Origin of the sequence: Desulfurococcus sp., assembly GCF_038881575.1 — an archaeon.
Taxonomy (GTDB): Archaea; Thermoproteota; Thermoprotei_A; order Sulfolobales; family Desulfurococcaceae; genus Desulfurococcus.
In genome coordinates, this window is record NZ_JAVZPN010000001.1 from 1 (window position 1) to 57,671 (window position 57,671).

53 protein-coding genes and 1 tRNA gene (1 of these 54 running past the window's edge) are annotated in these 57,671 nt (G+C 47.2%); 39 read left to right on the top strand and 15 right to left on the bottom strand.

Features of this window, described 5'->3' with window-relative positions; genetic code table 11:
* Together QXV08_RS00005 and QXV08_RS00010 are read left to right on the top strand one after the other, a co-directional pair.
* The coding region (locus tag QXV08_RS00005) for a hypothetical protein (protein ID WP_342821365.1) at positions 1-186 on the top strand (186 nt) is incomplete at its 5' end.
* Positions 187-257: 71 nt separating this feature from the next.
* The gene (locus QXV08_RS00010) at positions 258-1,343 is read left to right on the top strand and encodes a VIT1/CCC1 transporter family protein (RefSeq protein WP_342785480.1); all 1,086 of its coding nucleotides are present in this window, start codon (positions 258-260) and stop codon (positions 1,341-1,343) included.
* A 202-nt stretch (positions 1,344-1,545) separates the two neighbouring features.
* Here QXV08_RS00010 and QXV08_RS00015 read toward each other — a convergent pair whose 3' ends face one another.
* Positions 1,546-4,227, bottom strand: coding sequence for a cation-translocating P-type ATPase (locus QXV08_RS00015; RefSeq protein WP_342785482.1), 2,682 nt, complete (start codon positions 4,225-4,227; stop codon positions 1,546-1,548).
* 70 nt (positions 4,228-4,297) lie between these two features.
* On the bottom strand, positions 4,298-5,281 hold the full coding sequence (locus tag QXV08_RS00020) for a hypothetical protein (protein WP_342821366.1): 984 nt from the start codon (positions 5,279-5,281) through the stop codon (positions 4,298-4,300).
* Between the two features lie 497 nt (positions 5,282-5,778).
* On the opposite strand from QXV08_RS00020, the gene QXV08_RS00025 reads away from it, so the two are divergent.
* Positions 5,779-5,884 (top strand) — tRNA-Pro (locus QXV08_RS00025).
* A gap of 11 nt (positions 5,885-5,895) precedes the next feature.
* On the opposite strand, the gene QXV08_RS00030 is transcribed toward QXV08_RS00025, so the two are convergent.
* Complete coding sequence (locus QXV08_RS00030) at positions 5,896-6,300, bottom strand: thioesterase family protein (RefSeq protein WP_342785485.1); 405 nt, start codon at positions 6,298-6,300, stop codon at positions 5,896-5,898.
* Positions 6,301-6,672: 372 nt separating this feature from the next.
* On the opposite strand from QXV08_RS00030, the gene QXV08_RS00035 reads away from it, so the two are divergent.
* Entirely contained in the window at positions 6,673-6,936 is a 264-nt protein-coding gene (locus tag QXV08_RS00035; RefSeq protein WP_342785487.1) for a hypothetical protein, read from the top strand.
* A gap of 7 nt (positions 6,937-6,943) precedes the next feature.
* Here the strand turns inward: QXV08_RS00035 and mcm are convergent, their stop codons facing one another.
* Together mcm and QXV08_RS00045 are read right to left on the bottom strand one after the other, a co-directional pair.
* Entirely contained in the window at positions 6,944-9,046 is a 2,103-nt protein-coding gene (gene mcm, locus QXV08_RS00040) for a minichromosome maintenance protein MCM (protein ID WP_342785489.1), read from the bottom strand.
* Entirely contained in the window at positions 9,039-9,641 is a 603-nt protein-coding gene (locus QXV08_RS00045; protein WP_342785491.1) for a GINS complex subunit Sld5, read from the bottom strand. Before QXV08_RS00045 ends, mcm begins: the two co-directional genes overlap by 8 nt.
* A gap of 70 nt (positions 9,642-9,711) precedes the next feature.
* Between QXV08_RS00045 and QXV08_RS00050 the strand changes: the two genes are divergently transcribed.
* Positions 9,712-10,701 carry a replication factor C small subunit gene (locus QXV08_RS00050; RefSeq protein WP_404991006.1) on the top strand — a complete coding sequence of 330 codons (990 nt, stop codon included), beginning with the start codon at positions 9,712-9,714 and terminating at the stop codon, positions 10,699-10,701.
* A 3-nt stretch (positions 10,702-10,704) separates the two neighbouring features.
* On the top strand, positions 10,705-11,985 hold the full coding sequence (locus tag QXV08_RS00055; RefSeq protein WP_342785494.1) for a replication factor C large subunit: 1,281 nt from the start codon (positions 10,705-10,707) through the stop codon (positions 11,983-11,985).
* Between the two features lie 2 nt (positions 11,986-11,987).
* On the opposite strand, the gene thiI is transcribed toward QXV08_RS00055, so the two are convergent.
* Positions 11,988-13,436, bottom strand: coding sequence for a tRNA uracil 4-sulfurtransferase ThiI (gene thiI / locus QXV08_RS00060; protein ID WP_342785496.1), 1,449 nt, complete (start codon positions 13,434-13,436; stop codon positions 11,988-11,990).
* Between the two features lie 84 nt (positions 13,437-13,520).
* Here thiI and QXV08_RS00065 point away from each other — a divergent pair, with 84 nt between their 5' ends.
* From QXV08_RS00065 to QXV08_RS00080, 4 genes are all read left to right on the top strand, one after another.
* Positions 13,521-14,294 carry a DUF432 domain-containing protein gene (locus QXV08_RS00065; RefSeq protein WP_342788222.1) on the top strand — a complete coding sequence of 258 codons (774 nt, stop codon included), beginning with the start codon at positions 13,521-13,523 and terminating at the stop codon, positions 14,292-14,294.
* Position 14,295: 1 nt separating this feature from the next.
* Positions 14,296-15,147, top strand: coding sequence for a mechanosensitive ion channel family protein (locus QXV08_RS00070; protein ID WP_342785500.1), 852 nt, complete (start codon positions 14,296-14,298; stop codon positions 15,145-15,147).
* Positions 15,148-15,256: 109 nt separating this feature from the next.
* Entirely contained in the window at positions 15,257-15,880 is a 624-nt protein-coding gene (locus QXV08_RS00075; protein WP_342785502.1) for a hypothetical protein, read from the top strand.
* Positions 15,881-16,071: 191 nt separating this feature from the next.
* Positions 16,072-16,299 (top strand): IS200/IS605 family accessory protein TnpB-related protein, encoded by a 228-nt coding sequence (locus QXV08_RS00080; RefSeq protein WP_342785504.1) that lies wholly within the window; start codon positions 16,072-16,074, stop codon positions 16,297-16,299.
* Between the two features lie 134 nt (positions 16,300-16,433).
* On the opposite strand, the gene QXV08_RS00085 is transcribed toward QXV08_RS00080, so the two are convergent.
* On the bottom strand, positions 16,434-17,852 hold the full coding sequence (locus QXV08_RS00085) for an NAD(P)/FAD-dependent oxidoreductase (RefSeq protein ID WP_342785506.1): 1,419 nt from the start codon (positions 17,850-17,852) through the stop codon (positions 16,434-16,436).
* A 5-nt stretch (positions 17,853-17,857) separates the two neighbouring features.
* On the bottom strand, positions 17,858-18,877 hold the full coding sequence (locus tag QXV08_RS00090) for an adenylosuccinate synthetase (protein WP_342785508.1): 1,020 nt from the start codon (positions 18,875-18,877) through the stop codon (positions 17,858-17,860).
* A gap of 150 nt (positions 18,878-19,027) precedes the next feature.
* Between QXV08_RS00090 and QXV08_RS00095 the strand changes: the two genes are divergently transcribed.
* From QXV08_RS00095 to QXV08_RS00160, 14 genes are read left to right on the top strand one after another with little or no spacing between them, the layout of a single operon-like run.
* Positions 19,028-19,789, top strand: a complete 762-nt coding sequence (locus QXV08_RS00095) for a phosphoribosylaminoimidazolesuccinocarboxamide synthase (RefSeq protein ID WP_342788221.1) — start codon at positions 19,028-19,030, stop codon at positions 19,787-19,789.
* Positions 19,761-20,030, top strand: a complete 270-nt coding sequence (gene purS / locus QXV08_RS00100; RefSeq protein WP_342785512.1) for a phosphoribosylformylglycinamidine synthase subunit PurS — start codon at positions 19,761-19,763, stop codon at positions 20,028-20,030. The genes QXV08_RS00095 and purS overlap by 29 nt, the downstream gene beginning before the upstream one ends.
* Complete coding sequence (purQ, locus tag QXV08_RS00105) at positions 20,020-20,712, top strand: phosphoribosylformylglycinamidine synthase subunit PurQ (RefSeq protein WP_342785513.1); 693 nt, start codon at positions 20,020-20,022, stop codon at positions 20,710-20,712. The genes purS and purQ overlap by 11 nt, the downstream gene beginning before the upstream one ends.
* A gap of 2 nt (positions 20,713-20,714) precedes the next feature.
* On the top strand, positions 20,715-22,904 hold the full coding sequence (gene purL, locus QXV08_RS00110; RefSeq protein ID WP_342785514.1) for a phosphoribosylformylglycinamidine synthase subunit PurL: 2,190 nt from the start codon (positions 20,715-20,717) through the stop codon (positions 22,902-22,904).
* A gap of 6 nt (positions 22,905-22,910) precedes the next feature.
* Positions 22,911-24,302, top strand: coding sequence for an amidophosphoribosyltransferase (purF, locus tag QXV08_RS00115; protein ID WP_342785516.1), 1,392 nt, complete (start codon positions 22,911-22,913; stop codon positions 24,300-24,302).
* A 6-nt stretch (positions 24,303-24,308) separates the two neighbouring features.
* Positions 24,309-25,589, top strand: coding sequence for a phosphoribosyltransferase family protein (locus QXV08_RS00120; protein ID WP_342785518.1), 1,281 nt, complete (start codon positions 24,309-24,311; stop codon positions 25,587-25,589).
* On the top strand, positions 25,586-27,085 hold the full coding sequence (gene purD, locus QXV08_RS00125; protein WP_342785520.1) for a phosphoribosylamine--glycine ligase: 1,500 nt from the start codon (positions 25,586-25,588) through the stop codon (positions 27,083-27,085). Before QXV08_RS00120 ends, purD begins: the two co-directional genes overlap by 4 nt.
* Before the next feature lie 5 nt (positions 27,086-27,090).
* Complete coding sequence (purT, locus tag QXV08_RS00130; RefSeq protein ID WP_342785522.1) at positions 27,091-28,329, top strand: formate-dependent phosphoribosylglycinamide formyltransferase; 1,239 nt, start codon at positions 27,091-27,093, stop codon at positions 28,327-28,329.
* Positions 28,330-28,336: 7 nt separating this feature from the next.
* Entirely contained in the window at positions 28,337-28,741 is a 405-nt protein-coding gene (purE, locus tag QXV08_RS00135) for a 5-(carboxyamino)imidazole ribonucleotide mutase (protein ID WP_342785524.1), read from the top strand.
* A complete protein-coding gene (locus QXV08_RS00140) occupies positions 28,734-29,753 on the top strand; it encodes a phosphoribosylformylglycinamidine cyclo-ligase (RefSeq protein WP_342788220.1) in 1,020 nt (339 codons plus the stop codon). The genes purE and QXV08_RS00140 overlap by 8 nt, the downstream gene beginning before the upstream one ends.
* Positions 29,743-30,852 carry a formate--phosphoribosylaminoimidazolecarboxamide ligase family protein gene (locus QXV08_RS00145; protein ID WP_342785528.1) on the top strand — a complete coding sequence of 370 codons (1,110 nt, stop codon included), beginning with the start codon at positions 29,743-29,745 and terminating at the stop codon, positions 30,850-30,852. The genes QXV08_RS00140 and QXV08_RS00145 overlap by 11 nt, the downstream gene beginning before the upstream one ends.
* Before the next feature lie 9 nt (positions 30,853-30,861).
* Positions 30,862-32,208, top strand: a complete 1,347-nt coding sequence (gene purB, locus QXV08_RS00150; RefSeq protein ID WP_342785530.1) for an adenylosuccinate lyase — start codon at positions 30,862-30,864, stop codon at positions 32,206-32,208.
* Positions 32,205-33,272, top strand: coding sequence for a formate--phosphoribosylaminoimidazolecarboxamide ligase (locus QXV08_RS00155; RefSeq protein WP_342785532.1), 1,068 nt, complete (start codon positions 32,205-32,207; stop codon positions 33,270-33,272). Before purB ends, QXV08_RS00155 begins: the two co-directional genes overlap by 4 nt.
* A gap of 47 nt (positions 33,273-33,319) precedes the next feature.
* Positions 33,320-34,039, top strand: a complete 720-nt coding sequence (locus tag QXV08_RS00160; protein WP_342785534.1) for a phosphoribosyltransferase family protein — start codon at positions 33,320-33,322, stop codon at positions 34,037-34,039.
* A gap of 64 nt (positions 34,040-34,103) precedes the next feature.
* On the opposite strand, the gene pyrB is transcribed toward QXV08_RS00160, so the two are convergent.
* Together pyrB and allB are read right to left on the bottom strand one after the other, a co-directional pair.
* The gene (pyrB, locus tag QXV08_RS00165) at positions 34,104-35,027 is read right to left on the bottom strand and encodes an aspartate carbamoyltransferase (protein ID WP_342785536.1); all 924 of its coding nucleotides are present in this window, start codon (positions 35,025-35,027) and stop codon (positions 34,104-34,106) included.
* Positions 35,028-35,062: 35 nt separating this feature from the next.
* On the bottom strand, positions 35,063-36,403 hold the full coding sequence (gene allB / locus QXV08_RS00170) for an allantoinase AllB (RefSeq protein WP_342785538.1): 1,341 nt from the start codon (positions 36,401-36,403) through the stop codon (positions 35,063-35,065).
* An 82-nt stretch (positions 36,404-36,485) separates the two neighbouring features.
* On the opposite strand from allB, the gene QXV08_RS00175 reads away from it, so the two are divergent.
* The 12 genes from QXV08_RS00175 (at position 36,486) to QXV08_RS00230 (ending at position 49,473) form a co-directional block, all read left to right on the top strand.
* Complete coding sequence (locus QXV08_RS00175) at positions 36,486-38,828, top strand: xanthine dehydrogenase family protein molybdopterin-binding subunit (RefSeq protein ID WP_342785540.1); 2,343 nt, start codon at positions 36,486-36,488, stop codon at positions 38,826-38,828.
* The gene (locus tag QXV08_RS00180; protein WP_342785542.1) at positions 38,815-39,717 is read left to right on the top strand and encodes a xanthine dehydrogenase family protein subunit M; all 903 of its coding nucleotides are present in this window, start codon (positions 38,815-38,817) and stop codon (positions 39,715-39,717) included. Before QXV08_RS00175 ends, QXV08_RS00180 begins: the two co-directional genes overlap by 14 nt.
* Positions 39,717-40,178, top strand: coding sequence for a (2Fe-2S)-binding protein (locus QXV08_RS00185; RefSeq protein ID WP_342785544.1), 462 nt, complete (start codon positions 39,717-39,719; stop codon positions 40,176-40,178). Before QXV08_RS00180 ends, QXV08_RS00185 begins: the two co-directional genes overlap by 1 nt.
* The gene (locus tag QXV08_RS00190) at positions 40,179-42,521 is read left to right on the top strand and encodes a molybdopterin cofactor-binding domain-containing protein (protein WP_342785546.1); all 2,343 of its coding nucleotides are present in this window, start codon (positions 40,179-40,181) and stop codon (positions 42,519-42,521) included.
* Entirely contained in the window at positions 42,518-43,423 is a 906-nt protein-coding gene (locus QXV08_RS00195) for a xanthine dehydrogenase family protein subunit M (RefSeq protein ID WP_342785548.1), read from the top strand. The genes QXV08_RS00190 and QXV08_RS00195 overlap by 4 nt, the downstream gene beginning before the upstream one ends.
* Positions 43,423-43,884, top strand: a complete 462-nt coding sequence (locus tag QXV08_RS00200) for a (2Fe-2S)-binding protein (protein WP_342785550.1) — start codon at positions 43,423-43,425, stop codon at positions 43,882-43,884. The genes QXV08_RS00195 and QXV08_RS00200 overlap by 1 nt, the downstream gene beginning before the upstream one ends.
* Positions 43,885-43,907: 23 nt before the next feature.
* A complete protein-coding gene (locus QXV08_RS00205) occupies positions 43,908-44,168 on the top strand; it encodes a MoaD/ThiS family protein (RefSeq protein WP_342785552.1) in 261 nt (86 codons plus the stop codon).
* 145 nt (positions 44,169-44,313) lie between these two features.
* A complete protein-coding gene (locus QXV08_RS00210; RefSeq protein ID WP_342785554.1) occupies positions 44,314-44,445 on the top strand; it encodes a hypothetical protein in 132 nt (43 codons plus the stop codon).
* Positions 44,446-44,598: 153 nt separating this feature from the next.
* Positions 44,599-46,212: an APC family permease gene (locus QXV08_RS00215; RefSeq protein ID WP_342785556.1), complete on the top strand. Its 1,614-nt coding sequence runs from the start codon at positions 44,599-44,601 to the stop codon at positions 46,210-46,212.
* 105 nt (positions 46,213-46,317) lie between these two features.
* Positions 46,318-47,271 carry a phosphoesterase gene (locus QXV08_RS00220; protein WP_342785558.1) on the top strand — a complete coding sequence of 318 codons (954 nt, stop codon included), beginning with the start codon at positions 46,318-46,320 and terminating at the stop codon, positions 47,269-47,271.
* Positions 47,272-47,273: 2 nt separating this feature from the next.
* Positions 47,274-48,116, top strand: coding sequence for a hypothetical protein (locus QXV08_RS00225; RefSeq protein ID WP_342785560.1), 843 nt, complete (start codon positions 47,274-47,276; stop codon positions 48,114-48,116).
* A 16-nt stretch (positions 48,117-48,132) separates the two neighbouring features.
* Entirely contained in the window at positions 48,133-49,473 is a 1,341-nt protein-coding gene (locus QXV08_RS00230; protein WP_342785562.1) for an aminotransferase class III-fold pyridoxal phosphate-dependent enzyme, read from the top strand.
* Here the strand turns inward: QXV08_RS00230 and QXV08_RS00235 are convergent.
* The 4 genes from QXV08_RS00235 to iorA form a co-directional block, all read right to left on the bottom strand.
* Complete coding sequence (locus tag QXV08_RS00235; protein WP_342785564.1) at positions 49,470-51,053, bottom strand: amidohydrolase; 1,584 nt, start codon at positions 51,051-51,053, stop codon at positions 49,470-49,472. The genes QXV08_RS00230 and QXV08_RS00235 overlap by 4 nt on opposite strands.
* Positions 51,054-51,453: 400 nt before the next feature.
* Complete coding sequence (locus tag QXV08_RS00240) at positions 51,454-51,930, bottom strand: flavodoxin family protein (RefSeq protein WP_342785566.1); 477 nt, start codon at positions 51,928-51,930, stop codon at positions 51,454-51,456.
* Positions 51,931-52,022: 92 nt separating this feature from the next.
* On the bottom strand, positions 52,023-52,616 hold the full coding sequence (locus QXV08_RS00245) for an indolepyruvate oxidoreductase subunit beta (RefSeq protein WP_342785568.1): 594 nt from the start codon (positions 52,614-52,616) through the stop codon (positions 52,023-52,025).
* Between the two features lie 6 nt (positions 52,617-52,622).
* The gene (iorA, locus tag QXV08_RS00250; protein WP_342785570.1) at positions 52,623-54,491 is read right to left on the bottom strand and encodes an indolepyruvate ferredoxin oxidoreductase subunit alpha; all 1,869 of its coding nucleotides are present in this window, start codon (positions 54,489-54,491) and stop codon (positions 52,623-52,625) included.
* Positions 54,492-54,738: 247 nt separating this feature from the next.
* Between iorA and QXV08_RS00255 the strand changes: the two genes are divergently transcribed.
* The 3 genes from QXV08_RS00255 to QXV08_RS00265 are packed head-to-tail and all read left to right on the top strand — an operon-like array spanning position 54,739 to position 56,943.
* A complete protein-coding gene (locus QXV08_RS00255; RefSeq protein ID WP_342785572.1) occupies positions 54,739-55,437 on the top strand; it encodes an acetate--CoA ligase family protein in 699 nt (232 codons plus the stop codon).
* 17 nt (positions 55,438-55,454) lie between these two features.
* Complete coding sequence (locus tag QXV08_RS00260; RefSeq protein WP_342788068.1) at positions 55,455-55,985, top strand: GNAT family N-acetyltransferase; 531 nt, start codon at positions 55,455-55,457, stop codon at positions 55,983-55,985.
* On the top strand, positions 55,978-56,943 hold the full coding sequence (locus QXV08_RS00265; RefSeq protein ID WP_342785576.1) for an ATP-binding protein: 966 nt from the start codon (positions 55,978-55,980) through the stop codon (positions 56,941-56,943). Before QXV08_RS00260 ends, QXV08_RS00265 begins: the two co-directional genes overlap by 8 nt.
* A 27-nt stretch (positions 56,944-56,970) precedes the next feature.
* Here the strand turns inward: QXV08_RS00265 and QXV08_RS00270 are convergent, their stop codons facing one another.
* Positions 56,971-57,671, bottom strand: the 3' portion of a protein-coding gene (locus tag QXV08_RS00270; protein WP_342785578.1) for a carbon-nitrogen hydrolase family protein. Its footprint extends 118 nt past the window's final position; the window shows 701 of its 819 coding nt (coding positions 119-819); its start codon lies beyond the right edge, outside the window; it ends in the stop codon at positions 56,971-56,973.

Consider the following 57,671-nt stretch of genomic DNA (forward strand, 5'->3'; position numbering starts at 1 on the left):
ATCATCATCCGAGGGCTTGAGTATTCACACTCACCGCCACATCATCATCTAATCATAACGCTACCGCCAAAACTTAATAAACTCTCCTCTCATCCCCGCCACAGAAGGGCGAGGCTTTCAGTTGTAATTATGATCATAACTATAACAAAGGTACTTCTAAGTAGCGTGGGTAGCCCTCTTAAATGATTTCCAAGGCTTGAAGCTTTAAATCTCATGGTAGATGTTTGATATTATAGATGCATTATAGATGCTTTGGGATGGGTTCCTTGATGAAGTGCCCCGATGTATTGATTAATAGCTTTATTGATGAGGTTCTCAGTGCTGAATTATATAGGTTTATGGCTAAAACCACGGGCAACAAGGTTTTCGAGAACCTGGCGTTGATTGAGGAGAAGCATGCCGGTATCCTCAGCAGAATCATGCGTGAAAAAGGTCTTGGAACACCATCTATATCGCTTAGCGCCAGGTTGAGGGCTAGGTGGCTTAAGCTATTGTCAAGGCTCTTCGGCTATAGATTCCTAATGCTTTTAATGGAGCGCTCCGAGGTAGATGCTGTAGTAGGTTACTGGGGCCTCTTAAATGATCCATTAATGCAGAATCATAGGGATGATATAGCTGAGCTACTCAGAGACGAGGTGATTCATGAGGTAGAGCTATACGAGGCTATCCACGGCTACAAGATTAGAGTGGAGAACATGAAGGATGCTGTCTATGGTATGATAGATGCTCTCATAGAGATCGAGGCGGGTGTTATAGGTATAGCGATGGCAACCGAACCACTTGTAGCCGGTATAGCGGGCTTGATCTCGTCTATAGCTGGATCACTAAGCATGAGTGTAGGCGCATATCTGTCAACGAAATCCGAGAACAATGCATCTGAGAGCAGTAGACTAGTGGACCAAGTGATGTCCTCAGTCGATATGGATGTATTTATTAAGAAAGTAGAGGAGAGGCTTATCGGAAAAGGCTTAAGCAAGGGTGATGTTACATTAATCAGTAAGTTGGTGAGGGAAAATCCTGTCCTAGCTAACCTAGTCATAGAGCAAGACGGCAGTGATACCTCCCCCATTGGTGCAGCTAAAAGTGCTGGAGTATTCTATATTCTTGGAGCTCTAGGACCAGTGCTCCCGTTCCTCTTAAACCTGCCCATATACTACGCTATACCGTTATCAATAACTTTAACTCTGCTGCTATTATTCCTTCTAACACTCTTTATAACACTTACCTCGGGTGGGCGTTTTACAAGGATGTTTATGGAGTACACGGGGTTGACGTTGATTGCTACATTTATGACGTTCTTCATGGGATTGATTGTTAAAAGATATTTCAACCTAGAGATATAGCTACTGACAATAAACAGTTCCTCAATGCTTTAAAACATGAGAGTTTCAATCATATTTTAACATGTTTCATCGAGATTAAACCAGTATAAATTATTTTGATTAAAACTATTGGTTGATAAACCAGTGGTTTGAGACTGATGCATTATAGTCCTCGATAGAAGACGAGGAAGTCAATCATAAAAACACGGGATTAAGCCTATGGCTACGTTGGCGACAGCTTTATTCCCAACAGTTTTCTTACTTCATCAGTAATGAATATTACCAATGGAACAATTGCTATATACATCCATGCTTCAAGGGTTAGCGGGACAGTGTCGAAGAACTTGTTGAGAGGCGTATATACTACGATTAACTGTAACACTAGCGAGGTTAGCAGTGCTGGCACCAACCATTTATTAGGTCTAAGTTTCCATATATTCAGATTCTCGCTTCTTGATACTAGTGCACGTCCAAACTCTGATATTGCTATAGTTGAAAACACTACCGTTTCAGCGAGAATTCTAGAGGTTGGCTCGAAGATACTGTATAGTAACAGGGCGAGACCACCTAATAGTGAACCCATTAGCACGTAGTACAGCATTTTCCTCATAGTTATAAGCCTATCCTTGCTACTCCTAGGTGGTTTCTCAAGTACGCCTGGTTCAGGGGGTTCCATACCCAGCGCTATAGCTGGAAAAGCATCCGTTGTAACATTTATCCAGAGCAAGTGTATGGGTTCTAACGGCGGCGGCATCCCGGCTAACGAGGCACCGAAAACGACTGCTATCTCGCCCATGTTGCATGAGAGAAGGTAGTTTATGGTTTTCTTTATATTCTCATATATTACTCTACCCTCCTTTATAGCATCAATTATCGTTACAAAGCTATCATCGAGTAGTATCATTTGAGATGCCTCCTTAGCTACCTCTGTACCCCTGATACCCATGGCTACACCTATATCAGCTATCTTCAGGGCTGGTGCATCATTGACGCCGTCCCCAGTCATCGCTATTCTATAGCCTTTAGCCTTCAGAAGCCTCGCTATCCTAGCCTTATGCTCTGGTGTCACCCTTGCGAAGATCTTGATCTTATCGACTACTTTTAACAACTCTTCATCACTCATCGAATCCAATGTCTTACCCTCCAAGACCTCATCATCTGAGGCGTTAAGCCCTATCATTCTACCAACAGCCATGGCTGTGAGCTTGTGGTCTCCTGTGACCATTACAACTTTTATACCAGCTTTCCCAGCTGTTTCAACAGCTTCCCTAACGCCTTCTCTCGGTGGGTCTATTATCCCCATAATAGAGTAGAACACCATATCCCTCTCGACATCGCCTGGCTCAGCATTCTCTAAATCTATGTTATCCAGTATCCTGATGGCTACACCATATGTTCTAAACCCGTTTGAGGCCATGCCCTCAATATACTTTAATAATTCTTTCCTACGCTCCTCAGTGAGTAATTCCTCACCGTTTTCCACAGCAATACTCCTGGATACCTCCAGAAGGAGGTCCGGGGCCCCTGAGGACACGGCAATGTATTTATTGTTGAACCTATGTATCGTTGTCTTTCTCTTCCTGAATCTGTCAAATGGAATTGTTTTAACAATCGGAAACTCCTCAACGGCTTCCCTAACGCCTTTCTCACCAAGTATTTTATATGCTAAAACCAGTGCAGCACCCTCGGTTGGGGATCCTTTGATAACCCATGTATTATTTTCCATGGTTAGTGATGCATCGGGAGAGATATGGGCTGCTAGTAGCTTGGCCAGGAAAACGGGTTTATTACTACCGCCGTTCAGAGGCTTCACTTCTCCACGGGGCTCGTATCCAACGCCTTCAACCTCATACTCTACGCCTGCAGCCATCAGCTTCTTAACTGTCATCTCGCCCTTTGTTATAGTCCCTGTTTTATCCGATAATATCACGTTCACGGAGCCAAGGGTTTCCACGGCAGCCAGCCTCCTAACCAACGCCTTCTTCTCAGCCATTCTCCTGGCACCAATTGCTAAAACAGCTGTGGCTATTGCTGGAAGTCCCTCAGGTATTGCCGCAACAGCTAGTGAGACAGCCAGCATGAATGCGCCGAGCAGGGAGGCCTCTCCCTTGAACACCATTACCGCGAAGACTATGGCTGATATCAGTAGGAGTACTACTCCTATTCTCTTACCGAAGTAATCCAGCTCTTCCTCTAGGGGTGTCTTCTCCTCTTCACTACTGGTTAGTTGGGTAGCTATCTTGCCCAGCTCTGTAGAAGCCCCGGTTGCTACTACGACTGCTTTACCACGCCCCTTAACAACATGGGTACCCATGAAGACCATGTTCACTCTGTCGCTTACCGGTGTATCTGGCTGAAGTATTTCATCAGGGTCTTTCTCAACAGGTATTGACTCTCCTGTTAATGGGGATTCATCGATCTCCAGCATCTCGGCCTCAACGAGTCTAGCGTCAGCTGGAACGATGTCTCCTTCGCGAAGCAGGATTACATCGCCTGGGACTATATCGGTTGACTTCACCTCCTTGACCTCACCGTCTCTAAGCACTCTAGCTATGGGTGTTGCAAGCTTCTTTAGCGCTTCCAGTGTCTTTTCAGACCTGTACTCCTGGATGAATCCCATGAAGCCCATCAAGATAACTATGGCGATTATTGCTATTGAGTCGAGTAGTTCTCCAAGAGCCATGGATATGACTGCGCCCACGATGAGTATCAATATCAGGAAGTTAGTGAATTGTGAGAGAAGCATCTTCAACATAGATTTCTTCTTAACCGGTATCATGTTGGCACCGTATCTAGCAAGCCTCTCCGATGCCTCTGAACTGCTTAATCCACTTGTTAAATCTGTTTCAAGCTCTTTCACAACACTGTTAATATCTAGACTATGCCAGCTCCTATGAGCACTCACTATGAAACACCAGAGAAAAATAACATGGAGTAATCCTTTTAAACTTTAAAAGGCATGCTAGGGCGTAGTGCTAAGAGATCTCTCTTGCATAAACAATCTTTTTTAATCCGGGCAGATACCATACTGGTCTAAAACCTTTAGATAGCAGGGAGTTCTTGATGCTGTTGTTTACCGACCATATATACCTGTATCCTTTAAGCTTTAAGTACACTAGGGCTTTATCCAAGGCTAGTTCACCGTATTCAGGGTTCTCAGCATACGTTATATCTAGGATCACTATGGAGCCTTCTACAGGTAGCCCACTTGCCAATGCTATCTCGCTCCATGGCTTTATCCTGGATTCCTGTAGAATCAGTATACTCAATGGCTCGCCTTCCCTAAGCAGTGCTAGAGGGATGCCCTCGGGGGGCTCCCCAATGTATTTCATGGCTACAGTCTTATCCACTTCATCGATATATGACGTGATGCGTTCACCAAGTAATCCAACTATATTTCTACAGGTATTTCTCAGAGAAACCTCTGAAACACATAGTGTCGACGCAATTATTTTCTGAGGTATCTTATAGCCGGCATACTGGCTGGCTAGATACAGTGAGGAGGCAGCTATGACTGAGGGGCTCGGCCCTGTTTTCTCACTCATACCACGTATTCTTCTAGCTATCCATAAAGTATTCGATGCTATTGGTCTACTTAATCCAAGCTTATCAGCTGCATATAATACATACTCCTCAATGCTGCATGGCTTAACACCTAGTTTTCCAAGGAGCTCTGTGAAACTGGTTCTAGGTATTCGTGCATAATCCATTATACATCTCACGCTAATACATATACCATGCCTCCTTAAAACCATGTATATTGCGAGGGCTATCCGTGAGTATTTATCAATGTATTTAACCACATTATTGAAACCGGGATCCGAGAGCAGGGCTTCAACCTCGCCGGTAATATCCCTGTTTACAGAGATCCCTGTCTTATCCACTAGTTTACTGAGTATAGTTGAGACATCCTCTCTAGAAATATCCAACCCGGTGTCCCTCATATTAATTAGGATCAAGCGATAACTAATATTCTTATCTCGCATAGGATCCCATATATTATAAAGATAGATGCAGCAATTGTGATCTGACCTCCTCCCCGCCTCAAAAAGGCGAGGCTTTCAGTTATAAGACTGTTTTAAATATTACTTAAGCTCTCCAGCCCTTTCAACAGTGAAATACACTAGCAATAACTGGATAGAGCGTCTAGATGTTTAAATGCGGAGCGATCGGTAGCAGTGTAAACACGGTGAGAATGCATCGTAATAAGGTGGTTACCCCGTCCATTGCTTTGGCTGCTTGTGGGCACGAGTAGCGTTCCCATTCATCATGGTTTTGCATGCTTTTGAATACTTCTAGTCACGGCAGGCGGGAACACTAAGGATTAACTCTATATCAATGGAATTCATTCTCAAGATCACTGGCACTAATATATCCGTATTGAATAGTGAGCCATATATGCTGGATGGTTAACTATATAAGGCAACCCATATGATTTAATGGATATACGGTGAATGGGGCCGTCGTCTAGCCTGGCTAGGATGCCGGCCTGGGGGGAGTACCCCCGTGGCCCAGGACTCCCGGAGCGCCGGTGGTCCCGGGTTCAAATCCCGGCGGCCCCATTAACTAAAAATTATTGTTGCTGATTGATCAGTGATCTCACTTTCTCGATGAATCTTTCCCTATTCACGATGAATCTTTCATGTGTTCCCTCGCCTAGTGTTATTGTTCCCCAGTAGGCTTTAACCTCGAAGAGTAAACGTTTACCCTCTGCAGTAATGAGTTTAACGGATACTTTTACTCTAGCCCCCTTTGGCGCTGGGTTTAAATGCTTGATATTAACCATGGTCCCCACAGTCGTGTATTCCTGGGGCAGGTGTTTCTCCACGCATTTCAACGCTGTTTTCTCCATGAAGGCTATCATGCTAGGGGTTGATAAAACCTGGACGTCGCCGCTTCCAACATGTTTAGCTGTATGTGCTTCTTCGACAACGTATTCTTCCTCACAGTATAACCCGGGCACAACCTCTATCGACATGTATACCACCTTGTTTCAGTAATTACATGTTATGGAATAAATACATGGTGGAATCCGAGACTGACGCGAATTTAACTCATGGATTTAAGCACTTTTGAATTTTCTATTGGCAATGAACCGTAGTACGGTGAGGTATCTATCCACAGACGAGAGCCCCGCGGCGTTGGACCCGAGGGCCACTCATGAACATACAGTGATTTTCCCATCTCTATGGACGAGGTGGAAGCCCCTAGAGGATTGAGTAAACCATCTTAAACAACCACAACCAAATCCTCTAGGGGCAAATGGAAGACGCGTCTAAGGCAGGTTTTAAAACCTCCTCGACCTCTTAATACTTAGAGGACTGGTGTTTAAGGGATAAAGGTGATTAATGTGAGCAGTGAGCCGGTTTATGTGGTTAAGGTTGGCGATAAAGAGGTAGTCATAGATGAGAAAACGCTTGAAGTGCTACAGGAATACGTGAAAACTCCCATGGGTCTCGAGGAGTTGGCTGAGAAACTGGGACTAGAGAGCTGGGAGGAGGCATACGAGTTCATAAAGGCTGTACCAGCCTGGATACTCTGGACACCTGTATCACTATGGCGACATAGGAAGAAGTGGATACAGGGGAAAATACAGGGTCAACAAGCCCAGTGAACCAATGCTATGCTTTAGCTACATAGCCGCTTTCAGGCTCGTATAGCTCGCCACGTCTAAGCATCTCCCTTATCTCCTCCTTCGCGAATTCTTTTTCGAAGCCTTTCTCGCTGGCTTTAGCGACTAGCTCGCTTATACCCATCTTTCCAACATCATCGAGGAGCTTGAAGACGAATTCTCTGAACCTCCTCTTCTTCTCCCTTTTAGATGCTGATACACCTGATTCTATGACATCTATATCTATACGTCCGCTTTCAACATCTATACCTATCTTGCTCAGCATAACAAGCATAAGCCTTATAGCTTCTTCGGCATCTTCAACTGTAGCCCTATTCTTTAGCGAGAGACGTGCATGTGCTTCTGTAAGCCTTATTATTGCTTCAAGCTGCCTCGGCGTTATGGCTATCGCGGTCGGCTGGCTTGGATCACTTGAAATAGACGACTGCCTCATGTTAACGTAGAACTCCTCTATTAACCTGGCTGCCTCAGGCGTGAGCTGTGGACGCACATATCTCCTGGCATAACTGATATACTTCTTGAGCAATGTGAGATCTATTAGTGGCCGTGTCTTATCTGCTTCACTATGTACCCCGAGTATGTGGCGTGCAAGCCTTTTATCCTGCCCGGTATTGGGTACATCCCTGATAGTGAATATGAGGTCAAACCTTGAGAGTATAGTGGGTGGTAAATCTATGTTCTTGCTTACAGGCTTCGTGGGATCGTATCTTCCATCCTTAGGATTCCCAGCAGCCAGGACAGAGGATCTAGCGTTAAGCCTTGCAACTATTCCAGCCTTCGCGATGCTAACCGTCTGTTGCTCGAGGGCTTCATGTATGGCGCTTCTATCCTCCTCCCTCATCTTATCTATCTCATCGATGCAGGCTACACCGCCATCCGCTATCACTAGTGCACCAGCCTCTAAATAGTATTCCCCCGTTGTCTTATCCCGTAGGACAGCGGCTGTTAATCCTGCCGCTGTCGAGCCCTTACCACTCGTGTATAATCCCCTCGGAGCTAGTCTCGAGGTGAATTGGAGTAACTGTGATTTAGCAGTACCTGGATCCCCAACAAGTAAGACGTGTATATCCCCTCTGATCCTTGTACCGTCCTGGAGTATCTTTGGCACACCACCTAAGAGTAAGAGGGCTATGGCCTCCTTGATATCCCAGTATCCGTAGATACCTGGCGCGATGCTCGCGATAATTTTCTCCCTTATCCACGGGTCCTTAGCAAGCTCCCTTATCATTTTCTCGTCTTCATCCGTTATCTCTATTTCCTCAAGAACCTTCTCCTGGACCTCGATGTTATTTGCATCTATGTAGAAGGAGAATAAGGCTCTAGGACTATGTCTCTCTAGGGAGGAGACGGGTGCAACCCTTAGTATCCCGATAACGATTACTCTATCGCCAGGCCTGGCAACATCGACTACGTCGCCTGTGAGTATAACCTCAATACTCCGAGGTATCTGTCCCCCTGGGACTTCCTCCGGTTTCTCCTGGACAACTATTTTCTGCCAGTCTATAAAGGTGCTCTTCTCCGGGAGCAGCTCGAATCTACCTGGCTTACCGCATTGAAGGCAGTATACTGGTTTCTCAAACCTCTCGCCTATCTCGCCTTCTTCAGGGTATACGAATTCATGCGTACCTGTCTCAGGGTCTCTATGCCTATATGTTGCCTTCACTATTTTAGCATCTATTTTCGTCACCCGTGTAACTATCCCCTCTACCGCGATGAGCTTGCCGATGTAATCACTCGATATATCTCTTATCCTATGCGTCTCCGGCGGGTTCCTAAACCTCGGATAGAACTTCACTATTTTTCTAGCGTACTCCGGGTTCTCTCTCTCGACAACTAGTTTCACTGCCTCACTGAACCTTTCAATGGCTTCACCAGGGTTGTCCAGCACTATGTTTGCCAGGGCTCTATCGTACTCTATTAGATCCATAAAGTCCACTATCAGGCTCTTCTGCCCTGTCACGATCATCTGGCCTATTCTCTCCATGTATTTACGTAGACCCTCCTTAGAGCGGTATGTTTCCAAGAACTTCTTGAATGCCTCGGTGAGCTCGGCTCCCTTCAGGCTTACCTGTACATCTGTCTCGCTATCCAATTGTTTCAACCCCTATAAACCTCTTATAGTATATATCTAGAATAGTCTTCAATGCGTTGAAGAGTATCTTCTCCTCCTCGCTCAGGTTCTCCACGATATCGGCTGGATAGCCAGGTGTCATGGTAAGGTTGACTATCTTCCTGGTTCTAAACCGTGTAAGAGAGAGCATTGAGTCATTTATAATCCTCACGAGCTCGCTTACCTCTTGCAGGCGCTTTATATCTGGCGACCTCCCATACTCCTCAATGTTCTTTACAAGTGTATCCTTCATCCTGTGGTAGAAGTAGCCCTTGAGTTTCTCAAACCTTAATTGATTCCTATACCTATCCTCGTTGAAGACTAATTGCGATAACATATCCCTGCTGATATCATCGTCAACTATTTTAGCCTGATTCTTCGCAGCGAGCTTTCTTGCAATCCATCTTGGTACAACTTGCTCAGAGCCCTTTGTAAGCTCTATAAATCCGTCATCTATGAAAACATTGAGATCTTGTGCTGTAACAAGTATTTTAACTGGTTCCTCCTCATACTCCCTTGCGATAAAGTCACTTGTAAGGATGCCTATTAATTCAAGTAAACCATTCAAAGCATCCACCGTTTAGTTATAATACCCTGAAATCCCTTTAATATCCTAGCCACATTATACCTATTAATGAAGCCTTTAGGTGTCTAGTTTGAGTGAGGAAGTAGAATTATTGTGGGCTGAGAAATATCGTCCTAGAACACTCGACGAGGTAGTGAACCAGAAGGAAGTAGTCGTCAGGTTGAAGAAGTTTGTTGAGGAGAAGAATATACCCCACATGCTCTTCGCTGGGCCTCCTGGCACAGGTAAGACCACTATAGCTCATTGCCTAGCCCACGACCTCTACGGCGACGACTACAGGAAGTACATGCTGGAGTTAAACGCGTCAGATGAGAGGAAGATAGAGGTTATAAGAGGTAAGGTTAAGGAGTTCGCAAGGGCCAGGGTCGTCGGTGATGTACCGTTTAAAATAGTACTTCTCGACGAAGCTGATAATATGACGGCTGATGCTCAGCAAGCCCTGAGGAGGCTCATGGAGCTGTATAGTGCTACAACGAGGTTTATTCTGACGGCAAACTACCCGAGCAAGATCATAGAGCCTATTCAGAGTAGAACAGCTATCTTCAGGTTTTCACCGCTAAGCAGAGAGGATGTTGTAGGGAGGCTGAAATATATATGTAACGCTGAGAAGATAGAATGCGCTGAGAAAGCGCTTGAAACAATATATGAGTTATCAGAGGGTGATATGAGGCGGGCTATAAACATCCTGCAGACAGCAGCCGCCTTAGGCGAGGTGGTTGAGGAAGCCGTCTACAAGGTGCTAGGGATGGCGCATCCCAGGGAGGTCAGAGAGATGATAAATACAGCACTAGCAGGCAACTTCACGGAAGCCAGGAATAAGTTAAGAACCCTGATGATTGAATACGGGCTCAGCGGCCTCGACATCGTGAAGCAGATACATAGAGAGATATTCAGCCAGGATGTTAAAATACCGGATGAGATAAGGGTGTTAATAGCTGATCTAGCCGGTGAGATACAGTTCAGGCTTGTCGAGGGGGCCGATGACGAGATACAGTTGAACGCGTTTCTAGCCAGGCTAGCTTTAATAGGTAAGAAATTCAAGACGGGGTAGCCCTTGAGCCAGGAGAGAGTACCGTGGATAATAAAATATAGGCCCAAGACCCTTGACGAGGTAGTAAACCAGGATGAAGCCAAGTCGAAGCTACTGGAATGGCTTAGCTCATGGGAGAAGGGGAAGCCTAGCAAGAAGGCAGCATTACTCCATGGTCCTCCAGGCTGCGGCAAGACAAGTCTTGTAGAGGCCCTAGCCAGGAGTAAGGGCTACCAGTTACTTGAGATGAATGCCAGCGACGCAAGGCGGAAGGAGGATATCGAGAGAATAGTTAAATTGGCAAGCCGCTCAGGAGCATTAACCGGGTCTAGGAAGATAATACTGCTTGATGAAGTCGATGGGATGGATGTTAGGGCGGATGCTGGCGGCGTAGAAGCCCTGGTGGAGGTAATCAAGGTTACTGCCAACCCGATAATAATGACGGCTAATAACCCGTATTCACAGACGCTACGCCCCCTTAGAGAGCTCTCGGAGATGATAGCCTTCAAGAGACTTACTCCAAGAGACGTTGTAACAGTGTTGAAGAGGATATGTAGTGCTGAGAAACTAGTATGCGAGGATCAAGCCCTCGACGAGATAGCTAAGAGGAGTGAGGGCGACTTAAGAAGCGCCATAAATGATTTAGAAGCTATGGCTGGAGCCAGTGAAAGAATCACCCTTGGACTAGTGAAATCATTCTCAACATACAGGGATAGAACCTATGCACCGTACGAGGCATTACAGAAACTCTTCAACTCCAGGTATATATTCCAGGCTAGGGAAGCCCCCACCTCAACTGATTTAACCCCCGACGAGTTCATGGTATGGATTAACGAGCATATACCAACATACTATGAGGACCTAGAGGAGATCGCGAGAGCCTATGATGCATTAAGCAGGGCCGACGTATACATGGGAAGGATAATTAAAACCAATAACTGGGATCTATTAACCTACGCATTAGACATGATGGGACCTGGTGTCGCATTCGCGAGGAAGACGTACAGGTATAGGTGGAAGCCCTTCAAGCAGCCAGAGAGAATCAAGCTGATGAGTGAGACAAAGAAGTCTAGGGAGATCCGGGAAGCCCTGGCCGAGCAATTAGCCAGCCACATACTTGCCAGTAAAGCTGTAGTGAAGAGTGATGTAATACCGTTTCTAAGAGTGATTTTCAGGAGTAATCCAAGATATGCTGCTAAACTTGTCGAGAGCTATAGACTACCCAGTGAAGTTGTGGAGTGGTTGGCTGGTCCCCGAGCCAAGGAGGTGTTGAACTATATTAAGAAGCGCAGGGTTGGCAAATAGGATCACCGCGTCTTTTCCAAGCCAGCCCTATATCTTGCTAAGCCCCCACGTAGGCTATACGCCTTAAATCCCTTACTACGGAGCTCCCTCGCTAAGAGCAAGCTAATCCCCCCTGTTGTACAATAAAGTACTATCGGCTTATCTCTGGGTAGATTGTTGAAGTCAACCATGCTTAGGTGAATTGCCCCCGGCAACGCATCCCTCTTATACTCCTCATAACTCCTGGCATCTATGATTATTGAATCGCCTGGTATCGAGTCTATTTCCTCACTATAGCCTGGTACAGCCTCCTCAGGGCTTGCAGAGAATACATCTACTACCCTGTACTCTCCTGCCACCCTCTCCACAAGCCTCACGTCCAGCCTCTCAATTAGTGATTTAAGCTTCTCACTGGAGATCCTGGTAGCTACGTGTGTTGGAGCTATTGCACATGCCTCGGCAACCCTGGAAGAGTAGTCGTATAGCCCGATCCTTCTCGAGTACTCTATGATCTCCTCTTTATCGAAGCCTATTAGAGGCCTCAATATAATGCTCCTCGGTGAAACAGTGCTCTCTACCGCAACCAGGTTGGCTAGCGTCTGGCTGGATGCCTGTGCAAGAGCCTCACCGGTTACAAGAGTGTTGTATCCGAGCCCCGTGGCTATTTTGTCGGCAACCATGTACATTAATGCCCTGAGAACCACCTGCCTATAGCTCCACTCTATTCTCTCCTCTATCTCGGCTATAAGAGGCGTAAAATCGACTGTTATAAATCTCGGGTTATAGCTGCTGAACCACTCCTCGGATAACTTCCTTGCCACGGTGAATGCCTGGCGAGAGACCTCGCTGGAGCCCATTACATAGTGTAGGAAGTCGACCTCCACCCCCCTCTTAGCCATCATCCACGCTGCTACAGGAGAGTCAAAGCCCCCTGAAAACAAGACTAGTGCTCTCCCGCTTGATCCGAGTGGAAGACCCCCGGGACCCATAGCGACATTGCTGTATAAGTATGCCTTATTACCCCTGACCTCAACCTCTACCTCTACATCTGGGTTCTCCAGGTCCACGCCCTTTGAATACGGCTTCAGTAATGCTCCCACCTCCCTGGCTACGTCGAGGGATGTGAATCCGTGTTTTCCACTCCTCTTCACCCTCACAGCAAACTTTCTATCCCTTACACGCTCTATCGTCCTAGACGCTATCTCCTTGGCCAGCTCACCAAGATCCCTGAATTCCAGCACCTGGACCTCTGATACTCTGTGAACCCCGAATACCCTGCTCAACTCCTGCAACGCCTCGGCTTGTGTCTCAACAAGTATCTTGGCATCGATTACCCTGACTGCTTGCAGAGTGATGTTTCTCCGGGCAAGCCTCCTCCCTATGTTATCGATGAGCCTGTAGTAGAGTCTCGACCTGGTTTTCTTGGATTTCAAAGGTATTTCTCCAGCTACCGTGATAAGGTATGTCGGCAACTCTTCTCAACCCTTTCCATATCGCTATTTCGATAATGTTCCATATTATAGATCAGGCTTATATTATAGCTTTGCCTAGGTTTAATGTCAGTACACTGGATTCACCGAGGTTACGGGGCTCTCGGGATGTATGGTATTGGAGTAAGTGGTAGGATCAATGTTGGGGATAACATTATAGAGTATGATGTAACTGGGAGTAGGTATCGTAGGATGAGCAGGGACGGATCCATAACTGTATCACTGGATCTGCAGGGAGAGCATAGTATCGTCGCGGAACCTGTTCACTCCCTCTACATACCGGGGTTCAACACGAAGTATATGCTCGTGGAGCTGGTTGACAAAATAGTTATCCCTCCGAATTCCTCGGTGAGCTTCTTCATCAAGACCCCGGTGGATCTAGGCGTATTTATGGTTGGAAGAGACTTCTATAAGCTAATAGATGTTGTCCCGTTGCTCAGCTACTATAAGTATACACTATACGGTCCCCTTGCATCGCTCGAAGAGGTAGGCGGGATCTTATGCAGGCACTGGAGAAGCAGGAGTTACAGTGGGAAAACAAGTGTTGAACCCGGGGAATGCCTAGTTGAGGCTGAGGTAGTAAATGAGTTAGGGGATTCAATCATAGTCTCCAAGATACTTGTTGATGCGTCTTATATGCCCCTCTACTATGAAATAAATACCTTCAACTGCTACGCTGGCAAGATAAGGATGGTTGTGAAGAGTAAGGGTATCGGGGAAATAATATATCCCAGGATCCAGCCGCCCCAGGGTTACTTGAAGGCGGATGTTCCAGCTGAACTAAGGCCCCCGCCTATCCCTATAATAGCTTGGAAAACAGAGATGATATGGGGTTTCTGAGATGATTAATTTCTCATGGATACTGGAAACAGTAATCAATGCCTTCACCTCTCTGGGATTGAGCAGAGACCTGGCTTTAAGGGTGTTCATCGCACTGATCATATTAGCAGTTGGCTACGTAGTGGTCAAGATCATTACAAGGATTACATCAAGGATTCTCCTAAAGCTATACCCGAGGCAGATAACCATCATTGTGCTGAGGATCATATATTACTCACTTCTATTTGTACTCATAGTAGTGTTTCTCACCTCGCTTGGCATAGATGTATCAGGGTTGATGCTGGCGGGGGGATTCGCTGGTCTAGTGGTTGGTGTTGCCCTTCAACCAGTGTTATCCAACGTGTTCGCCGGGTTATATATTATAGCTGAGAAAGTTATTCAGCCAGGCAATGCTGTGGAGGTGAGCGGTATAAGCGGGGAGGTGCTCTCTCTTTCAATAATATTTACACGGATAAGGACCTGGGATGGCGTAATTGTCACTGTTCCTAATAACTTACTGCTTTCCTCAGTATTGAAGAATTACAGTAAGACCACGGCTAGGCGTGTTGAGATCACGGTGCCAATAGCGTATGGTGAAGATGCCGAGAAAGCATACACGGTAATAAGGGAAGTCATCGATAAATATCCCTATACACTAGTTGAGCCCTCTCCAGACATATTTGTTTCATCAGCAGGCGACAGCGGGTTACTAGTGACTATAAGGGCTTGGGTGCCCGGGCAGTATTATTATCAGGCGGTGAAGGAACTGCCCTGGCTAGTAGTGAAAGCCATATCAAACGCTGGTATAGAGATACCGTTCCCCCAGCTCTCAATATGGTTTAAGACACCGCTGAATTTAAGGAGCAACCAGTAAGTAGCCCGGTGGCTTAAAACCTGATGCCCCCTGGATGATTAAGTGAGTCAGCAGTATTGGTAAGGCTGGTGTTCACTACATGTTCATGCTTCACCAGGTTCAGGAACATATGAAGGAAGATTGGTATTCAACTGGGTTCACTATTCTAAATTACGTACTCGAATACTTTGAATTAGAGTTGGTGGCGAGTATACGTGGTAAATCATTGAGTGATGTATTATCGCTTCTCAATGACCTAGGAAACAAGTATAATTCCATACTCGCTTCCAAACTACTTGTAGAGGAGGGGACCTGGTGTGTAATCGTCTACCGGGAGCCATATTTAAATATCCAGTGTAGTAAACCACAGCCTGGATTCGACTCTAAGGTGATCGAGGCCGATATATACATGTTATCCCCGAATCCCTCAATTAAGGATATTTATCCAGCATCAGTGACGGATACACCGCTGAAATGCATTAATCAACTATATCTGGCCTCACTATTCTTTAACAAGGAGCATGCAGTGAAGGGACTTGAATGCATTAGTCAAGCTGTTAAGGATGTAGAGAAGAAGCTACTTGAAAAACAGGCCTCCATAAACAAGAAAGACGGGAAAATCTACAAATTAATATTGGATAAATTATCGAAGACATTGAAAGACCTAGGCACTAAAATAGAAGCTGAGGACTGGGTTAAAGTACTATGGCTAGCGAACGAGTTGGTAATGCTGTATAACGAGACAAAGGTGTAGTACTCCTAGTTATTCCTCTAGCTATGGCCATAATTCTGTAGCTTATAGTGTCTTTAACTATTGCTTTGTTTTTCACACCGGTTTATGGTTGATGATATTAATCTTCCACGACTACTACCGCGTATATTTCATCTGACCTCCTCCCAGCCCTAAAGGGCAAGGCTTTCAGTTGTAGATATGGTTCAGTAATTGTGCTGGGGAACCTAGAGGAGATTGGGGAGAATGCTAAGAAGGGCAGAGAGTTCAATAAGAAGCTGTCCCTCTGGTTCTACAGGAGAATACAGTTCACAGTAGAGTACAAGGCTCTTGAAAAAGGACTAGAAGCAACCTATGTAAATCCGAGGAAAACCTCATCGAGATGCCCGAGATGTGGTGCAAAACTAATCGAATCCGACCAAAGAATTATGAGGTGGTCGTGATGTGATAGTATGCATGAATCTATTCATTAGATACTTGAGATGTGGGGTCGCCCTGAACGCCCCCAAGCCCGATGAAAACCCGAGTGGGATGAGGGGAAAAGAGATGAGGGGATGATATCAACCAACATGAACCGCTATGAAACCAGAACCCCTCCCAGTCCCTCTTTCTCAATAATACTACGTGCAGCCAGCACACCTGTAGCGGCCGCGATGTTTATACCTCTCGATAAGCCGGCGCCATCTCCAGCCACATAAATGTTTTCCAGGCTTGTCTCAAAGTTTCTGTCCACACGTGTCTTCACGCTGTAGAACTTTATCTCGGGTGCATATAGCAATGTATTATATGATGCTAAACCCGGTATCACTGTGTCGAGTCTTTCAATAGCTTCTATAATGTTCTCTATTACTCTATGAGGATACGCCATGCTTATATCTCCTGGCGTAGTATCCCTCAGGGTCGGCTCTACGATGCTCCTTCCAATCCTGCTCCATGTACTCCTTCTCCCGGATAACAGGTCCCCGAACCTCTGTATTAATGGTTTTCCACCTCCAAGCTTTGTCGTGAGGCTGGCTATGTGCTTACCATATTCCACTGTATCCTCCATTGGATCAGTCAGGTTAATTGTCACGAGTAATGCAAAGTTCGTGTTCCTGGATTTCACCTCATTATAGCTTTCACCATTCACTCCTATCGTTCCATCATCGTATAGCTCTCTAACCACGAAGCCGTTTGGATTAGTGCAGAACGTCCTCACTTTGTCATCATAGGATTTAGTGTAAAGTATTATCTTTGGATCCTTAACAATAGACGTCAATGGCTCCGCTATATAGGATGGTACTTCTATTCTTACCCCTATATCGAGGGGGCCTGGCTCGGTTTCTATGCCAAGCTTCCTCGATATAGTTGAAAACCACCTTGCGCCTCCACGGCCTGGTGCTAGGATAAGGTGCCGTGTGGTGAAGACGCCGCTCGTGGTTTTAACGATATAGCTTCCTCCATCTACATCTATATCCTCGACGCTCGTCTCTACGAGTATCTTAACGCCTGAGTTTTCAAGGTACTTCTCCATTGAGTAGATAACATTTGGCATCTTGTCACTACCCACGCGTCTCTGCGGTGTGGGAATAAATTTTCCACCAGCTTTAGCCACCAGCCTCTCCAGCTCTGAGGAGTTCTCAACATTCACGATCTCTCCTTGAGCACCAAATCTCCTCAGTATTGAATCTACATATGTAACGATCCTCATGGCATCCTCCCAGCTTCCGAGTAATTTATCAAGGTCGCCTCCGACATCGGGTCTTAGATTTACTATCCCGCTGCTCAGTGCTCCAGCTCCGCCGATGCCGTACATAATATTGCATGGATTACACATCCTACACCTATGGATCCTGGATTTCCTTGCGACATCGAACATCGGGCACAATCTGTTCTCGACTCTTCTACCTTTATCTATTAGAAGCACTCTCAATTTACCTGTATGAAATGATAGCTCGTATGCGGCGAATAATCCGGCGGGTCCACCGCCAACTATCACAACATCGTATTTACTCAAGGACTTCACCTCAGTAATCCAAGCTCTCTTCTCCTATCGATCACACAGTCCACTTCTTCACATGTTCCTATAAGCGATACCGGGGTCTTCAGTGAATCCTCCACATACTCCACCCATTTCCTCGCTTCAACCGGTAGACACGACCACTCTCTACACCCTCTTGACTCCTTGTAGAGCACATCGAGCTTCGTTAAGGCTATTTGCGTGGCTGAGTTAAGCATTACAGCTCTCCTGGCTAGTTCGATACTAAAGGGTGCTGCCCTCCTGATTCTACGTGTCACCGTTGCCTCCTCAACCCATCCTAGCTTTAAGGCTTCACTGTAATCCAGCTCACCTGGTAATGGCCCGTTTCCAACCCTTGTGACGTAGGCTTTAAACACGACTACTACGTCATCCACATGCTTAGGGCCTAGTCCAACCTCTGATGCTATAGCTGACGCCGTGGTATCCCTACTGGTTACATATGGGTATGTGCCATGGTAGAGGCTCAGGAATGAGCCCTGGGTTCCCTCTACATGCACTAGTCCACCCATTGATAAAGCCTCGTTGACGGCTCCGGGGACATCTATAGTTATCCCCCTTAACTCTTCGAAGTCTCTCGCTAGTTTAAGCCTTCTAGCAACCCTATCGATCATCGCTGCACCAACTCCCTGTAATGTTGAACCAATTACCTGTGAGAAGTACCGGTCTGCCAGCTCTGCTTCAACATGGCGTTCCTCGATGATCCCTGTGTTATAATCCAGTAAAACCCTGCCCCTTGTACCTGTCTCAGTTATCTCCTTGAATAGGATATCCAACCTCACTAGGGCTCCGGGAGCTATTAAAAGGCGTGACCCCCTGGAGATAAAGCCGCTTGGGATCACCCTAAGCTTGAATGTTTTTCCATTAAACACAACTGTGTGGCCAGCGTTGACTGAGCCCGTTCTAACAATTATTTCAGGCTTATCGCTGAGGGCTAGGTAGGCGGCTATCTTGCCTTTCCCCTCATCCCCGAAAAATCCTCCTACTATGATGAGAGATGGCACATCTATCACCCGTAGACTCAATGAATTCCATGTAAATAAATGGTTACCTAGTGTGTCAATGGTACTGGTTAACATTAATACAGGTAATACTTGGGTCAATATTGCTTAAGGTGGTTTCATTAAATCGATTAAAACAATTGTTATCAAAACGTGGTGTCCTCATGTATCAACGTGGTGGGCATGGAGCTTCAATTATTATATGAAGGAAAAACCAAGAGGGTCTACTCTAAGACACCCGAGTTACTCGTGTTGGAGTTCAAGGACGATGTTACAGCGATGGATGGAGTGGTTAAGAAAACCATGCCCGGTAAAGGCGTGATCAACGCGAGGCTCTCCGCATATTTATTTAGACACCTTGAGAAACACGGTGTTGAGACACATCTCGTAGAATATAATGGAGACCGCTTCCTTACAGTTAGAAGGCTTGAAATGCTCCCTATAGAAGTGATCGTTAGGAACCATGCATATGGCTCCCTCCTCAAGAGGATGCCTCTCTACAAGAAGTTGCAGGAGCTTAACCCACCGCTAGTGGAGTTCCACTATAAGGATGACTCACTACACGATCCATTAATCACATCAGAGGATATTATCTACACGGGCCTGCTAACTAGTGGTGAATTAAGATGGTTGATCGAGGTAACGATGAAGGTAAACAATGTATTAAGCGAATTATTTAGTAGAGTAGGGCTTAAACTAGTAGACTTCAAGGTAGAGTATGGGAGAGATGGAAACGGGAAACTAATATTAGGCGACGAGCTCACAGGTGACTCGATAAGGGTTTTAGACGATAAGGGGAACCACCTTGATAAAGAGGTATTCAGGAGGACCGGTGACATAGAAGCCTTGAGAACAGCCTATATAGAGCTATGCAACAGGCTCGGGGTTGACGTCAGCGATGTTGTTCACGGTTAACGTGGTGATATCATACAAGCCCTCCATTAGGGATCCCGAGGGGGAGACAATATATAGACAATTAATACTGAAGAACAACTACAGCATGGTGAAGAATGTCAGGGCTGGTAAATTCCTTAGGCTACTCATTGAAGCGGAGAGCCCCGAGAAAGCGGTTGAACAGGTTAAACAAGCCTGCCTAGACCTCCGGATATATAATCCAGTAGTACATGAGATAGAGGTATTCCTACATGGCCGGTAATGTAGCCGTGCTCAGATTTCCTGGTACAAACTGTGATGAAGAGACTCTTAGAGCCCTTAGAAAACATGGTTTAAACGCTAGAATAGTTTGGCACAAAGACTTTACGTGGAGAGAATATGATGCAATAGTAATACCAGGGGGATTCAGCTACGGAGACCATTTAAGAGCCGGTGCAATAGCGGCGAGGACAAGGGCCGTCGAGCAGGTTGTTGAAGCAGCCCTTAACGAAGTCCCAGTTCTAGGCATATGCAATGGGTTCCAGGTGCTCGTCGAGGCTGGGTTACTGCCCGGCGCCTTGATTCAAAACGAGCAGGGGAGATTCACGTGTAAATGGGTTAGGACAAGAGTGAGGAATCCAAGGGGACCCTGGCTTCTACTAGTAGGCGATAAAATGGCTCTAGATATGCCTGTAGCGCATGCGGAGGGCCGTTATATCATTGATGAACAGGGATATATGAAACTTGTTAATGGAAATCACCCACTAATACTATATGAGGAAGGTTGGAACCCTAATGGGAGCATGTATAGTATAGCCGGCGTGGCCAGCGGAAACGGTGTCATACTAGGGTTGATGCCTCATCCCGAGAGAGCGGTCGAACCCGAGTTGACCCCGAGGGGCTTTAACCCTGGTGGTAAGCTTGTTTTTGAGAGTATATATTACGCAATCAGGAATGGCTGGTGAAAATGCCGCTGAGCACTGAAGAGATAAATGAGATCAGGGATATACTTAAGAGAGAGCCAACTCGTGAAGAATTAGTCATGTTCGAGGCACATTGGAGCGAGCACTGCTCCTATAAGAGCAGTAGGAGACTACTTAGACTACTGCCTAACAAGGGTAGTCATGTAGTGCTTGGGCCGGGCAGGGATGCACCAGCTGTTGAGGTTTTCCCGGGTATCTTAGCAGTGTTCAAGATAGAGAGTCATAATCATCCATCCGCTGTAGACCCATATAATGGGGCGGCAACCGGTGTAGGAGGCATTATAAGGGATATACTCACGCTAGGTGCTAAGCCTATTGCACTACTGGATCTACTATACATGGGCAACCCATTTAATCCGCATGCAAACTGGTTGATTAGAAATATTGTTAAAGGAATAAGTGACTACGGCAACAGGGTCGGAGTACCCGTTGTAGCCGGCGATACATGGTTTGATGAATCATTCAATAAACAACCATTAGTCAACGTGGCATGCCTAGGCATAGTGGAGAAGAATAAGGCTGTGCTATCCAAGCCTAGGCCAGGTGATCTAGTGGTTATAATCGGTAATTCAACCGGTAGGGATGGATTGCTTGGAAGTAGCTTCGCGTCAGCGCCGCTGAAGGATAATATGGTTGAAGACATAGGTGCTGTGCAGATAGGTGACGCGTTAATGGAGAAAATACTCATAGATGTCGTTAATGAGATAGTGGAGAAGAAGCTGGTGGATTATATAAAAGACCTCGGTGGCGGTGGGCTTACAACAGCTATATCGGAGGCTGCCGGGGATTATGATCTAGGTGTCGAAATATATTTAGACAGGCTACACCTGCGCATGGATCTAGAGCCATGCGAGATCCTTGCTTCGGAAAGCCAGGAGAGGATGCTACTGGCTGTTCCACGTGAAAACATTAATGAATTAATCAGGATCCTCGAGAAGTATGAAGTACCATATAGTATCATAGGGGTCTTCAATAATAGTGGTTTCATAAGAGTGTATTATAAGGGTAGAGTAGTTGCGGAAGTCCCCAGTAAAGCTATGGCTAGGCCACGTGCACTGGTAAGGAAATCCAAGCCACCTGAAGACGCGTTGAAGGGGCTGACTCCTCTCCAAGGCATTCCCGAGCCAGACCTAGAGGATGCCATTATAAGGATTTTCTCCTCACCTAATATCGTGTCTAGGAGATGGATATATGAACAATACGATCATGAGGTAGGCGGTAGAACAGTCGTTAAACCGGGTATGGGTGATGCAGCCGTCTTAAAGATTAATGATGAAGGTATGGGCATAGCCGTGAAAGGCGATGGTAACCCAAGATACACGTGGCTCGACCCATTTAATGGAGCTGCAAACGTGGTGTCCGAGTGCTATAGAAACCTAGTCTCAGTGGGGTCGACACCGCTCGCTATAGTGGATGAATTAAACGCTGGTAACCCTGAGAAACCTGAGCACTACTGGTTCTTTGAGAAGATGTTGAAGGGGCTGGCATGGATCTCGAATGAACTAGGCATACCGGTTGTAGGGGGTAAGGTCAGCTTCTATAATGAGGATTCAGTCGGTAATCAGGTGAAACCAACCCTGACTATTGTAGGTATAGGTAGAGTAGACAATGTAAGGAAGGCTAAGACAATGGAGTTTAAGGAGCCAGGATCATATATAATTGTGATCGGGGAAACTCTCCCGGAAATAGGGGGTAGTGAATACCTGTACAGGGTACACGGCTTAGAGACAGGGGAGATACCTGTTCCGAGACCCCGTTTAGAATACATGCACGGGAGTGCTGTGAGGACGCTTATCAACGAGGATGCCGTGTCCTCCGTGCATGATGTTTCAATAGGGGGGCTTGCAACGAGTATACTTGAGATGGCGGTGGTAAGCGGGCTTGGTGCCGAAGTAGAGCTATCCCTTGTGCCGTCGAGGGGTATTGATAGACTAGATTACCTATTATTCTCCGAGACCCAGGCGAGATACATTATAGAGGTACCGTTAAACAAGGTTGAGAAGGCTAGGAGGATACTCGATGAAATGAGTGTAGTGTATGGAGTAGTGGGGAGGGTGTCGAGTAGGAGCCAGGTCGACCTTCTAGTGAATGGAAAGAAGATACTTGAGTTAGATACCAACGTACTCGGGGAGATCTATTCTGACTCCCTGGAGAAATACCTTGAGAGAGGCTAGTAATATATGTGCGGGATAGCCGCCTACATGGGGAGAGGGGATCACTTCAGGATCCTGGTTGAGCTATTATTGGAGTTACAGCATAGGGGACAGGAGGCCGCCGGCATAGTCCTATTCGATAAGGAGGCCAAGAGGTTTGTGAGACTAGCTGGAAGTGGTGTAGTCGGCAACCTGCTACTTAAAGACTCGGCGAGAAATATATCCATAGAGTCTGCGCAGGGAAGATACTACGGTGGAGTAGGGCATGTACGCTACGCCACCACTGGCGGGTACTGGGGCACTGTTATACAACCGATTATAGTTAACACCGGAGGGTTGAATTTCTCATTGGCTTTCAACGGGACGATAGCTAACTACAGGCTTATAGCTGATGAAATAAGGGTTAAGGCCTCCAATGACACCAGGGTCCTAGGATACCTTATAAGTGAGCTAATCCGGGAATATAGGGGCGATATTGTAGAGGCTGTGAGGCATTTAAGCGAGCATGTTATAGGTGGCTACAGTCTCATCGTGCTGACCAATGAGCCACGCATAATTATCGCCAGGGATCCAATCGGCTATAGGCCACTATCGTACTCGCTTCACGGGGAAGATTTCTACGTTGCCTCTGAGACAGCTGCCCTTGAAGCAACCGATGCTGGAGAATGGAGCGAGGTAAAGCCTGGAGAGATAGTTTCATTCGACGGCTTCTCCCTTGAGAGATATATGGCTGGATCAGCTGGCACCCCGTATCCCTGCGTCTTCGAGTACATATACTTTTCTAGACCAGACTCTGTTTTCAACGGGGTAAGCGTCTACGAGGCCAGATACCGTATGGGTAAGGAGTTAGCTGGCTTAATCAATGGGATTGAAGTAGACATAGTTGTCCCGGTACCTGATACTGGCAGGATACCTGCACTGGGTCTTTCAGAGGCGCTTGGACTTCACCTTGAGGAGGCTGTCATCGTCAACAAGTACATGGGTAGAGGCTTCATCACTCCTCCATCCCACAGGAGCATGGTCGTCAGGTTGAAATATAATGTAGTGAAAAACAGGGTTATCGGTAAAAGAATACTCCTTGTCGAGGACTCAATAGTCAGAGGTACAACGCTCAATTACCTAGTGTTAAAGCTAAGGCATGCAGGTGCCTCAAAGGTTCATACCGGGGTCGTTAGCCCATCCTTTAAATACCCATGTTTCATGGGCATAGATATCCCCGCGAAAAACGAGCTGATAGCCGGGGACTTGACCCCGGACGAGGTAGCTAGGAGGCTTGGAGCCGACTCTGTAACATATAACACGATTGAAGGCTTAAGGAGAGCAGTGGGTTTACCCAGTCTATGCATGGCTTGTTTTACAGGTAAATATGCTTTCAAGGGGCTTAGCCTCGAGGATCTTGAGAACATGGTTAAGAGGTGATTCCTCATGGTTTCAGGGCTTTTATCCATATATGCGTTCGATGAATACTGGAATGTAAGTAGCTTCATGAGATACGGGTTACTGGCTTTAAAGAATAGGGGAGACATAACTGTTATCTGTTACCCCTTGAAATCGAGTGTTGAGTGTACTGAGGCATCGATAGATGAAATCGTGGGTAAGGGTCTTGAACACTCGTTTAACATGGTTATTGCAGGCGTGTATAATGATAGGGCAAGCTATTACATTGATGAAGCTAGTGGAATAGCCGTCCTGCTCGATAGAGAGCCAAATACTAATCCAGTACGGGATCTAGTAGAATACATAGGTAGCAATACAGGGATCAACGATATCGTGAGGATCCTAAGCAATTCGGCGATTGATCCTCCAGAGTTAATGAAGGATCACACCGGTGTAATGCTACTTGGCAATGACGTGGTAGTAGCATGGAGGGGCCCTAGGTCGCCCTCGCCTCTGGCACTAGGTGGTTACGGATTCGACATGGCTATTGCTGCAACTGAAACAGCCCCTATAGAAGTTATGGGCGGGAATCCGAGGACCAGTATACCACCAGGTCAATTAGTATTGCTCAACAAGTATATTGTCAAGGTGTTCGGTGCTAGGACAACTGGTAGAGTATGCCTCCTCGAACTCCTTTATATTGCAAGACCTGACTCGGTTATCGATGGCATACCTATATACCTGTTTAGGAAGAAACTAGGGGAGAAGCTTGCTGAGGAACTAATTAAGAAAGGCATTGGAGACAGCATTGATGTAGTTGTAGGCGTGCCTGAAACAGCTCTCCCCTATGCTCTCGGGATCTCCCAGAGACTCGGAAAACCCCTTGAACTCCTATTTGTCTCAACAGGTGTGAAGGCTCGTTCAATGTTGAAGAATAGCTTAATGGAGAGAGCTATAGCGATACATTTAAAAATGAATCCTGTTAAAGGAGTCGTCGAGGGTAAGCGGGTACTTTTAGTCGATGACAGTGTGGTATCTGGTTCAACGCTTAAGACTGTGATTCAAGGCCTCCGCCAGAGACTCGGTGTTGAAGAGGTTCACGTGGTGATCGCGAGCCCGCCTCTCAGGCTACAATGCCCCTACTCCTTATTCGATTTCACAATGAATGACCTTATTTCAGCGAACATGGAGAGCGAAGACATGGTGAAATACCTTGACGCGGACTCCATAACATGGATACCAATAGATGTATTCGAAGAAACCATGGAATCCCTTGGTGTTAATCCGTGTTTCTCATGCTTCATTAGTAGCAGAGGGGATCATGCTTGAAGATCCTGCTAATTGGATCCGGTGCGAGGGAACACGCCCTTGGATTGATGATGTTGAAGAGCGGGTTAGAGCCAAGGGTGTATGTTGCGTCAGAGTACAGGAATCCAGGGCTTGAAAGACTAGCCGAGTCATCTAGTGGTGTGACATTTATTACCAGGGTTACAGAGCCGGGTAGAATACTTGAGATCGCTGAGACCGTGTCACCAGACCTGGTCGTGATAGGTCCTGAGGAACCATTATTCGCAGGTGTCTCTGATGCACTAAGGGAACACGGGTTCACGGTCTTCGGGGCTTCATCGAGGTGTGCTGAGATAGAGAGGAGCAAGGTTTTCGCGAGGAGGCTTATGTGGATGCATGGGATTAATGGAAGATTATTCTATGCATCATTCAGTAATGTAGAGGATGCTGTGAGCTTTGCTGAGCATGCTGGCGATATAGTTGTGAAACCGGCTAGACAGGTCGGGGGAAAGGGGGTTAAGGTATTCAATAATACTAAGTCTTATCTATCCAGTGAAATAAGCCGTATCACCAGTGAATACGTTAGGGACTTATTCAGTGAAATGAATGCATACAAGGATATCGATGAAAAGGTTCTTGTAGAGCTAAGGGTTGAAGGCGTAGAGTACACTCTACACGTAATCTCGAGCGGTGGTTCCATCACGCCATTACCGATCATACAGGACCACCCTCATGCTTTCGAGTATGATGTAGGGCCTGAAACAGGTGGAATGGGGTCTATCTCGGGTCCAGGTTTAACACCTCCATTCCTAACCCTAGGGGAATACGAGGAGAGCCTTAGAATACTCAGCAATGTGATCGAGGCATTGAGGAGTGAGGGATGCAGTGATTACAGGGGTGTTTTGGCTGGTCAAATGATGTTAACGTGGCTGTGGGGTCCAACCGTTATTGAATTCTACAGTAGGTTTGGCGACCCTGAGACCGGTAATCTCCTATACATGCTGGAAGATGATGTGCTTGAAGTATTCGAGAAAGCTGCCTCAGGTAAGCCGTTGGGAAAGCTCAGAATTAGGGAGGATGTTGTCGTTGTAAACAAGGCTGTAGCTCCTCTCGGATATCCAACTAATAGGAAGCTGGCTACCGGGCTCAGGGTTAAAGTAGATGAGGCCTCAATAAGGGATACAGGTTGCACTATTCTATATGGAAGCGTCGAGGTAGGGGGCGATGGATCCCTGTACACTAAGGGATCCAGGTTAGCCGAGATAGTTTGCTGGGGCAACAGCTATGAAGAAGCATATGGGAAAACCGAGAAGGCCATGGGATACGTTGAAAGCGAGGCCTTCTTATTCCATAGAGGAGATATCGGCTCCCCAGAGTCGATGCAAGAGAAGAATAATATAGCTGAGAGGATTAGACGCGTCTATACCTCAAGGGCCAGGCGTGGACTACTAGGTGTATATACGGTGTGGGTTCCAGGAATGGGCTTCATAGAGAACCCTCTGGTAAACCCCTACATGTCTAAACGTGCTCACGGGTGAGACCTATGTCTCAATCCAACCTATTCAAACCCCTTATTGAAATCGGTCCCCCTCTCTCAAGTAGAGCAGTGAAAATACTCTTGCTCGGGAGCGGGGAACTAGGTAAAGAGATAGCGTTAGAGGCGCAGAAACTAGGGTTGGAAGTTATAGCTGTGGATAGATACGATAACGCGCCGGCAATGCATGTTGCACATAGGAGATACGTTGTCGACATGATGAATGATCAAGCCGTTAAAGCCGTTGTGAAAAGGGAGCAACCCGACCTGGTAATCCCCGAGATCGAGGCTGTCTCAACCACCGCTCTCAAGGAGCTTGAGGACGAGGGCTACAGGATCACACCCAATGCGAGGGCTGTTGAGATCTCGATGAATAGGATAAAGCTAAGAGAATACGTTGCTAAAGAAGTTGGTTTACCAACCACCAGGTACGCTATCGCGGAGAGTCCCGGGGAAGTCTTCGAAGCATGTAATGAGATAGGTTATCCATGCATAATTAAGCCTGAGATGAGCAGTAGTGGGCATGGACATGTGAAGATAACTAATGGATCCTTCGATCAGGTGAGGAGAGCCTTCGAGGAGTCGATCAGACATGCGCGTGGGAAGAGTCGTAGAGTATTAGTTGAGGAATATGTTGGATTAGAGGCAGAGTTCACAGTGTTAACCTATAGACACATGAATATAGATGGTAGAGTTGAAACAATTACATGCGACCCCATCGAGCATTGGAGGTATGGCGAGTTCCATTACATAGAGTCATGGCAGCCGTCGACCAGGTCAGCCGAGATCCTTGGTAAGATAGCTGAGATAGGGATTAAGATAGCCGACTCCCTTGGGGGGCTTGGAATATATGGTGTCGAAGTATTCCTTACAAGAGATAACAGGGTGTTATTCAGTGAGGTAGCCCCGAGGCCGCATGACACAGGCTTAGTAACCATCGCGAGCCAGGAGCTAAGCGAGTTTGCTATACACTTAAGAGCTGGACTAGGTCTCCCAGTGCCAAGGCCAAGGATTGTCAACCCAGCTGCCAGCCTAGCCGTATACTCGGGGATAGATACTTGGTCACCTATAATTCACGGTATTAGGGAAGCTCTCTCCATACCTGGCGTTGATATAAGGATATTCGGTAAGCCATACGTATACACTGGGAGAAGAGTTGCAGTCCTACTAGCCAGGGGAGACACGGTTAGTGAAGCACTGGATAAGGTTAGGAAGGCCGGAAGACAGCTTAAAGTAGTGGAGGGGTGAGGTAGGGATGCCGTGTAAGGGTAAGGTGGCTGTAATAGTTGGAAGCGAGCGGGATCTACCTCATGTAGAGAAAGCATTGAATATACTTAGGGAGAACAATGTAGACGTCGATGTCAGGGTTCTAAGTGCTCATAGAACCCCGAAGCAGCTTGAGGAGTATATTGAGAAAGCAGATGTAGACGTATACATAGCGATGGCTGGACTAGCTGCACACCTACCTGGGTTCATCGCATCAAGGACGAGTAAGCCTGTTATAGGGGTACCATTAAATGTCGCGCTTGGAGGGCTTGACGCGTTATTAAGCATCGTGCAAATGCCTAAGGGCATCCCGGTTGCAACGGTTGGCATTGATAACGCGGAGAATGCTGCATACCTTGCTCTGAGAATAATAAACCTGTGCAGGGATGGATAACATGGTTGATTCATGGAGTTATTCTAAATCCGGTGTAGACCTCTCAGCCCACAGGGAGATGCATAGATATGTATTGGAGAAGATGAGGAGGTTAGAGGATAAAGACATCGAACCATATGGCTCTTTCTCTCAATCAGTGATTATGGATGGTAAGACTATAGCCTTGCACGTCGACGGCGTAGGCACGAAGACCATCGTGTTGAAGAAGCTGGGGAAGCTGAGGGTTGCCGGCTGGGATTGTGTAGCGGTAAATGTAAACGATGTCGCATGCGATAACGTTGAACCGGTGGCACTCCTCGACTATATAGCTCTCCCCTCCAGTGACACTGATTCTTTCAGGGAGGTCATAGATGGAATCATAGACGCAGCCGGCGAGCTTGGTGTAAAACTGATCGGTGGGGAGACAGCTATAATGCCGGATCTAGTCAATGGCATTGATGTCGTCTGCATAATTGTAGGGTATAAGAAAGGTGGTGGAAGGTATAGGGCTAGGGTCGGCGATTTAGTCGTTGGTGTGAATAGCTGGGGCCTCCATGCTAATGGATATACGCTGGCGAGGAAAATAGTGGAGTCCACGCTTGGAGGCTATGACGTAGTTATCGATGGAGTTAATATAGGGGAGGAGTTATCAAAGCCCACCCCGATATACTCTAGGCTCGTGCTTGAAGCTCTTGGATCAGGATATGCATCAGCTGCAGCCCATATAACCGGGGGCTCGTTCTACAAGGCTAAAAGGATTCTCCCTGAGGGAGCCGACATGGTGATCAAGGCGCCTGAACCACCCCCGATATTCAAGGTGCTCATGAAGCTCGGTAACGTATCACCCCCAGAGATGTACAGGGTCTTCAACATGGGTATAGGATTAGTTCTCACAACGAGTAGAGACAGCCTGGGTGAGTTAAACCGGCTCATTGAGGAGCATGGCTTTCACCCATATGTAATCGGGGAGATTGTTGAGGGAACCGGGTTGGTTCATGTGATAACCCCGTATGGTGATGTAGTTGAGTACTAGGTTTAACCCCAGGGACCTGGTTGCACATTATAAGCCGGGGAGAATAGCTATTGCAGCTGTTGCAAGCCATTCGGCACTGGATGTTTTCGACGGGGCTAAAGACGAGGGTTTCAGAACCATAGCTGTCTGCCAGGTTGGAAGAGAGAAGACATATATGAGGTTGAACACGGTGATCGATGAGCATATATTATTAGATAGCTTTAGAGATATTGTGAAGCCCTCTGTAATGGATTACCTGGTCAGCAGAAACGCTATTATAGTGCCTAACCGTAGTTTCTCGGTATATGTAGGGTATGATGCAATCGAGAATGAGTTAAGGATCCCGGTATTCGGCAACAGGTATCTCCTCAGATACGAGGAGAGGACTGGGCCTAGGAACTACTATATGCTTCTCCAGGGAGCGGGGATAAGACATCCAAGGATATACAGGGATCCAGGCGAGATAGATAAGCCTGTAATAGTTAAGATACCGCATGCAAGGAAAAGGGTTGAACGGGGATTCTTTATAGCAGTGGATAGGGATGACTTCTACAAGAAGATAGAGAGGCTGGTTAATAATAGCGTTATAAGAAGAGAAGACATCGCTTCAGCCTCGATAGAGGAGTTGGTGGTGGGCGCCCACTTCAACGTCAACTACTTCCATAGTATAGCCAGGAAGAGGGTGGAGTTGCTGAGCATAGACCGCAGGATACAGAGTAATCTAGACGGCTTTCTGCATCTAACAGCTAGTATACAGTTGGAGCTTGAAGAATACTTGGATGTAGAGATGATTGAAGTGGGACATGAGCCCGCAACCATAAGGGAGTCTCTACTGGAGAAGTTATTCGATTATGGCGATAGATTCGTTGATGCATGCAAGAGAATCGTGGAGCCAGGTGTCATAGGGCCTTTCACGCTTCAATTAATTGTAACCAAGGATCTCGATATAGTGGTGTATGATGTAGCACCACGTATAGGCGGAGGCACAAATATCTATATGGGGATCGGTAGCCAATACAGTAAGCTCTACTTCGGGAAACCAATCAGCATGGGGAAGAGGATCGCTATCGAGATACATGAATGCATTGAGTCTGGTTGCTTACAGGAGATAGTCACATGAGGTGTCTGCATGTCTGGAAGCATTTGCCCACTTGAATGGAGATATGGTTCAACCGAGATGAGGAAGGTGTTTTCCAGGAGGAATATAGTGGATAAATACATAGCCGTGGAGGCCGCTATATTAAAGGGCCTCGAGGAGGCTGGATTAGCACCTAGTGGTTGCTGGAGTAAAGTAGAGTCGTTGAAAGGAGTACTAGATCCCGCCGAGGTTGATAGGCTTGAATCCAGGATAGGACACGATATAGCCGCTCTCGCTGAAATAATATCGAGCAGAATTGGTGAGCCATGCGGTAGATTCGTGCACCTAGGGGCCACCAGCTATGATATAGTTGACACAGCATGGGCCCTAATACTTAGCGAGGCATTAGAGCTCACTAGAGCCAGGCTTATAGAGGTGATTAAACTACTGGTTAGCCTTGTTGAAAAATACCGCGATACCATTGTAGTGGGGAGAACCCATGCCAGGCATGCATTGCCGATTACATTCGGGTTTAAGATGGCTAACTACGCCTACGAGTTAACGAGATCGCTTCAAAGGCTTAGGGAACTCGATGAACGTGTCGTTAGGAGTAAGATATCGGGTGCTGTGGGAACCATGGCTGGCTGGCTGAAGCAGGGGTTAATAGTTGAGAATACTGCTTCAAGCCACCTAGGCCTTGAGCCCCACTTGATAACGACCCAGGTTGCACCAAGGGATGGCTTTGCCGAGGTGATCGCCGATCTAGCTATACTGGCTTCACAGCTAGAGAGATTGTCACTAGAGGTGAGGGAGTTGATGAGGGATGAGATCTCTGAGGTGTACATCGATACCGGTGAGGTGGGTAGTAGCGCAATGCCCCATAAGAGAAACCCCTCTGTACCTGAAAGAGTATGTGGTTTATCAAGGGTCATAAGGGGGCTACTTGTTTCATCCATGGAGAACATAGCTTTAATGCATGAGAGGGATCTCACTAATAGTAGCTCTGAGAGAGTGATCATGCCACATGTCTTCCTCATAATTGATCAAATGTTGCTTGACACAATAAGCATTCTTAGAGGGCTACGTGTAGATGAGGTAAGTGCTAGTAGAAACCTTGAGTTGACGCAGGGCAGGATAATGAGTGAATGCATCATGGTAAAACTGGTGCTTAGAAAAGGCTACTCGAGAATCCAGGCACATGAGTTACTTAGAAAGCTGAGCAGGACAAGTATATGGGAGAACAAGCATTTAAGAGAGATACTGGTGGAGAACGGGTTATATGATGATGAAATAGGTGAGTGCTTCGACTACTCGAAATACCTCGGCAACTACTCCGAGCTCATAGATAGAGTCTTGAAATATGTTAGGGAGCAAATTGAAGCGGGGGTACGTAATTGAACACCGATGAATTACTCAAAGGCTACGATACAGGTAACTTGACAATAGGCACGCTTGCAAGTCACTCGGCACTACAGATAATGCATGGAGCTAAGAAGGAAGGATTCACCACAATCCTTGTGGCGCTTAGGGATAGAGCATGGTTCTACAGGGAGTTCGATCACCTAATAGATTTAATAATAGAGGTTGACTCGTGGAGAGATGTATGTAAGCCGGAGATCGTTGAGGAACTCAGGAGCTATAACACTATCCTTGTTCCACATGGAAGCTTCGTGGAGTACGTTGGCCTTGAATGCGGTGAATCTATAAAGGTACCATTATTCGGTACACGTAGCCTACTGAGGGTTGAAGCTGATCAAAAACTAAAAATGCTGCTCCTCATGAAAGCCGGGATACCCACTCCACGCGTCTACGGGTTGAGCGATGATATAAGGGAACCCGTAATAGTGAAGCTACCGGGTGCTAAGGGTGGGAAAGGATACTTCATCGCTTCAAGCAATAGTGAAGTAGAAGCCAAGCTGAGGAAATATATTGAGGATGGAGTGCTAAGGAACCCCGGGGAGGCGATCATACAGGAGTACCTAGTAGGGGTCACAGCATACTTCCACTACTTTTATAGCCCAGTATTAAACAGACTTGAGTTGCTTGGAGCCGACATAAGATATGAAAGCGATGTAGACGGGCTACGTAGACTACCTGTTAGAATCCTCGGGAAACTAGGCGTCGATCCAACGTTCACTGTGGTGGGAAACCTACCACTGGTGCTAAGGGAGAGCCTGCTTCCAAGGATAATCGAGTACGGGAAGAGATTCGTGGATGCCTCACGTGGCATGGCTTCGCCAGGCGTTATAGGCCCATTCTGCCTTGAATCCGTTATAGATAGAGAGTTGAATATAAAGGTATTCGAGTTCTCAGGGAGGATTGTAGCTGGGACAAACCTGTATATTGATGGAAGCCCGTATTCATACCTGTACTGGGATCAACCAGTAAGCATGGGTAGGAGAATAGCTATCGAGGTGAGGCTAGCCCTGGAGAATGGGTTATTGGAAAAAATTGTCACATAGTGTTTAATTACACTCCCTGTATAATTAGTTAAGTAGGGGTAGTTTAAGTGAGGCTCGACTATAGGTTCATCAGCGTGGATTTATTGAGAGCATACAAGGAGCTTGTAGACTACAAGGAACTAGAGGAGATAACTGGGTTAGACACGCAGACTCTTTGGAGGTATATTAGGAAAGGGGTTAAACCTAACTCAAAGAAGGCTGCTAGCCTATTCAATAAGCTGACTAGCAGGGAAATCGTCGAAAGGTTGATTAAGAGGGAGCTTGTAGAATTAGAGAATGGCATCTATAGCCTATACAGGATCGCATATAATATTCCATTGATCAAGATACTCTCCTACATAGCGCTCAAAGAGTTCCGTGAGTACAGGATAAACGCTGTTGCAACAGTGGAGTCGGATGGTATACCATTAGCCACTAAAATAGCTGATGTAATGAATGCCAAGCTTGTCGTGGCTAAACACCGCCCCGAGATAGGTGCGAAGGGTTATCATCAGACATCCTATGTCTCAAGGGATCCACCCGTCTACACAATGCTCTTCACACCAGTCGATATATTGATTAAGAAGGATAGGGTTTTAATAGTGGACGATTTGATAAACACCGGGAAAACCTCGAGGGCCATGATCCAGTTGATCAAGGCCGCTGGGGCTCAACCGGTTGGATTATTCTCTATAATAGGTATTGGAGATTCATGGTTCAGGGTTATTTCCAGGGATTTGGAGAAGATATATGTTACGCTAGTTATTACAGAGCTCCAAAAGGCTTGAAGCAGGCTTAAAAACCTTGTTTATCTTTAAATCCATGGTTTAAAATGGGAAAGCTTCCCGTTAATTAGACGCCGAGGATCGTTTTTATCAATGCCATCCTCATGTAGAGGCCGTTCCTGGCTTGTTCAAAGTATATTGCTTGAGGTAGCACATCTACATCGGCGGTCAATTCCCATACTCTTGGGAGTGGATGCATTATCAAGGGTATCTTCTTGAAGCGTGAGAGGTACTCGTATGTAATAATATAGCTTCCCTTAAGCCTCTCATACTCCTCTGGATTCATTCTCTCCTTCTGTAGTCTTGTCACATACAGGACATCTAGTTTCTCCATTGCATCGTCTGGTTTCTCGAGGAGCTCGTACCTTGTCCTCCTCTGGTCAAGTATCTTCAATACTTCTTCACGGGGTCTTAGCGCCTGCGGTGAGATAAAGTATATTGTTACATCCCTGAAGTTTGATAATATATATGATAGACTAGAGATGGTTCTACCATACTTTAAATCCCCCATTACCCCTATTGTCACTCCATCTATTCTACCCAAGCTCCTCCATATAGTGTATACATCCAATAGGGCTTGGGTTGGGTGTTCATTGTATCCATCCCCAGCGTTCACCACGGGAGCTCTACATATTTCAGCAGCCTTAGCTGCGAACCCGGGCTCCCTATGTCTCACGACTATTATGTCAGGGTCGTAACTATCAACCGTCCTGAGAGTGTCCTCAGGGCTCTCTCCCTTGGCTCTACTCGTGACCTCCTCGGGTCCGAGATCAATTACGTTGCCCCCTAGCTTAGTCATGGCGAACTGGAAGCTCAGCCGGGTTCTAGTGCTGGGCTCGAAGAACGCTGTGAAGAGTGTTCTTTCCTTGGCCAGTTCTAGTTTTTCACCGTTTTCGACACGCCTCCTTAACTCCTCTGCTATGGTGATTAATTTCTCCACATCGCTTCTGGAGAACTGGAGAGCTGATATAACATCCATTCCCTTATGCATGGGGTACACCACGACTACTTTATGGTGAGCCCCCGTTATAACTTAACTTGTCTAATCCATTTTCCAACGGGTTTATCGGTGATCATGCCATCACGGTATATCACTATCCCTCTGAGTATAGTGTACCTTATCCTACCCTTAAGCCTCCACCCTATGAACGGGGAGAGCTTATACTTGTATTCAAGCCACTCCTCTGTTACAACTGTCTCACCACCCGGGTCAACGATGACTAGGTCTCCATCAAACCCTATATCTATCGAGCCCTTCCTAGGCCACAGCCCCCATAGCTTAGCTGGGTTCTCAGATAGTAGTGCAGGCACCCTGGTTAAGGGGATCACATTCCTTAAAGCTAGGTCGAGCATTATGGGGAGCAGTGTTTGAACCCCCGGCATCCCTGATGCAGCGCTCCATATATCCCTTTTCTTCTCCTCCGGGGCATGGGGAGCGTGGTCTGAGCCAAGAGTGTCTATTAGACCGTTTCCCACGGCTTCGAGCAGTCTCTCCCGGTGAATGCCTCCCCTTATTGGTGGGTTAACCTTGATTAAGTTTCCGTGTTTCTGGTAGTCAACCTTATCAAGCACGAGGTAGTGTGGGCATGTCTCTCCATATATTTCAACTCCCTCGCCCCTAGCTTTTCGAACGGCTTCAAGCGCCTCTATAGATGATATATGTACTATCAATACTCTCCCATGCGTATGCTTCGCGATGGTGGCTATTTTAATAATACTGTATTCCTCAGCTATTGGCGGCCTAGCCTCGATATGGAGCCATGGATCCATGCCGCCTCCCGACTTCACCTTCTCGGTGAAATAGGTTACCAGTGAATGGTCTTCAGCATGGAAGGCTATCGTAACCCCTGTCCTGCCTGATTTAGAGAGGGCCTCATATAAACTGCTATCACTGGGCGATGGGATATTACCTGTCGTCGGGCCCATAAATATCTTGAAGCCTACCGCTCCTGCCGCGATGATGTCCTCGAATAAATGTATATTCCCATCGTGGAGGACGCCGAGAAGCGCATAGTCAACATATGCCTTCGACTCAAGCAGCCTCGCTTTACTGGCTAATTTACCTGGATCCTCTACTGGTGGAAGCGTATTAGGGTGTTCTATAACTGTTGTAACGCCTCCTTTTAAAGCAGCCCTGGTTCCATGAGTGAAGTCATCCTTGTACTCTAGGCCGGGCTCCCGCATGTGTACGTGCTCATCTATTACACCGGGTAGTACAAGCATGCCTGATGCATCGATGACCTCATCCACGCCACTAGTGCTAAGTTCAACCCCTATCTCGGCGATAACCCCGTTCACTATTTTCACATCAGCCTTGAATACTCTCCGAGGAGTAATGAGTAGCCCGTTTCTAATGAGTAGGCTCATAGCCATCACATTATGATCTCAATTCTCATATAAATAAAAATATATATTTATCATACGCAATAAGTTGACTCGAGGTGCACTTATGGGGGATGCAACCAGCCTCCTGGAGAAATGGCTCTCAGCAAGTGAATTCCTCGTTATAGGTAAGAAAGTGTCAAGAGTTGACTCCCTAGAGAAGGCTCTTGGTAAAGCATTGTTCACTGAGGATTACTACATAGACTACTTCCTTGGTAATGCATTATACGTTAAGCAGGTGTTAAGCACTCATCCCCATGCAAGACTAAAGAGTATAAGCCTACCGGAACACCTGAGGAGCAAGGACGTGAAATTATTCACAGCTAGGGATATACCCGGGGAAAACCAGGTGGGATACGCGTTACCTGATCAACCATTACTTGCAGAAGGAAAGGTGAGATATCACGGGGAAGTAGTGGCACTGGTCGCCTCCATGGATATGGATGAAGCCCTCAGGGCTGTTGAGGAGATAAGGGTCGAGTATGAGCCCCTACCATATATACTGGATCCATTGGAGGCTATGAATAGGAATGATATCCTTATCCACGAGGAGGCGGGCTCGAATATAGCGTTTAAGACAAGGGTTAGGAGGGGTGATGTCGAGGAGGGGTTTTCGAGAGCCCATGTTATAGTTGAGAATGAGTATAGGTTACACCACCAGGAGCATGCGTACCTGGAGACTGAGGCGGCGTTAGCAATCCCGGGTATTGAGGGAGGCGTGACTATAATAGGCGGGCTCCAGTATCCTCACCTCGGGCAGAGAATAGTTGCAAGGGTCCTGGGTTTACCATTGAGTAAGGTGAAAATAGTTGCCCCCTACATAGGTGGGGGCTTCGGAGGTAAGGATGATGAGGGTCCATTGACGTGTGCTAAGGCTGCTCTTGTAGCCTACTTGACCGGTAAGCCAGCGCTACTAATATATAGTAGGGAGGAATCCATCAAGGTGCATCCTAAGAGAGAGGCTGCAATCATAAGGTATAAGAGTGGGGCTGATGCCGATGGGAGGCTCACGGCTATAGATGTAACAATAATACATGACACTGGTGCATACGCTAACAGAGGACCCTTTATACTTTGGCGTGCAACGATGCATGCCTCCGGGCCCTATGTAGTCCCCAATGCAAGGGTCGATGGCTACGCTGTGTACACTAATAAAGTATACCAGGGCTCGTTCAGGGGCTTCGGCAACTTATCAATACAGTTTGCTGTTGAGAGGCAGATGGATCAATTAGCTGAGAGACTCGGATTAGACCCGGTTGAATTCAGGCTGAGGAACATTGTAAGAGAAGGCTCTTACACTATCACAGGGCAACTATTAGACCACTCAGTTGGAGTAGCCGATGCCCTGGTAAAGGTTGCCAATGCATGCCGGTGGCGTGAGAGAAGGCGTGAGATAGAGGAGTTCAATAAGCATAGTGAGAGAATTAAGAAGGGCATTGGTGTGGCTGTGGCATGGCATGGTATTAGTACATCTAGGGGTGTACCAGACTGGTCGAATGCCTATGTGAAGATAGAGCAGGATGGCTCGGTCACACTGTACACCGGCATCGTGGAGATCGGACAAGGCTCGCCGAGCTCAGCTCATGTACAAATAGTATGCGAGCTACTCGGTGTAACACCTGATAGGGTCAGAGTAGTGTATGGTACAACGGATGCCCCCGACGCCGGTGCAACCCATGCATCAAGGGGTAGTAGCATAGGGGGGATAGGGGTCTACGTAGCGGCTTCGAAGCTAAGGGAGAGATTGAGCGAGCTGGCATCCAGGGTCCTAGGGGTGTCTGCGGAGGACCTAGTGTTCGCGGATAACAAGGTTTACTCGAGGAGTAATCCGGGTAAGCAGATATCGCTGAGAGACCTTGTTAAGGAGGCGATAGCCAGGGGCATCGAACTATCTGCGACAGGCTATTTCTTCCTGCCGAAAGGTAGATTCGACGATACTGTGGGGCAGGGATTCGCGTACCCTGCCTACAGCTATATAGTGGTAGTCTCGGAGGTTGAAGTAGATACATTAACAGGTGTTGTAAGGGTTACACGGGTATATCCAGGCCTAGCTGCTGGGAGGATAATTAATCCACAGCAGGTTGAGGGACAGATAGAGGGCGCTGTAGCCCAGGGCGTGGGGTACGCGTTAATGGAGAAACTAGTGTTCAATGATAATGGAGAAGTGTTAAACACTAACCTAACGGACTACGTTATCCCAACTATCAAGGATGTACCAGAGATAGCTGAGCCGGTTTACGTTGAAGACTTATTCAAGTACGGTCCATTCGGCGCTAAAGGCGTTGGTGAAATGGCCCTCATACCTATGCCGGCCTCGATAGCTAATGCTGTAAGCCATGCACTAGGGGTCAATGTAACTAGGACACCGTTGACCCCCGAGGAGGTGCTTAGATTGATTGGTAGACTGTGAGGTGGTGGACGTGTTCTACCGGATACCTGAGATAAGGTATCATAGGCCATCTACACTTAGTGAAGCACTCAAACTACTCGGCGAGTTGACTGGGAGGGCTAGGATACTAGCTGGGGGCACGGATCTAGTGCTCGACCTGAAGATTAAGAGGTATAACGTGAGTGATTTAATAGATATATCTCAGTTAAACGAGTTAAGATATATTATCGACGAGGGAGACATGGTCAGGATCGGTGCCTTGACAAGTATACAGGAGATAGCGGACTCCAGTGTTATCGCTGAGAAAGCACCACTACTGAAGAAAGCTGCCGACGAGTTCGCGTACTGGCAGATAAGGAATATGGCTACTATTGGGGGTAATCTCTGTAATGCCTCTCCAGCAGCGGATACAGCGCCACCACTACTAGTCCACGAGGCCCTCGTGAAGACAGCCAGCATCGAAGGCGAGAGAACAATACCAATCACAGAATTCTTCAAGGGGCCTAGGCAGACGGCTCTTAAACCCAGTGAGATGTTTGTCGAAGTGGTAATCCCAAGTAAGCCTCGACCCCTTTGGAGACATGCCTACTATAAACTAGGTAGGAGGAGGGGGCATGAGATCTCGGTGGTATCGATAGCTATTGCTGCATCGATCAATGCCGGGGTCTTCCAGGATGTTAGAATAGCCCTGGGATCCATGGCTCCAACACCTGTTAGGGCGAGAAGTGTTGAAGTGTTTCTAAGGGGGAGAGAGATCAGTGAGTCGGTTATTGAGGAAGCCGTTGAGAAACTGAGTAGTGATGTGAAGCCGATAAGCGATGTAAGGGCGTCAGCCGAGTATAGGCTCCACGTGTCTAAGGCATTACTGAAGGATATGCTTCTCAAGCTTGTTAAAGGGGGTGGTGAATAATGCTCGTTAGATTCAGGCTCAATGGTAGAGATGTAGAGCTGGATGTGCCATCCAATGAAACCCTGATAGACACGTTGAGGCTGAGGCTGAAGGTGAAAAGCGTTAAAAGAGGGTGTGAAAGAGGTGAATGCGGATCCTGCACGATACTACTGGATGGCAGGCCGGTTACCTCCTGCATGCTGCTTACACCCCAGGTAAACGGCAGAGAAGTAGTGACTGTGGAGGGATTAGAAAGGGATCCATTGTTCAACCAGCTGGTTAAATCATTCATTGACAATGGGGCCGTGCAATGCGGCTTCTGTACACCAGGTATATTATTAACAGCGTGGGCGGCTATAAGGGAGAACAGATTCAAGAGCATGGATGACGTAGCAGATTATATAGGGAATCTATGCAGATGCACCGGCTACATTAAGATTGCTAAAGCAGTGTGGAGCGTGGCCAGCGGGGTGAGGAAGTAAGTGTACTCCTTCATTGGCAAGAGGAGTATTAGAAAGGATGCATTACCTAAGACCAGTGGCACCATTAAATTCGTCAACGACTTAGAGGCCCCAGGGATGCTTATTGGTAGGATATTTAGAAGCCCCTATGCCTTCGCCGATATAAGGAGGATAGATGTAAGCGAGGCCGAGAGACTCGGCGTTGTGGTGTTAACGCCTGATGATGTCCCGCAGAAGCCATTTAATCCACGATTAGTGAGCATCCATGAAGTGACCTATAAGGATACATACGTCTTAACCAAGAAGCCGAGGTACATAGGTGACGCTATCGCGGCTGTAGCTGCTCCAAGCGAGGAGCTTGCACAGAGGGCTATTGAATCGATTAGGGTTGAATACGAGAGGATATATGAGCCGATACTGGATCCCTTTAAAGCAATGGAGCCAGGTGCCCCATTGATACATGAAAGGATTATGAAGGGTAGTGAATGGGTTAACGTGGAGAGAAATATAGCTGCTACATTGAATTATGTTGAGGGGGATGTGGATAAGGCTTTCAGGGAATCCGATATCGTTATTGAGAGGAGGTTTAAGACCGGTAAGAGATACCATATGCAGTTAGAGCCTAAATCGGTTTTATGCATACCTGAACCAGGCGGTAAGCTGACAATATACGCGACGACGCAGACTATACATAACACCAGGATACTGATAAGCCAGATCTTCGATATACCGTTAAGCAAGGTGAACGTGGTTAAGATACCTATAGGCGGATCCTTCGGCTCCAGCATCCAGGTAAACTACTTGGTTCCAATAGCTGTGGCATTATGCCTTAAATCAGGTAAACCTGTCAAGATATCTTATACACGTGAGGAGGATATACTAGACCACTCCAACTTCGTATTCCACTTCAGGATGAAGATAGGGGCTAGGAGAGACGGGGTGTTAATGGGTGCCGAATTCGAAAACATCCTCGATGTGGGTGCTCACCAGGTGCAGCCATACCCTCTCCTGGGCACAAGCCTTGGATGGTTTGTCTCAATGTATAAGTGGAGGAATATAAGGTATATTGGTAAAGCAGTGTACACGAATAAGGTGCCAGCCTGTGCTTTAAGAGGGTATGGAGCGCCTGAGGTGCAATGGGCTGTTGAAACAATAATGGACGAGCTGGCTGAAGAACTGAAGATTGATCCAATAGAGCTCAGGCTGAAGAACTACGTGGGAAGAGGAGAGATATTCTGGGGACAGGGACCCACGGTTAAATCAATTATTAAATCAGACGGAGTCCCCGAGTTACTTGAAAAAGGAAGAAAGTTAATAGGCTGGGAGAAGAGGGGTCATCCAAGCGGGAAAAAAGGGAGGTATAGGAGGGGCATTGGGCTGGCTAGGGGTTTCCATACATCTGGCGCTGGGGGGCCGATCAGCGGGGAGGTAATAGATTATACTGGCTGCATACTTAAGCTCAATGAGGATGGGACACTGGACTATATAACAGCACTACAAGACCATGGGGGCGGCACCCTTGACGCGCATGTCAAGATTATCTCAGAGGTCCTAGGGGTGCCCCCGGAGCTAGTAAACCTTGCCACTGCTTCAACAGAGAACACACCATACGACGTATGCACTCATGCATCAAGGGGAACTTATGCCGGTGGCGAGGCAGCTAGGAGAGCAGCTGAAATAGTTAGATCCAAGATATTCGAGTACGCAACCAGGATCGTGGGAAGAGTCGTCAACCCAGAGGCGTTTAAGATAAAGTATGATGAAGAGTTGAAGCAAGCCATTGTATATGTTGAGGGCACAGACATAAAGATCCCTCTTAGCGAGATAGCTAGGATAGCTTGGCAGAGGAACTGGGGAACAATAGGTGCCCTCGTATCCTATAGGGCTACCTCGGCTCCACCAAGCTTCACAGTCTACTTCGTCGAGGTTGAAGTGGATACCTGGACAGGTAAGGTGAGGCCTGTAAGGGTTGTAGCCGGTGCAGACGTTGGTACACCGGTAAACCCAGATATGGTTGAGGGGCAGCTCCACGGTGGCTTCGCAATGGCATGGGGTATGGCATTCACGGAGAACACTGTGTATGAGGAGAACGGTGAGTTGGCTGGGAGAGGCTTGATAACAGATTACAAGATACCAACCATAGCGGATACGCCTTCACCGGAGGACTTCATTGTTATAACAGCGGATACCTATGAGTCCACGGGGCCCTTCGGTGCTAAGGGGCTTGGTGAAGCGGCTATGAACCCGGCTGTCGGCGCAATAGCCAACGCTATCTATAACGCGATCGGTGTGAGATTCTACGAGCTCCCCATAACGCCTGATAAAATAGTGAAAGCATTGAGGGAGAGGGGTGAGACCCCATGAGTATTAAGCCTTCGTTGATGAACTATAGGAATACGCATATAATACCGTTTAGATTCGAGTACTATGAGCCGAGATCCCTTAAAGAAGCATTCGAGATACTTGAAAAACTAGGCGATGCAGCCAAGATACTGGCGGGTGGCACTGATCTACTGGTTAAAATGAAGACTAGGCAGGTGGAGCCGAAGGCACTCGTTAACATTAAGAGGATCAAGGAGCTTAGGGGCATAGTTGACGAGGGAGATAGGATCAGGATTGGCGCGTTAACAACCCTGAGAGAGCTCGAGGAATCACCATTAATAGCAAGGTATCTCCCCGCATTACATGACGCGGTTAAACAAATGGCCAGTATACAGATAAGGAATATGGCTACTATTGGGGGTAATCTCTGTAATGCCTCTCCAGCAGCGGATACAGCGCCACCACTACTAGTCCACGAGGCCCTCGTGAAGACAGCCAGCATCGAAGGCGAGAGAACAATACCAATCACAGAATTCTTCAAGGGACCGGGGCTCACAGTGTTGAAGCCGACCGAGTTACTAGTGGAGATTATTGTTAACAAGGAAAACGGTTCCTCAGCCTTTAGTAAAATAGGGAGGATAGCGGTGGATCTAGCTATCGCCAGCGTAGCTATCTACTTGAAGACCAGGGGAGATGCCGTTGAGGATGTAAGGGTAGCTGCTGGCGCGGTAGCCCCTACACCGATTAGATGCCCGAGAACCGAGGCTGTGTTAAAGGGGCGTAGGATAAATGAGGTAAGCGTTGAGTTGGTCAGAGTAATTGAAGATGAGGTGAAACCAATAAGCGACGTTAGGGCAACGGCTGAATACCGTAGACACCTAGTGAAAATCTTAGCCTACGATGTCTTCCATAAGGCGGTTGAGAGGAGTAAAGGTGGTACTTGATGGTGAAAGTCGTATTCGAGGTTAATGGGAGAACCATTGAGCTAGATGTTGAGCCCAATGAACTGTTAATCAACACGCTCAGGAACAGGCTTGGATTGACTGGTACCAAGTATGGGTGTGGAATAGGTGAGTGCGGAGCTTGCACTGTGCTCGTTGACGGGGAACCCATGCTCTCCTGCCTCTTGTTAACAGTCGACGTCAACGGTAAGCGTGTTGAAACTGTTGAGGGCTTAACAAGTGAGAGGAATCCTAGTGAAGTCCAGAAGGCATTCATGGAGGAGGGGGCTATTCAATGCGGTTACTGCACACCGGGCTTTATAGTTATGGCTGAGTACATGAGGAGGAGAAACGTGGAGCCCGTGGACGAGAATATCAAGGAGTACTTGAAGGGTAATCTATGCAGGTGCACCGGCTACATCAATATATATAAGGCTGTTAGGAAAGCCCTTAAAGCCAGGTAGGTTTCCACCAGGTGTAATACTCATTGATAAGGGTAAGAGTTGTTTTCATCGGCGTTATCGCCGAAGCTATTGGCACACATATCGAGGAATACTCTATACAGGAGAACACGAGGTTAAACGAGCTACTTGATATAATAGCGGGGAAACACCCTTTCCTCCGGGAGATACTTAGGAATCTACCATTAATCAACACCTATGTAAATGGTAGGCATGTAGACTTAAACCATGTTTTAGAAGATGACGACGAAGTAGTTATAGCTCCCCCGTTTTATGAAGGAGGCTGAGCCAAGAGTGTTGGCATTCAAGGAGAGGATTAAGACATTCCTTGAGTGAAGAAATTACGAGATAGCTGTTAGATTCGATGGTAGAGACTACTGGGCGTCGATATACTTCAAGAAGATTGTTGAACCAAGGAAAAGCAAGGCAGACATGTCTATAGACGTAGACTTCAACAATGATATGCCAGCAGTATTCACAGATAACGAGAGACTTCTGAGAGTCGAGAAGTTTGAAATACCTATAAGAGGGATCTGGCTCACAACCAAAAGCCCTGTCCTTTAGAGCGAGGGGTCAGCTAAATATCTCTGGAGATGGAAATGTATAATATTATTAATAGGATGGTTTCAAGGGATCAATAGACTTTGGTTGTGAGACTTATGTGGGAGGAAAACTTATATATTTATTATTATATAGAAGTATAAAATGGGGAATTAAATGGGGGAAGAAGTAGTATTTACTAGGAGAGCTTCCGGGCTGGTGAGAGAGTTAAGTTGGCTGGATATAGCTATATGGGCTATAGCAACACCTGCTGGCTCAGGCATGACGTATTATGCTGTTAAAATCCTCGGAGACCCAGCAGCCTATGGTGGGAGCCTCCCATTAGCGTTCTTCATTGCTGGCATAATGTTCCTACCACTCGTCGTAGCCTTTGCCATGATAACTACATCTTTCCCTCGAAGCAACAGCTTATATGTTTTCGTCTCTAGGACTCTTCACCCGGTGCTAGGGTTCCTACCATTCTGGTACTTCATCGTTGGCGGTGGCTGCGCGATGACCGCCGGCTTCATGATGGTTGTGGGACTTAAAGCGTTAAGCGGTCCACTCGTGGTTGCCTCTGCATTAACCGGTGATCCAACTCTGTTAAGGATTGGTGAAGCAGCTTCAGACCCCAATGTCCAGCTTATAGCGGCATTAATGCTTGTCGCCTTACTGTGGATAATAAACTATTTAGGAATGAAAGTGATAAAGTGGGTGCTGAGGGTATTAACAATCGTCCCCATGACCGTTACAATCCTAGTACTGGCATACATAGCTATCCTGGGAGGTAATGTTGGTCTATCTAAGTGGGACCAGGTATTTGGGGCAGGTGTTGCAGAGGAGATAATGAGGGTGGCATATCAGGGTGATCCATCGCTAGGGGTACAGCCATTAACACGTGTTGACATGTGGTCCGGCACCTATGAGATGCTACTATGGACACTGTGGGCTTGGACCGGTCTTGAGATAGTAACCTTTGTTGGTAGCGAGGTCAAGGATCCATCTAAGAGCTATATTAAGGGGTATCTCACAGGCTTCACACTGGTAATGGTGTTATACCTGCTCAACGCATTCATTATTCCATGGGTATTCAACTACGATTTTCTAGCAGCCTACGCCTACCTGAAGAGTGAGTATCCTGACACGTTGAGTAAGATCATGGGCGCCTACGCACTCCCCGATCCCTCGGTACCTCTAGTGGCATCTGTTGCCGTAGGCAACGCTGCCATAGCCATATTGATAGGCGTATCATACTTCCTATGGTATGTTAACACGGCTCTACCAGTGTGGGTTGGCGGGGTCAGAGGATTCTTCTCTATGGCTTTCGACAGAGTGCTACCGGAGAAAATGGCTGAGGTCTCGCCTAGATGGGCTGCACCAACATGGGCTAATCATGTCACAGCTTTAATTGCATTATTCGGTGCCATAATGACTTACCTAGAGAACCTCGGCTATGAGCTTGCAACAGCCTTAATATCATTCCTCGACTTCAGCCTCTTCATATTCGTATGGCCGGTGGGGCTGGCATTAATGCTTATCCCGTGGTGGAAGCCAGAGTTGTTTAAGAGGATGACTATATCATCCCCTGTCACAGCTACCGTTGTCGGGGCAATAGTGTTTGCCCTCGGCTGGTACTTCATGATATACACGTCTTATAGCCAGCCATTAATAGTCCTGGTCAATATAACAGTTGGGCTAATAGGTTTAATAATATTCACGGCTATGTCGGCCAGGAACAGGAAGAGAGGCATTGAACCGGAGAAAATCTATGGCGAAATACCGCCAGCCTAGCTCAGCCCGTTCCAGACATGTTTTCTTTCACTCCTTTAAAACTTATAAACATGCGTAGCACTATCCTTATATGTATGATTAAATAAATGTGGGAATGATGAGGGTATGACATCTAAAATATTTTTCTCCGTGGATGTACACGGGTCTAGCATAGTGTGGAGGAAATGGATCCGTGCCGTAGAGATGTATAATGTGAACGTATTGATTCTAGCAGGGGATCTAACCGGTAAGGTGCTAGTACCCATAATTAAACACAGTGATGGCTCGTGGACCACTAGGTACTTCGGTAAAAAATGGATGTTCAAGACCGAGGGCGAGGTCAGGGAATTCGAGGATAGGCTAGAGGGTGCAGGGGTATATTATGTCAGGGTCGATGAAAAGGAGCTGGAGGAGCTGAAGAATAACCCTAAACTAGTTGAGGAGGTGATGAATGAAAAAATATCTGAGAGGCTGAGGACATGGCTAGACCTGCTTACAAGCCGTGTAGATACAAGGAGCGTCACCACTATAGTGATGCCTGGTAATGATGACGAGTTATTCATCGATGACATAATAAGGGGATACGAGGACAAGGGCATTATATATCCACTGGATAAGGTGTTAGAGATAGAGGGGCATGAAGTCATCTCCTCACCCTATGTCAACCCAACTCCATGGAAGACCCCCAGGGAGATGGATGAGAAAAACCTGGAGAAACATCTGGAGAACCTGGTCTCAAAGCTGAGAAATACATCAAGCTCCATCTTCAACTTCCACCCACCACCTTTCAACACTCACATTGACCTAGCTCCCAAGCTTACAAGGGATTTAAGACCAATGGTTGTCGCCGGCCAGGTTCAATACGAGCATGTGGGGAGTAAGGCTGTGAGAAAGATCATTGAGAAATACCAGCCCTTAATAGGCATGCATGGACATATCCATGAATCCGGGGGCATGGATAAGATAGGGAGGACTATAATTATAAATCCTGGTAGCGAGTACAGTGAAGGCGTTTTAAGAGGGTTCATCGTAGAAGTCGATAGGGAGAAACTGGTTAACTACTGGAGGATTGAGGGCTGAGCATGAGTGGTATAGGTGAACACGTGAAGTTATCTACCGAGGAATTTGTAAAGGATGCCATTGAAATAGTGTCTAGAGCGGAATCCAGGGGTGTGAAACTAAGGATCCTGGGTGCGTGCGCGATATATATTCACTCGATGCATGAGCAGAGAGCCATCAATATATATAGGTCGCTCGGGAGATTCACGTCATCCGGCGCGTTATTCACAGACCTGGATTTGATGGCTTATAGTAAGCAGAGGAAGGATGTAATAAAGTTCTTTGAGGAGGAGTTGAAATTCAAGTACGATCCACTCATAAAGGCATTATTCTCTGGGAAGAGGCTCATATACTTTCATCCACAGAACCTCTACCACGTCGACGTCTTCTTCGACGTTCTCGAATTCAACCACGATGTCTACTTCGGCAAGGAGCCGGGTAAGGGGAGGCTGGAGCTGGATAATCCAACTATCTCGCTTGCAGACCTAGTTCTCGAGAAACTACAGATAACTAAGATTAACCTGAAAGACCTGGTTGACTTAGCTGTGTTGTTTAGGGCTCATGATATATGTGGCCAAGACATCCATAAGGAATGCATTGATGGGAACCATATAGCTACAATACTATCGGGTGACTGGGGCTTCTGGTATGATGCTACAAGTAATCTGGGAAAACTAATCAAATTCCTTGAGGAGAAGCAGAGGGAGGGCTTACTGGATAATAGTGATGTAGAGGATGTAAGGCGGAAGACAGGGAGGTTAATGGAGTTGATTGATAAAACACCTAAGACAAAGAACTGGATAAAGAGGTCTAAGATAGGGACCTCCAAGCCGTGGTATAGGGAAGTAGAGGAAGTAGTGAGATAAGGTAAGGAAGACATAGATGAGCCTCGATACCTTTATAGAGGAATACCACAGGGTTTTTTCAAGGTCATCTAGAACAGAATACGTCCCAGCGGTCATTAAGGAGGCATATAACTCTGTAGTTATCGATGTATATGGAAGAAAGTACATAGACTTCTCATCAAGTGCATCAGTAGTGAACACCGGCTATAATAATCCAAAAATACTGGGCGCCGTTGAGAAGCAGTTGAGGAGGCTGATTCATTACACTCATATATATGGCTTCAACGAGCCAGCATTAAAACTAGCTAGGAAGCTAATCTCTATAACAGGTGTAGTGGATGGAAAAGTAATCCTGGGCCTGAGTGGTAGCGATGCTAATGAAGGAGCACTATTCTTAAGTAAAGCCTATAATAGGAGAACCTATTTACTAAGTTATGTAAACAGCTTTCATGGATGCACGCTGATGGCTGCAAAGGCATCGGGGATAGATTTATCGAGGAGGGTGGTCAGACTCCTCGGTGAGGAAGGGAAAACAATTTTTCTACCATACCCGGATTGCTATAGGTGCCCCCTTGGCTATACATGGAGTAGCTGTAGGCTTAGATGCGTTGAAATAGTTAAAGAGAAAATAGAGGAGTTGAACGGGGATGTCTACGGTTTAATCATCGAGCCTATACAGGGGGACGGGGGAATAATACCGGCTCCCGAGGAATACGTTAGAGAACTACGGAGAATACTGGATAAGTGGAGTATTCCACTCATAGTGGATGAGGTCCAAACCGGGGTAGGTAGGACTGGTAGATGGCTGGCGATACAGTATTACGGGGTCAACCCTGATGTCGTCACTCTAGGTAAAGCGCTTGGTGGTGGACTGCCTATATCAGCTATAATTGGGCGAAGCGATATAATGGAATCTCTTCCCGATTTCTCCTATAGTTTCACCCTCTCAGGAAACCCTGTTGCATCTGCTGCAGCATTAGCTGTAATAGAGTATATAGAGGAAAACAATCTACTTGAGAGAGCTAGGATCCTCGGTGAGCATGTGGTAAACGAGTTAAAGGGATTAATGAAGGAGCATGAGCTAATAGGCGATGTAAGAGGGAAAGGATTAATGATAGGGGTGGATCTCGTGAAGGATAGGGAGACGAGGGAGAGGGCTGTCACGGAGGCTAAGAAAGTTGTGTGGAGAGCATTCGAGCTAGGCCTCATAGTCTTCTCTATCAGTGGGAATATACTTAGAATCCAGCCGCCTTTAACCATCGAGGAGGAGATCCTTGATGAGGGGTTGAGGATACTTGAGAAGGCTATTAATGATGTGGAGAAGGGGAGGGTAAGCGATAACGTTGTAAAGATGGTGAAGGGGTGGGGTGACCACTAGTATACTCTCTCCCCTCCTATATATGTCTCCAATACCTTAACGCCTCTAACGTCATCGATGTCCACTTCGAATGGATCCCTGTCAACTACTATAAAGTCTGCTAGTTTTCCCTCCTCCAACGAGCCCAGCTCTCCTTCCTCACCTATCACGTATGCTGATCCATATGTATAATAGTAGAGGGCGTCCTCAAGAGTTAATGCTTCATTCCTTGTATCCTCGTAGAAAGATATATTCTCATTCCTCCCCCTTGTAACAGCCGCATATATTGTCTCCCACGGGTTCAACGGTTCAACCGGTGAATCAGTAGAAAAACCCAGCATTACTCCTTTACTAGCCATGGTTTTAAACGGATACAACCACTTAATCCTCTCACTACCTAGTCTCTCCTTAGCCCACCAATCCGAGATCACGAAGTGGGGTTGGACAGAGATGACTACTCCCAGCCTAGACGCCTCCTCGATTTGATCCGGCCTTATGACTGAGGCATGCTCAATCCTGTGTCTAATCCTTCCGCTTACTCCGAATTCTCTGTATACGCTGAGTATTAGATCTATTGCTGCATCACCGATGCCGTGTACCGCTACTTGGAAGCCTTGCTTGGAGGCTTTCTCAAGGACCCCGCGAAGCTCCTCCCTACTAATCAACTGCCTCCCACTAACTGATGGCTTATCACTGTAAGGCTTTGAGAGCCAGGCTGTCCTAGCCCCTAGGCTCCCATCCGCGAATAATTTAACCCCCTTTATCCTCAGGTACTCGTTGCCGAAGCCCCCTTTAACACCCAGCATACTTACATTATTGAACAAGCCTGGCTCCATGTATACCCTGACCCTTGGATACCTCCATCTATTGCTCTGGAATAGTGTGAAGAGGGCTTCAAGTGAATTTCTGCCACAGCTCATGAATCCTATTGTTGTAATACCCAGTGACGATGCGTATTTCAGCGCGGACTCCACGAGCCTGATCCTTTCATCCATGCTCATGGATCCGCTGAGAATGCCTAGCGCCTCGCCTACCGCGTCCTCGACTACTACGCCGGTTGCGACACCTGATTCATCCCTTACTATATTGGGTGTCTGCTTGGTAAGTAAACCAGTTATCTCCATTGCCTTAGTGTTTAATACTGCTGCATGCCCGCACACCCTGATCAATATAACTGGTTTATCACCAATTACCTCATCTATGTCCCAGCGTGTAGGCCATCTCTTCTCATCGAACAATTCCTGGTCCCATCCCCGGCCTATGATGATTCCTGGGTTCTTTTCCTCATTGTACTCCCTAATCCTCTTCTTCAACTCACCTATGCTCTTTACCCCTCTGAGGTCGAGTGTGGCTAGCTGCAGGCCCAGGCTGTCCAAGTGCATGTGCGAGTCTATGAAGCCGGGTAGGATAATCCTTCCTCCGAGATCCACTATTTCCCCCTTAAGCATCCTACAAATAGATAAAGCGTCCCCGTTTTCCCCAGCATATAGGATCCTGCCATATGCAACGACAACTGCCTCCCTTACCCTCAACGGTTTAAACCCAGCATATATCCTCCCGTTAATAAAGCACATGACCCCCTGCAAAACCGTCACCAGCATTCATCAATTACAATACAGCAAGCTTATACATTTATAGCTGACTCACCATAATTCTAGAAACACTAAACCATCCCGGCGTTAACACTTGTTCTATAATCCATCGAGGCCGCCTAGCCTACTTTCCACCCAGGTATTCGTTAACTCAGATTATTTAACAAGGTCCATCTATTCTATTAATTATTGATGATGAGCTTTCGGTCGCCCTGATCCATGGTGACGAGTTTTCCTCTCGCTGATAAACAGGAGTAATCATTATATAATATTATCTATATTGTTTAACAACCCATGTGCATGAATCATGGAGTCATTGCGATGTCCCGGGGTCAGAGTCCCGTTTTCATCCACTCCCCGTTAAGGGGTAGTCTGCGGGCGTCTACTTATGGTTTAGGCCTGGTGCTCCTTAATTATTTTTCTCTTCTAGGATTCTTTTTAATCTAAGCGCGAACTCCTTGGCTTTCTCAAGGTCTTTTTCATTAGGGTGGCCCTTGTTTAAGCCGCCGATCCTTGCTAGCACGCCATTTGTATCCCAACCCCTGCAGGTGAAGTCTCCAATGATCCGGTATCTTTTCTCGACAAGTATCTTCTTCAAGGCTCTGTGATTAATCATCTTTAATGGTATTCCAGCCGTGGAAAATATAAAGGCCATTTTACCTGGTGCCGGCGAAAGCTTCTCAGCCAGCCTTATAAGTGCAGCATGGTGTCTCCAGTAGTATATACCTGATCCGAAGCCCGCTAGCTCGTACTCAACTACTTCGTCTGGCTGTATCTCCCACGGCTTAACCAGCCTAGCACCCAAGATGCTGGATATAGCCTTGGCAATCTTCTCAGTGTTCCCGTGGTGAACAGATACGTAGATAACTATGACGTCACCACCCATCTAGGACACCCAGCATACATAATGCCTCGGCATGCATCCCCTTGCTCGTGATCTCACTAGCTACTCTCTCATGCCAGCTATATTGCACTGGCTTAACGATGGTTCTTAAACCACTTGTGGCCCTCGTAATAGACTCTCACAGATTTCTCCCCTGCGTCTCCACGAATTATGCTTCTTATAGTATCCTCGACTACGTGGTGGGGCAGTATATTCGTGGCTGCGTTGAGCGCCCCCAGCAACACCATGTTCAATGCCCTTGGGTTACCAGCCTCCACGGCTATCTTCCTTGCTGGCACCACGACAGCATTATACCTGGCTAGCTCGGCTAGCAGGATGCCTCTCGGAGGCGCTCTACCAGTTATACTGGCCATCGAGGGCGGCCTGTATTCATCGGCTACGATTATTAATCCATGATGCCTCAAATACCTCGTGTTCCTAACAGTCTCCGTTAACTCTAAGCCGAGTAATACATCTGCCTCGCCACTACCGAATATCGGTGAGTACGTGTTATCCCCTATCCTCACGAAGCTCACGACGCTACCGTATCTCTGAGCCATTCCAAGAGTCTCCCCTGTCTTAACGGAGAAGCCGGTTTTAACTGCTGCCTCAGCAAGTATCCTTGAGAGCGTTAAGCCCCCCTGTCCGCCGACACCCGCTATCAATATATTGAACACCTTATTGGACACCAGTACTCACCTCTCCCTTCTCACTATTGCGTTGTATTGGCAGTATCTAACGCATAGCCCGCATCCATTGCAATCCTCCTCTATAATATACGCCTTGTCTTCAACCATGATTATCGCCGGGCATCCAGTTGAAGCAATGCATGCCCTGCATCCTGTGCACTTCTCCGCGTCAACCACATAGGGCTCTACGTGCTTTGTCCTCCTCTCCTCGAGGGCACATGGGTGTTTAGCTATCACCACGTTTACGCCTTTCCTAACGAGGTACTCGCCTATGATCCTCTCAGCCTCCTCCAGATTATATGGATCAACCACGGCGACATTATCAACGCCTATAGCCTTCACCAGCTCCAGTATACTGATCCCCCTTGCCTCCCTACCTGTCTCAGTCCTACTCCATGCCGGGGTTGACTGATGACCAGTCATAGCGACTACGTCATTGTCCAGTATCAAGACGAGCATGTTAATCCTCTTGTGAACAGCTTCTATTAACGATGGGATGCCGGCGTGGAAGAATGTTGAATCACCTATGACGGCGACCACGGGTTTCTCGAAGCCAGCTATCTTCAGCCCCATCGCCATCGATATGCTCGCGCCCATACTGTGCTCAGTCCATATCGAGTTAAGCGGGGGGTTCACTGAGAGCGCGTAGCAACCAATATCCCCGAATACAGGTATATCGCTGGGCTTGAACCCGTTTCTCAGTAGTGCCGAGCGCAACGCTATAAACGTGAATCTATGGGGGCATCCAGGGCATAGTGGGGGCGGTCTCTCAGGTATCTCTACACCTGGTTTCACCGGCTCAGTGCCCCTGGTCTCCCTAACCCCAGTAGCACTGGCTATGAATTCCCTAACTATTACAGGGTTTAACTCGCCCTCAAGGGGAAGCCAGCCGGCATGCTTACCCTGGATCTCTATATGTAGCCCGGCCCTGTAGAGTATCTTGGCCAGCTCTTCCTCTATGAAGGGGTCTAGTTCCTCAACCACTAGTATTTTCCCACAGCCCTCTATGTTCTCCAATATGAACCTGGCTGGGAGAGGGTGTATCAAGCCTAGTTTAAGTATTCTAGCCATGCCAGATAAACCGAGGGATTCAACGGCTTCGACAACATAATTGTAGGCTACACCCCCTGTGACAATGCAGAGGTCCCCGCTTCCCTCAACCCTGTTTAAACCATACTTCCCAGCGACCTCCTCGACCCTGGAGAGTTGCTGGTTAACCCATTTATGTCTTTCAAGATTCCACTTCATCCCAGCCCTCACATATCTCGGTGGATCCCTCTTAAACCCCTTATACCTCCTCGGCTCCTTGAACCCGTCTAAGACCACCTCTCCGACAGCATGGTTCACCCGCGTCGTCGTCAGAAGCATTACGGGGAGCATTAATTCCTCGCTTATATCGAACGCTGCCCTCACGTAATCCTTGGCTTCCTGAGGGCTTGATGGAGAGATAACGGGGAGCTTAGCTAGCTTAGCGAACCACCTGTCATCCTGTTCAGTCTGGGTTGTATGGGGGCCTGGATCATCGGCTACCAGGATCACTAACCCACCGTCGACACCACTGTAAGCTGCTGAGATAACAGGGTCTGATGCAACGTTTAATCCAGGAGCCTTCATCGTCACGAGTGCGCGGGCACCGCTGATGGCTGCCCCGAGGGCTATCTCGAAGGCTACTCTCTCGTTCACAGCCCATTCAACATATATCCCTAGATCGCTCCCATGCCTCTGTATAGTCATTATAACCTCGCTGCTGGGTGTACCGGGGTAACCGGTTACAACGTAGACGCCTGCCTCTACGGCGCCCCTGGCGATGGCTTCATTACCCATTAATGCTAGCCTGGTACCGGGGGGAGCCTTTAAAGGGTTTAAGCTGCCCATAAAATTACCCCTCATAGAAATAAAGCCTGGATCCACTTAAAACACTATGATCCCGTGGTTGCCGTCTTCGAAGACAGCCCTTCCTGCATCCACCGGGGATCTCCATGCTTACTCCTGGGTCAGCCTAGGATGCGCTCCTCATTTACTGCTCAGATCCCCTGTTCATCACTCCCAGGGTCTCTCAGATATATATTTTATATATGAATATATTTATAAGCTCCGACGTATATAAGACAGTCAGGGCTAAATGCCTGGAAAACAAACTGTTTCACTCCATAGCGAGGTTGGGGGAGAAGGTAAACTCTCTGATTTAAAGGTTTTCCGTATCCTCGAATCATACAATATACCTCTAGCACCATACGGGTTCGCATCAACTCCGGGGGAAGCCGTTGAGATAGCTGAGAAGATAGGTTACCCAGTGGTCGTCAAGGTGGTTTCACCCGATATAAGCCATAAGAGCGATATCGGGGGTGTTAGACTGGGTTTGACAAGTAGTGGTGAGGTCTACGCAGCTGTCGAAGAGATGAGCAGGATTATCCAGGTTAAGGCACCGGGGGCTAGGTTGGAGGGCTTCCTAGTGCAGAAGATGATGCCTAAGGGTATCGAGGTAATCATCGGTTCACTTAATGACGCGACCTTCGGCGGCGTCGTAATGTTCGGCCTCGGCGGTATCTTCACAGAGGTCTTCAAGGATGTCTCATTCAGGATCGCGCCAATAGATATCAGAGAGGCGTTGGAAATGATCGAGGAGTTAAGGACGTCCAGTATATTCAACGGGTACCGCGGCATGCCCCCGGTTAATAAGCATGCGTTGGCTGATATATTGGTTAAGGTATCCAGCCTGATAATAGAGAATCCCTGGATAGACTCAATGGATTTAAACCCGGTGATAGCATACCCTGATAAAGCTGTAGTGGTTGATGCCAGGATAATAGTACGCAGGTAGATTGCCCTGAGTGATGAGTGCCCGATAACCTGAGCGCGGTGTTGATGAGAGAGGCCTCGGCTGACCAGTGCCATAACCCGTTGATAAGGGGTTTCAGGGAGCAGGATCTAGATGAGGTCGTGGAGATAGATAAGGAGTGCTTCGAGGAGCTCATCCGCTATGATAGAAGCGTCTTCGAGACCATACTCAGCGAGCATGATGGCAACGTCATTTTCTATGTTGCTGCATGTAATAATGGGTTGGCAGGATACGCCCTAAGCATTGTGGAGGGCAGTGTCTGCCATCTGTACTCGATAGCCGTGAGGAGGATAATGCGGGGACGCGGCATCGGCTCCAAGCTGCTTATCCGTGTCATCGATGAATGTGTTAAACGAGGCTGCGGAATCATGTTACTAGAGGTCGCTACAGACAACGCTGACGCCATAAGCTTCTACCTGAAACACGGGTTTAAGATAGTTGGATTTATCAAAGGATACTACTATGGTATTAAAGACGCCTATGTGATGAGGAGGATCCTCGGGAGTAAAAGGGTGTCTATTCATGGCTAAGTGTAGGAGGTGTGGTAGGGAAGCTGAGTACAGGGTTTCCTATGCTAAGGCATGGTTCTGCAGGGAGCACTTCATAGAGTACTTCGAAGAGAGAGTTGTCGAAGCAATCAGGAAATACAGGATGATAAAGCCCGGCGACAGGGTCGTGGTAGCTGTCTCAGGCGGCAAGGACAGCATGAGCCTCCTCACAGTACTAGTAAAGCAAGCCGGGGAACTAGGTATCAGAGAGGTGATAGGACTCCACCTAAATCTCGGGATAGATGGCTTCAGCGAGCATGTTGAATCAGTAGTGAGAGAGTACTGTGAAAGACTTGGAGTCAAGTGTCACGTGATCCACTTGAGAGACCTCCTCGAGCTATCCCTCCCCGAGCTCGCCTCGAAGACGCGGAGGCCCCCCTGTAGTGTCTGCGGGCTTGTTAAACGCTACGTCTTCACTGTTTCAGCGATGACTGTAAACGCATCTGTACTCGTCACGGGGCATCACTTAGACGACGTGGTTAAGTACGCGTTAAAGAATATATACGTGGGAGACTACAGGTCCCTCACCAGCTTAAAGCCTGTTTCAGTGGAGGAGGGGTTACCCGTTAAAGCAAGGCCCTTAATAAGCGTTGGTGAGAGGGATATAGAGACCTATGCCAAGTTATCGGGGATACCATACGTGGAGGCAAAGTGCCCGTTTAAACATGAAGGCGATGCCGAGAAAGCAGTCAGGGTCTTCATAAGTGAGCTCGAGGAATCCAACCCAGGCGCCAAGCTAACCCTGTTATCCAGTATAAGCAAGTTGATCCATGAGTACATTGAACCACGGGGATCAAGGGGTTTAACAAGATGCAGCATCTGCGGTATGCCTTCCTCCAGCGAGGTATGCGGCTTCTGCAGGCTGACTAAGAGGGTTCATGGTAAATACATGGGTGTTGACGTTGCCTCGAAGATTAAGGAGTCCCTTAATGCTTCCTAGCTGTTGGCCTGTTTTAACTAGCTGCCGCTATTGCATCAACCGCCTTATCTCCCATTTATTCTTTGATTGCTGTAGAACTGGTAGTTTCTCCCTTACCTCGCTTATAAGGGATGTATCTATCGTGTACTCAGCGTATGCTTCCCTCCAGCCTAGATCCAGCTCCCTGTAACCCCATGGATTGAACACGCCGCTTCTCCCCACGAACATATCGCCTGTTTGATCCGCTAGAACTATGTACACAGTGTTTTCATGCGCCCTTATGCTTGCTAGTTTATCGAGTATCTCCTCTTTATGGTGTCCCTTCACCCAGCCTGCCTGCACGATTATTATCTCGCTGCCCATTAAAGCGGTGACCCTGTACAGCTCTGGGAAGCGTAGATCGTAGCATATCGTGAAGCCTATCTTAACTCCTTTAATCGATATTATCTTACTTGGTGCATCGCCCGGCTTGAAGAAGCTTGACTCCCTGAAGCCGTATGCGTCGAACAAGTGCATCTTACTGTAGACCGGTATCGCCTCGCCTCTATCAGTCACTATTATGCTCGTACTCATGGTTAGCGGTGGAGTATCTGTTTTCTCTATGAAGTGTACCAGTATAAACACCCCTAGCTCTCCAGCCAGTTTAGCCATCTCAGTCAGGTACCTGCTTGTAAGCGGTGTCTCCGAATAGCTGTATACTAGTCTTGGATCCCCTATCTTCAACGGGTTCAACATACTGTACTCCGGGA

Bases quoted from the DNA above. Each gene is read 5' to 3' on its own strand.
- QXV08_RS00010 (WP_342785480.1), top strand. From the start codon at position 258: ATGGGTTCCTTGATGAAGTGCCCCGATGTATTGATTAATAGCTTTATT.
- QXV08_RS00030 (WP_342785485.1), bottom strand. From the start codon at position 6,300: ATGTCGATAGAGGTTGTGCCCGGGTTATACTGTGAGGAAGAATACGTT.
- QXV08_RS00065 (WP_342788222.1), top strand. From the start codon at position 13,521: ATGTCAGTACACTGGATTCACCGAGGTTACGGGGCTCTCGGGATGTAT.
- QXV08_RS00070 (WP_342785500.1), top strand. From the start codon at position 14,296: ATGATTAATTTCTCATGGATACTGGAAACAGTAATCAATGCCTTCACC.
- QXV08_RS00075 (WP_342785502.1), top strand. From the start codon at position 15,257: ATGAAGGAAGATTGGTATTCAACTGGGTTCACTATTCTAAATTACGTA.
- purQ (WP_342785513.1), top strand. From the start codon at position 20,020: ATGGCCGGTAATGTAGCCGTGCTCAGATTTCCTGGTACAAACTGTGAT.
- purL (WP_342785514.1), top strand. From the start codon at position 20,715: ATGCCGCTGAGCACTGAAGAGATAAATGAGATCAGGGATATACTTAAG.
- purF (WP_342785516.1), top strand. From the start codon at position 22,911: ATGTGCGGGATAGCCGCCTACATGGGGAGAGGGGATCACTTCAGGATC.
- QXV08_RS00120 (WP_342785518.1), top strand. From the start codon at position 24,309: ATGGTTTCAGGGCTTTTATCCATATATGCGTTCGATGAATACTGGAAT.
- purT (WP_342785522.1), top strand. From the start codon at position 27,091: ATGTCTCAATCCAACCTATTCAAACCCCTTATTGAAATCGGTCCCCCT.
- purE (WP_342785524.1), top strand. From the start codon at position 28,337: ATGCCGTGTAAGGGTAAGGTGGCTGTAATAGTTGGAAGCGAGCGGGAT.
- QXV08_RS00140 (WP_342788220.1), top strand. From the start codon at position 28,734: ATGGATAACATGGTTGATTCATGGAGTTATTCTAAATCCGGTGTAGAC.
- purB (WP_342785530.1), top strand. From the start codon at position 30,862: ATGTCTGGAAGCATTTGCCCACTTGAATGGAGATATGGTTCAACCGAG.
- pyrB (WP_342785536.1), bottom strand. From the start codon at position 35,027: ATGCATAAGGGAATGGATGTTATATCAGCTCTCCAGTTCTCCAGAAGC.
- allB (WP_342785538.1), bottom strand. From the start codon at position 36,403: ATGAGCCTACTCATTAGAAACGGGCTACTCATTACTCCTCGGAGAGTA.
- QXV08_RS00175 (WP_342785540.1), top strand. From the start codon at position 36,486: ATGGGGGATGCAACCAGCCTCCTGGAGAAATGGCTCTCAGCAAGTGAA.
- QXV08_RS00185 (WP_342785544.1), top strand. From the start codon at position 39,717: ATGCTCGTTAGATTCAGGCTCAATGGTAGAGATGTAGAGCTGGATGTG.
- QXV08_RS00195 (WP_342785548.1), top strand. From the start codon at position 42,518: ATGAGTATTAAGCCTTCGTTGATGAACTATAGGAATACGCATATAATA.
- QXV08_RS00200 (WP_342785550.1), top strand. From the start codon at position 43,423: ATGGTGAAAGTCGTATTCGAGGTTAATGGGAGAACCATTGAGCTAGAT.
- QXV08_RS00210 (WP_342785554.1), top strand. From the start codon at position 44,314: ATGTCTATAGACGTAGACTTCAACAATGATATGCCAGCAGTATTCACA.
- QXV08_RS00215 (WP_342785556.1), top strand. From the start codon at position 44,599: ATGGGGGAAGAAGTAGTATTTACTAGGAGAGCTTCCGGGCTGGTGAGA.
- QXV08_RS00220 (WP_342785558.1), top strand. From the start codon at position 46,318: ATGACATCTAAAATATTTTTCTCCGTGGATGTACACGGGTCTAGCATA.
- QXV08_RS00225 (WP_342785560.1), top strand. From the start codon at position 47,274: ATGAGTGGTATAGGTGAACACGTGAAGTTATCTACCGAGGAATTTGTA.
- QXV08_RS00230 (WP_342785562.1), top strand. From the start codon at position 48,133: ATGAGCCTCGATACCTTTATAGAGGAATACCACAGGGTTTTTTCAAGG.
- QXV08_RS00235 (WP_342785564.1), bottom strand. From the start codon at position 51,053: ATGCTGGTGACGGTTTTGCAGGGGGTCATGTGCTTTATTAACGGGAGG.
- QXV08_RS00240 (WP_342785566.1), bottom strand. From the start codon at position 51,930: ATGGGTGGTGACGTCATAGTTATCTACGTATCTGTTCACCACGGGAAC.
- iorA (WP_342785570.1), bottom strand. From the start codon at position 54,491: ATGGGCAGCTTAAACCCTTTAAAGGCTCCCCCCGGTACCAGGCTAGCA.
- QXV08_RS00255 (WP_342785572.1), top strand. From the start codon at position 54,739: ATGCCTGGAAAACAAACTGTTTCACTCCATAGCGAGGTTGGGGGAGAA.
- QXV08_RS00265 (WP_342785576.1), top strand. From the start codon at position 55,978: ATGGCTAAGTGTAGGAGGTGTGGTAGGGAAGCTGAGTACAGGGTTTCC.